General features: G+C 71.2%; 55 protein-coding genes (1 of these 55 cut by a window edge). 38 read left to right on the top strand and 17 right to left on the bottom strand.

Annotated features, from left to right (window positions below; genetic code table 11):
• Positions 1–2,232, bottom strand: the 5' portion of a protein-coding gene (locus OIU81_RS07840) for a transposase (protein ID WP_329145253.1). 36 nt of this gene lie to the left of the window's left edge; only the first 2,232 of its 2,268 coding nucleotides appear in the window; its start codon is at positions 2,230–2,232; its stop codon lies off the left edge, out of view.
• Positions 2,232–2,885 (bottom strand): TnsA-like heteromeric transposase endonuclease subunit, encoded by a 654-nt coding sequence (locus OIU81_RS07835; RefSeq protein ID WP_329145251.1) that lies wholly within the window; start codon positions 2,883–2,885, stop codon positions 2,232–2,234. Before OIU81_RS07835 ends, OIU81_RS07840 begins: the two co-directional genes overlap by 1 nt.
• Before the next feature lie 489 nt (positions 2,886–3,374).
• Between OIU81_RS07835 and OIU81_RS07830 the strand changes: the two genes are divergently transcribed.
• Complete coding sequence (locus tag OIU81_RS07830) at positions 3,375–4,571, top strand: IS110 family transposase (RefSeq protein WP_329142155.1); 1,197 nt, start codon at positions 3,375–3,377, stop codon at positions 4,569–4,571.
• Positions 4,572–5,184: 613 nt separating this feature from the next.
• On the opposite strand, the gene OIU81_RS07825 is transcribed toward OIU81_RS07830, so the two are convergent.
• Positions 5,185–5,310, bottom strand: coding sequence for a hypothetical protein (locus OIU81_RS07825; RefSeq protein ID WP_329145249.1), 126 nt, complete (start codon positions 5,308–5,310; stop codon positions 5,185–5,187).
• 131 nt (positions 5,311–5,441) lie between these two features.
• Here OIU81_RS07825 and OIU81_RS07820 point away from each other — a divergent pair, with 131 nt between their 5' ends.
• From OIU81_RS07820 to OIU81_RS07805, 3 genes are all read left to right on the top strand, one after another.
• Positions 5,442–8,261, top strand: a complete 2,820-nt coding sequence (locus tag OIU81_RS07820; RefSeq protein ID WP_329145247.1) for a tetratricopeptide repeat protein — start codon at positions 5,442–5,444, stop codon at positions 8,259–8,261.
• 1,152 nt (positions 8,262–9,413) lie between these two features.
• Positions 9,414–10,505: a glycosyltransferase family 2 protein gene (locus OIU81_RS07815; RefSeq protein WP_329145245.1), complete on the top strand. Its 1,092-nt coding sequence runs from the start codon at positions 9,414–9,416 to the stop codon at positions 10,503–10,505.
• Positions 10,506–10,784: 279 nt separating this feature from the next.
• Positions 10,785–11,498 (top strand): hypothetical protein, encoded by a 714-nt coding sequence (locus OIU81_RS07805; protein WP_329145243.1) that lies wholly within the window; start codon positions 10,785–10,787, stop codon positions 11,496–11,498.
• A gap of 102 nt (positions 11,499–11,600) precedes the next feature.
• On the opposite strand, the gene OIU81_RS07800 is transcribed toward OIU81_RS07805, so the two are convergent.
• The gene (locus OIU81_RS07800) at positions 11,601–12,671 is read right to left on the bottom strand and encodes a zinc-binding dehydrogenase (RefSeq protein WP_329145241.1); all 1,071 of its coding nucleotides are present in this window, start codon (positions 12,669–12,671) and stop codon (positions 11,601–11,603) included.
• Between the two features lie 295 nt (positions 12,672–12,966).
• On the bottom strand, positions 12,967–14,223 hold the full coding sequence (locus OIU81_RS07795) for a DegT/DnrJ/EryC1/StrS family aminotransferase (RefSeq protein ID WP_443074128.1): 1,257 nt from the start codon (positions 14,221–14,223) through the stop codon (positions 12,967–12,969).
• A gap of 481 nt (positions 14,224–14,704) precedes the next feature.
• On the opposite strand from OIU81_RS07795, the gene OIU81_RS07790 reads away from it, so the two are divergent.
• From OIU81_RS07790 to OIU81_RS07780, 3 genes are all read left to right on the top strand, one after another.
• Positions 14,705–15,085: a cation:proton antiporter domain-containing protein gene (locus OIU81_RS07790; protein ID WP_329145238.1), complete on the top strand. Its 381-nt coding sequence runs from the start codon at positions 14,705–14,707 to the stop codon at positions 15,083–15,085.
• A gap of 690 nt (positions 15,086–15,775) precedes the next feature.
• The gene (locus OIU81_RS07785; RefSeq protein WP_329145234.1) at positions 15,776–16,792 is read left to right on the top strand and encodes a methyltransferase; all 1,017 of its coding nucleotides are present in this window, start codon (positions 15,776–15,778) and stop codon (positions 16,790–16,792) included.
• A gap of 142 nt (positions 16,793–16,934) precedes the next feature.
• The gene (locus OIU81_RS07780) at positions 16,935–17,645 is read left to right on the top strand and encodes a class I SAM-dependent methyltransferase (RefSeq protein ID WP_329145232.1); all 711 of its coding nucleotides are present in this window, start codon (positions 16,935–16,937) and stop codon (positions 17,643–17,645) included.
• Positions 17,646–17,708: 63 nt separating this feature from the next.
• Here the strand turns inward: OIU81_RS07780 and OIU81_RS07775 are convergent, their stop codons facing one another.
• Positions 17,709–18,476 carry an SDR family NAD(P)-dependent oxidoreductase gene (locus tag OIU81_RS07775; RefSeq protein WP_329145230.1) on the bottom strand — a complete coding sequence of 256 codons (768 nt, stop codon included), beginning with the start codon at positions 18,474–18,476 and terminating at the stop codon, positions 17,709–17,711.
• Positions 18,477–18,898: 422 nt separating this feature from the next.
• Here OIU81_RS07775 and OIU81_RS07770 point away from each other — a divergent pair, with 422 nt between their 5' ends.
• The 8 genes from OIU81_RS07770 (at position 18,899) to OIU81_RS07735 (ending at position 26,728) form a co-directional block, all read left to right on the top strand.
• On the top strand, positions 18,899–20,809 hold the full coding sequence (locus OIU81_RS07770) for an AfsR/SARP family transcriptional regulator (RefSeq protein ID WP_329145228.1): 1,911 nt from the start codon (positions 18,899–18,901) through the stop codon (positions 20,807–20,809).
• 126 nt (positions 20,810–20,935) lie between these two features.
• Positions 20,936–22,312 carry an NAD(P)/FAD-dependent oxidoreductase gene (locus OIU81_RS07765; RefSeq protein ID WP_329145226.1) on the top strand — a complete coding sequence of 459 codons (1,377 nt, stop codon included), beginning with the start codon at positions 20,936–20,938 and terminating at the stop codon, positions 22,310–22,312.
• Positions 22,313–22,391: 79 nt separating this feature from the next.
• Entirely contained in the window at positions 22,392–23,129 is a 738-nt protein-coding gene (locus tag OIU81_RS07760; protein ID WP_329145225.1) for an SDR family NAD(P)-dependent oxidoreductase, read from the top strand.
• Positions 23,129–23,518 (top strand): SchA/CurD-like domain-containing protein, encoded by a 390-nt coding sequence (locus tag OIU81_RS07755; protein WP_329145224.1) that lies wholly within the window; start codon positions 23,129–23,131, stop codon positions 23,516–23,518. Before OIU81_RS07760 ends, OIU81_RS07755 begins: the two co-directional genes overlap by 1 nt.
• The gene (locus OIU81_RS07750; protein ID WP_329145222.1) at positions 23,515–24,396 is read left to right on the top strand and encodes an NAD(P)-dependent oxidoreductase; all 882 of its coding nucleotides are present in this window, start codon (positions 23,515–23,517) and stop codon (positions 24,394–24,396) included. Before OIU81_RS07755 ends, OIU81_RS07750 begins: the two co-directional genes overlap by 4 nt.
• Complete coding sequence (locus OIU81_RS07745; protein ID WP_329145220.1) at positions 24,393–25,409, top strand: methyltransferase; 1,017 nt, start codon at positions 24,393–24,395, stop codon at positions 25,407–25,409. The genes OIU81_RS07750 and OIU81_RS07745 overlap by 4 nt, the downstream gene beginning before the upstream one ends.
• 9 nt (positions 25,410–25,418) lie before the next feature.
• On the top strand, positions 25,419–26,276 hold the full coding sequence (locus tag OIU81_RS07740) for an LLM class flavin-dependent oxidoreductase (protein ID WP_329145218.1): 858 nt from the start codon (positions 25,419–25,421) through the stop codon (positions 26,274–26,276).
• Positions 26,273–26,728 (top strand): DUF1772 domain-containing protein, encoded by a 456-nt coding sequence (locus OIU81_RS07735; RefSeq protein WP_329145216.1) that lies wholly within the window; start codon positions 26,273–26,275, stop codon positions 26,726–26,728. The genes OIU81_RS07740 and OIU81_RS07735 overlap by 4 nt, the downstream gene beginning before the upstream one ends.
• A 144-nt stretch (positions 26,729–26,872) precedes the next feature.
• On the opposite strand, the gene OIU81_RS07730 is transcribed toward OIU81_RS07735, so the two are convergent.
• The gene (locus tag OIU81_RS07730) at positions 26,873–27,889 is read right to left on the bottom strand and encodes a methyltransferase (protein WP_329145214.1); all 1,017 of its coding nucleotides are present in this window, start codon (positions 27,887–27,889) and stop codon (positions 26,873–26,875) included.
• Positions 27,886–29,514 (bottom strand): FAD-dependent monooxygenase, encoded by a 1,629-nt coding sequence (locus OIU81_RS07725; RefSeq protein WP_329145212.1) that lies wholly within the window; start codon positions 29,512–29,514, stop codon positions 27,886–27,888. Before OIU81_RS07725 ends, OIU81_RS07730 begins: the two co-directional genes overlap by 4 nt.
• A 213-nt stretch (positions 29,515–29,727) precedes the next feature.
• Between OIU81_RS07725 and OIU81_RS07720 the strand changes: the two genes are divergently transcribed.
• The 11 genes from OIU81_RS07720 to OIU81_RS07670 all read left to right on the top strand — a co-directional run bounded on the left by OIU81_RS07720 (position 29,728) and on the right by OIU81_RS07670 (position 39,964).
• Positions 29,728–30,753: a methyltransferase gene (locus OIU81_RS07720; RefSeq protein ID WP_329145210.1), complete on the top strand. Its 1,026-nt coding sequence runs from the start codon at positions 29,728–29,730 to the stop codon at positions 30,751–30,753.
• Positions 30,754–30,888: 135 nt separating this feature from the next.
• Positions 30,889–32,079, top strand: a complete 1,191-nt coding sequence (locus tag OIU81_RS07715) for a cytochrome P450 (protein WP_329145207.1) — start codon at positions 30,889–30,891, stop codon at positions 32,077–32,079.
• Positions 32,080–32,108: 29 nt separating this feature from the next.
• Positions 32,109–33,173, top strand: coding sequence for a methyltransferase (locus OIU81_RS07710; protein WP_329145206.1), 1,065 nt, complete (start codon positions 32,109–32,111; stop codon positions 33,171–33,173).
• 39 nt (positions 33,174–33,212) lie between these two features.
• Entirely contained in the window at positions 33,213–34,403 is a 1,191-nt protein-coding gene (locus OIU81_RS07705; protein WP_329145204.1) for a cytochrome P450, read from the top strand.
• Between the two features lie 6 nt (positions 34,404–34,409).
• On the top strand, positions 34,410–35,102 hold the full coding sequence (locus OIU81_RS07700) for a TenA family protein (protein ID WP_329145203.1): 693 nt from the start codon (positions 34,410–34,412) through the stop codon (positions 35,100–35,102).
• Positions 35,103–35,128: 26 nt separating this feature from the next.
• Positions 35,129–36,541, top strand: coding sequence for an MFS transporter (locus tag OIU81_RS07695; RefSeq protein WP_329145201.1), 1,413 nt, complete (start codon positions 35,129–35,131; stop codon positions 36,539–36,541).
• Entirely contained in the window at positions 36,541–37,740 is a 1,200-nt protein-coding gene (locus OIU81_RS07690) for an FAD-dependent monooxygenase (protein ID WP_329145199.1), read from the top strand. The genes OIU81_RS07695 and OIU81_RS07690 overlap by 1 nt, the downstream gene beginning before the upstream one ends.
• The gene (locus OIU81_RS07685; RefSeq protein WP_329145198.1) at positions 37,737–38,582 is read left to right on the top strand and encodes an NAD(P)H-binding protein; all 846 of its coding nucleotides are present in this window, start codon (positions 37,737–37,739) and stop codon (positions 38,580–38,582) included. The genes OIU81_RS07690 and OIU81_RS07685 overlap by 4 nt, the downstream gene beginning before the upstream one ends.
• 72 nt (positions 38,583–38,654) lie before the next feature.
• The gene (locus OIU81_RS07680) at positions 38,655–39,203 is read left to right on the top strand and encodes a hypothetical protein (protein WP_329145196.1); all 549 of its coding nucleotides are present in this window, start codon (positions 38,655–38,657) and stop codon (positions 39,201–39,203) included.
• An 89-nt stretch (positions 39,204–39,292) separates the two neighbouring features.
• Positions 39,293–39,493 carry a hypothetical protein gene (locus OIU81_RS07675; protein ID WP_329145194.1) on the top strand — a complete coding sequence of 67 codons (201 nt, stop codon included), beginning with the start codon at positions 39,293–39,295 and terminating at the stop codon, positions 39,491–39,493.
• 81 nt (positions 39,494–39,574) lie between these two features.
• The gene (locus tag OIU81_RS07670) at positions 39,575–39,964 is read left to right on the top strand and encodes a hypothetical protein (protein ID WP_329145192.1); all 390 of its coding nucleotides are present in this window, start codon (positions 39,575–39,577) and stop codon (positions 39,962–39,964) included.
• 158 nt (positions 39,965–40,122) lie between these two features.
• Here the strand turns inward: OIU81_RS07670 and OIU81_RS07665 are convergent, their stop codons facing one another.
• From OIU81_RS07665 to OIU81_RS07640, 6 genes are read right to left on the bottom strand one after another with little or no spacing between them, the layout of a single operon-like run.
• Complete coding sequence (locus OIU81_RS07665; RefSeq protein ID WP_329145189.1) at positions 40,123–40,491, bottom strand: SchA/CurD-like domain-containing protein; 369 nt, start codon at positions 40,489–40,491, stop codon at positions 40,123–40,125.
• Positions 40,492–40,493: 2 nt separating this feature from the next.
• Positions 40,494–40,691: a ferredoxin gene (locus OIU81_RS07660; RefSeq protein WP_329145187.1), complete on the bottom strand. Its 198-nt coding sequence runs from the start codon at positions 40,689–40,691 to the stop codon at positions 40,494–40,496.
• A gap of 8 nt (positions 40,692–40,699) precedes the next feature.
• Positions 40,700–41,908: a cytochrome P450 gene (locus tag OIU81_RS07655; protein WP_329145185.1), complete on the bottom strand. Its 1,209-nt coding sequence runs from the start codon at positions 41,906–41,908 to the stop codon at positions 40,700–40,702.
• A 32-nt stretch (positions 41,909–41,940) separates the two neighbouring features.
• Complete coding sequence (locus tag OIU81_RS07650) at positions 41,941–42,642, bottom strand: TenA family protein (RefSeq protein ID WP_329330978.1); 702 nt, start codon at positions 42,640–42,642, stop codon at positions 41,941–41,943.
• Complete coding sequence (gene asnB, locus OIU81_RS07645; protein WP_329145181.1) at positions 42,639–44,480, bottom strand: asparagine synthase (glutamine-hydrolyzing); 1,842 nt, start codon at positions 44,478–44,480, stop codon at positions 42,639–42,641. Before asnB ends, OIU81_RS07650 begins: the two co-directional genes overlap by 4 nt.
• Before the next feature lie 12 nt (positions 44,481–44,492).
• The gene (locus OIU81_RS07640) at positions 44,493–45,650 is read right to left on the bottom strand and encodes a nucleotide disphospho-sugar-binding domain-containing protein (protein WP_329145179.1); all 1,158 of its coding nucleotides are present in this window, start codon (positions 45,648–45,650) and stop codon (positions 44,493–44,495) included.
• A 176-nt stretch (positions 45,651–45,826) separates the two neighbouring features.
• Here OIU81_RS07640 and OIU81_RS07635 point away from each other — a divergent pair, with 176 nt between their 5' ends.
• From OIU81_RS07635 to OIU81_RS07580, 12 genes are all read left to right on the top strand, one after another.
• Positions 45,827–46,510: an SDR family NAD(P)-dependent oxidoreductase gene (locus OIU81_RS07635; RefSeq protein ID WP_329145176.1), complete on the top strand. Its 684-nt coding sequence runs from the start codon at positions 45,827–45,829 to the stop codon at positions 46,508–46,510.
• A 115-nt stretch (positions 46,511–46,625) separates the two neighbouring features.
• The gene (locus tag OIU81_RS07630) at positions 46,626–46,961 is read left to right on the top strand and encodes a TcmI family type II polyketide cyclase (protein ID WP_329145174.1); all 336 of its coding nucleotides are present in this window, start codon (positions 46,626–46,628) and stop codon (positions 46,959–46,961) included.
• Positions 46,958–47,386 (top strand): cupin domain-containing protein, encoded by a 429-nt coding sequence (locus OIU81_RS07625; RefSeq protein WP_329145171.1) that lies wholly within the window; start codon positions 46,958–46,960, stop codon positions 47,384–47,386. Before OIU81_RS07630 ends, OIU81_RS07625 begins: the two co-directional genes overlap by 4 nt.
• Complete coding sequence (locus OIU81_RS07620; RefSeq protein WP_329145169.1) at positions 47,383–48,675, top strand: beta-ketoacyl-[acyl-carrier-protein] synthase family protein; 1,293 nt, start codon at positions 47,383–47,385, stop codon at positions 48,673–48,675. The genes OIU81_RS07625 and OIU81_RS07620 overlap by 4 nt, the downstream gene beginning before the upstream one ends.
• A complete protein-coding gene (locus OIU81_RS07615; RefSeq protein WP_329145167.1) occupies positions 48,672–49,922 on the top strand; it encodes a ketosynthase chain-length factor in 1,251 nt (416 codons plus the stop codon). The genes OIU81_RS07620 and OIU81_RS07615 overlap by 4 nt, the downstream gene beginning before the upstream one ends.
• Positions 49,919–50,179, top strand: coding sequence for an acyl carrier protein (locus OIU81_RS07610; RefSeq protein WP_329145165.1), 261 nt, complete (start codon positions 49,919–49,921; stop codon positions 50,177–50,179). The genes OIU81_RS07615 and OIU81_RS07610 overlap by 4 nt, the downstream gene beginning before the upstream one ends.
• Positions 50,180–50,181: 2 nt before the next feature.
• Positions 50,182–50,649, top strand: coding sequence for an SRPBCC family protein (locus tag OIU81_RS07605; protein ID WP_329145163.1), 468 nt, complete (start codon positions 50,182–50,184; stop codon positions 50,647–50,649).
• Positions 50,650–50,661: 12 nt separating this feature from the next.
• Positions 50,662–51,123 (top strand): DUF1772 domain-containing protein, encoded by a 462-nt coding sequence (locus tag OIU81_RS07600; protein WP_329145160.1) that lies wholly within the window; start codon positions 50,662–50,664, stop codon positions 51,121–51,123.
• A 45-nt stretch (positions 51,124–51,168) separates the two neighbouring features.
• The gene (locus OIU81_RS07595; RefSeq protein WP_329145157.1) at positions 51,169–51,921 is read left to right on the top strand and encodes an SDR family NAD(P)-dependent oxidoreductase; all 753 of its coding nucleotides are present in this window, start codon (positions 51,169–51,171) and stop codon (positions 51,919–51,921) included.
• Positions 51,921–52,280: an antibiotic biosynthesis monooxygenase family protein gene (locus OIU81_RS07590; protein WP_329145156.1), complete on the top strand. Its 360-nt coding sequence runs from the start codon at positions 51,921–51,923 to the stop codon at positions 52,278–52,280. Before OIU81_RS07595 ends, OIU81_RS07590 begins: the two co-directional genes overlap by 1 nt.
• Positions 52,277–52,579: an antibiotic biosynthesis monooxygenase family protein gene (locus OIU81_RS07585; RefSeq protein ID WP_329145154.1), complete on the top strand. Its 303-nt coding sequence runs from the start codon at positions 52,277–52,279 to the stop codon at positions 52,577–52,579. The genes OIU81_RS07590 and OIU81_RS07585 overlap by 4 nt, the downstream gene beginning before the upstream one ends.
• Before the next feature lie 25 nt (positions 52,580–52,604).
• Entirely contained in the window at positions 52,605–52,745 is a 141-nt protein-coding gene (locus tag OIU81_RS07580) for a hypothetical protein (RefSeq protein WP_329145152.1), read from the top strand.
• A 69-nt stretch (positions 52,746–52,814) separates the two neighbouring features.
• Here the strand turns inward: OIU81_RS07580 and OIU81_RS07575 are convergent, their stop codons facing one another.
• The 3 genes from OIU81_RS07575 to OIU81_RS07565 form a co-directional block, all read right to left on the bottom strand.
• The gene (locus OIU81_RS07575; protein ID WP_329145150.1) at positions 52,815–54,188 is read right to left on the bottom strand and encodes an FAD-dependent oxidoreductase; all 1,374 of its coding nucleotides are present in this window, start codon (positions 54,186–54,188) and stop codon (positions 52,815–52,817) included.
• A 78-nt stretch (positions 54,189–54,266) separates the two neighbouring features.
• Complete coding sequence (locus tag OIU81_RS07570; RefSeq protein WP_329145148.1) at positions 54,267–54,881, bottom strand: PadR family transcriptional regulator; 615 nt, start codon at positions 54,879–54,881, stop codon at positions 54,267–54,269.
• 228 nt (positions 54,882–55,109) lie between these two features.
• A complete protein-coding gene (locus OIU81_RS07565) occupies positions 55,110–56,618 on the bottom strand; it encodes a right-handed parallel beta-helix repeat-containing protein (protein WP_329145146.1) in 1,509 nt (502 codons plus the stop codon).
• Positions 56,619–56,806: the final 188 nt, after the last annotated feature.

Genomic DNA, 56,806 nt, shown 5'->3' with positions numbered 1-56,806 from the left:
GTCGGGTCCCAGCGGAAGCAGGAACAGGTGTTGGCGACGCAGAGCATCTTCCAGCAGCGGTGGCGCAACCGGTTCGTCCAGGACAACTTCCTCCCGCCGGCGGCGACGGTCGGAGTCGACAGCGGTGTCGATCGTGTGGGTCTGCTCGGCCCATGGCGCGGGCATCCGGGCAGGCAGTGGCGAAGGGCCTTCGCGGTCCGCGGCGGCGGCCTGCGCGTGGGTGTCCTCGCGGGCCCGGGCGATGCGCCGCTTCTTCCCGGCCTTCTTCTCCTTCTGCGTGGGCCACTTATCAACCGGGGTAACCGAACCCAGGATGTCCAGCAACGCTGGCAGGAGTTCTTCGTCGGAACGGGCAACGATCTTGTTCGCTCTCACATGTTCGAGGAGAGCATCGGCGCTTTTGTCCGAGAACGCCGGGACCTCGCCTTCGGGGGGAAGGCCCCGCCACCGCAGAACATGCCAGGTCTCGTGGTCGGCCGGATCCTGAAAGAAAACCTGCCTGCGGTCCCTGCGATCACTGCGGACCACCCACTTGCCGGCGTGTCGGCCGCCGCGGCCCGAGGGCCGCCAGAACCGCGGATCGTCTAGGACGTCGGCGTGATACCAAAGTCCGAGGATCTTCACCCCGCGACGGGGATGGATCTTGATGTGGTGCTTGCGTAGGAGCCGGTAGTAGAGGCTCGGCTCGGGAAAGTCCAGGTCGAAGCCGCCCTGCTGCATGGCCGCCGCGAACAGTGTGTTCGGACTGTGGTCCTCACCCGGCGCCCAACTGGGGGCGTATTCGCCTAGTTTGCGGTTCTGCCACACCCGGACGATCCAGGTTGCGATGACGTGCTCGGCTTGCGCGAGGGTCAGGCTCGCGTCGCGTTCGGGGTCGGCCCCGCGGTCGGCCGTGTCGGTGCCGGTGAACCCCAGCAGGTGTTCGAGCAGCATCGTCTGGATCGTGGAGAACTGTCGCTCGACCGCGAACTTGTCCGTCTGTCGCAGCACGCGGGCGGGCAGGATATTGCAGCCGAGTTCCCGTTCGGCCTCCACCAGGTCGTGGTTTTTGTAGGGTCCGCCGTGGTCGGTGGTTACCGTCTCCGGCGCGAAATACGGCAGGGCCGCGACCCGGTGGCCGGCAAACTCGGCGACGACGTCCGCCGGGACGCCCGCGTAGGGCCACTCCATCTCCTCGCCCCAGCTCTCCCGCATGGGCAGTGGCAGCATCACGTCCCGCAGCAGCATCGCGACGTCGACGGAGGTGTCCGACTGCAGGGTGAGCCGAAAGGCCGGCAACCCGTGGGTGTAGAGGTCCAGAGCCAGGGTGAGCGTCGCCGTGACCGCTTCACCGAAGACGGTCTCCCGCAGCTTGACCGGCAGCGGAGTCGAGTCCAGCGCGAGAACCTGCCCTGGCCGGTGGACCACCACCCGGCCCGAGACCCCGGCCTCCGCGGCAGCATCCGCCGTCCGTCGGTAACGCGGCCGGGCCCCTCCGGGACCGAACCACTCCTCCCAGACCACCGCCAGCGTGTAGCGGGAGGGGATCTTCTTGGTGGGGAAGTCCGGGAAACGCTCGCGTACGTACTGGTGCATCAGACGGTGCCTGGCGGCCATGGTGATCCGGGCCCGGTCCTTGCACTCCTCCCTCACCGCGAAGATCGCCTCGCGGATCTCCTCGGTGACACTCCGGTGACCACCTCGCCGGCGAGTCCACCGCCCGTCCGCGCAGGCCAGCAGGAGACTCTCTCCGGACAATGTCGTCAGTGTCTCCAGGGTGCGGACTCCCAGGCCCTTCAACCCGAGCAGTGTCGCCTCCTGCGCGGGCATCGCCTTCACCTCGGCGGCCTTCGCGTGCCGGCGTGCGGTCAGCGTCGTCAGGTCGGGGTCGTAGGCCGGCCGCGGCTCGCCCGGCCTCGCCCGGGACGGGTGCCCGTCTCGAAAGCCGGTCGCCGTCTCCAATACGTGCTCGGCCCGGATCCGTGCTCGCTCCAATTGATTCGGCGTCAGGTCGGCTAGTGACCTTGGCTGACGGGGCAGTCCCGAGCGGCTCGCTTTGTCTATGTCCCCCAGTACTCGCAGGTCAGGATGATTGATCAGCCATCGAAACGAGCGAGCCTCGACCCGGCCGGAGCCGTCTGCCAGCACAAGCCGGCCGAGATGGGCCTCGACCGACTCGATCGTCCAGTCGACCCCGTTGAGCGCGATCCGCCGGCCCGACGACACCCGCAACAGCCCGTTCGAAGACGCCATCACACCCGCCCCCGCGGCCCGGTCGCCGCCCAGACCAGCGAGCTGTCGAGCAGCGGTCTACCCAGATCGACCCCAAGCTCCCGGTGCCAGAGCAGCCGGACGATGTGAGCGCGAGCGACCACCGGCAGGCTGGCCGCCTCCGCCAATTCGCCGAGTGGAACGGCCCGTTCGCCGACCGCGGACAGCACCTGATCCCTCATGCCCAGCAGGTCCCTTGCCGGCCGCCGCCGCGACGACAGATGGTCCAACACGCTGAAGACATGCGGGCGCCAGCCGGTGGCTACCGAATACCGCCAGCCGCAGACAGTAGCCATCTCCCGGGCAGCCGCGAATTTCAGCGCATCGCTCACCTTGATCAGATTCGCCGGACGGACATCCAGCAACCACATCCCGCCGTCGACCACGGCCAGAAAGTCCGGGACATGCCAGCCCTTCCCGTCCGCATGCTCGAAGTCCAGGCGGAACGGCTGAGACAACACCTCCGACGCCCCGAGAAAGTCCAGGGCGACCAGCAGACGCGATTCCTCGATCGACTCGAACCCATGGGCCCGGCCGGTCGACACCATGTACTGCAGCCCCGGGTGATGCCGCTGAGTGCGTCGCCACGTGAACCCGCGCGTCGGCTGGGACGACAGCACGGGAACATAAGTCATGTCACGGACCGGCCAGGTGACCTCGCCGCCACCCGCCCTCCACGTCGTACTCCACCGACGCGGCCACTCATCCCCGAGCCGCAGGAGACTCCGGGTCTCTACGTCCTCGTCGTAACTCGTGACCAACCCTTCCAACTGGCACACATCGGAAGGAATCGCCGCCTCCGTCACTGCCTTCACGTACCCAGACCAGCAGAAGAGGTAGCCCGGACCGGTGCGATCTCCGAACTTGATCGCATGTGACGGAGTTCTTCAGGCGGCTCTACCTTCTTGATCGGGTTGATCGAGCCATTCGTAGGGTTGGGTCGCCCAGGGGTGCTGGGTGTGGCTGTCAGGCGGCTGCCACCTTGTGGCTTGCGAGGCTTCGCCGCCCGGCACCCCACGACGACTCGGCCGCCGATTAGGAAGTGCGAACAAGTCGCTGCGTAGAGCAATGCCGGCGAAGTCGTCCGTGGCACGAACAGTACGAACACGAACGTCAGGAGCACGATGAGCCGGATATGGGCGGGGATCGACAGCGGCAAGGGCCACCACCACGGCCTCGCCTTGGACACCGACGGCAAAACACTGCTGTCGCGGCGGGTCGCCAACGACGAGCCCGAGCTGCTGAAACTGCTCGGTGACGTCCTCGACCTGGCCGACGGGCGTCAGGTCACCTGGGCCATCGACATGACCGGCGGAGAACCCGCACTGCTGCTGGCCCTGCTGGTCAACCACGGCCAGGAGATCCTGTACATGCCCGGCCGGCTGGTGAACCGGGCCTCCGACGGCTACCGCGGCGAGGGCAAGACCGACGCCCGCGACGCCTACGTGATCGCCGACCAGGCCAGGATGCGCCGCGACCTGCGGCCCATCCGCCCCGGCGACGAAGCCGCCATCGAGCTGAAGCTGCTGACCGGACGCCGCGCCGACCTGGTCGAGGACCGCACCCGCACCGTGAACCGCCTGCGCGGCACCCTGCTGAGCATGTTCCCCGCCCTGGAACGGGCCCTGGACGTGACCAACACCGGCCCGCTCAAGCTGCTGACGGGGTACCAGAGTCCGGCCTCGATCCGCCGCGCCGGGGTCACACGGCTGACCAAGTGGCTGGCCAACCGCACCGTCCGCAACGCAAGATCCCTGGCCGAAGCAGCCGTTGAGGCAGCAGAGCGGCAGCACACCGCCATCCCCGGGGAGAAGACCATAGCCAAGCTGGTCCACACCCTGGCCGGGGAGGTGATGACCCTCAACGAGCAGATCTCCGAGATGGACAAGCTCATCGAGGGCCGGTTTCGCGAGCACGAACTCGCCGACATAGTCCAGAGCGTCCCCGGCATCGGTGCCGTGCTGGGAGCGGAATTCCTCGCCGCTGTCGGCGGCAGCCTGGACGACTTCGACTCTCCGGACGCCCTGGCGGCCTTCGCCGGCGTTGCGCCCGCGCCTCGCGACTCGGGCAAGGTCAGCGGCAACCTCCACCGGCCGGTCGCCTACCACCGAAGACTCCAGCGCGTCTTCTACACCTCCGCGCTCGTCAGCGTCCGCTGCGACCCCAACTCGCGGAAGTTCTACGACCGCAAACGCGCCGAGGGAAAGAAGCACGTCCAAGCCGTGCTCGCCCTCGCCCGCCGCCGCGTCAACGTCCTGTGGGCCCTGATCCGTGACCGACGGTGCTACGAGGTCGCACCCCCAGTGGCTACAGCGGCTTGACAACTTCATTAGGAAGCCTTTTAGTGCTTGAGTTGGCTCTGCTGAGTGTCGGAGTTGGCCCGCACGATGACGAACATGCGTCTGACCTAGTGGTTTCGTGGGAAGAGATACGAGTCAGTGCTCGCGGCGGAGGAAGTCGCGGGCGCCGCGCAGCGCAGTCCGCAAGGTGCGTTGTGTCCGGGTGCTGTCCAAGCGGACGTCCAGCGCCCCCGGGGAACAGGTGTCGGCGCGACGGCCGGCGGCCAGCCGTGAGGTGTGCAATGCATCCCGGTCGGCTATCAGAACCCCGAGCTCATGACGGCTGACCGCATCTGATCCTGCGAGGTGGCACACGGCGGTGTGATTGGAGGCGGCCAGGTCCAGGATGGCCCGGGCGAGATCGGTGACGTGAACGGGGCATCGGATATTATTGGTGACCGTTGCGCCTTTTCGCCGCACTAGTAGTTCTGTGCACCGGTGAGCACGCCTTCCACAGGTCACATGCGGCTCCACGTGAGTCAATCATGTGACTGACTGGTCCGGCCCGGGAAGTCCAGGTAGCGTCACCGTGAGTAGCCTCAAGGCCGAGCATGTGGCCGCGAACGCGCCAGGTGCGGTCGCGGCGCTCGCCCCGTCACCAGTCCATGAAGTTCTCGAGCAGCCAGTCGATGAACCCGCGCACCACTCCTGAGACGGCGGCGCGGATGACCGCCAGGGTGAAGCGGTTGGCGTTCGGCGGCGGGGTGCTGTTGTTGCTCATCTGGGGTTCCCTCCATCAGGCCGCGCTTCTGATGTCGCGGCTCGCGAGGGCCATGAGGGCGTTCCGGACCCCAATCCGGTCGATCATGCGGGGGTTGGTGAGGCTTTCTACGCTGGTCACAGGACAGAGAAATGGGTTCCGACAGGTTTCCGGTCCGGAAGCAGGACCGGATAACCGGTCTGGAGACAGATGTGAGTGATCACTGCCGGGAGCCACGGGACGACCACGGTCCGAAAACGGCGGACTTCTACGCCAAGCTGATGCGCCTGTACCGGGATGCCGGGGAGCCGTCCCAGGCTGAACTCATCCGCCGCATGAATGGCGGCATCAAGGATGCCACGCTCAGTAACTGGATGTGTGGCGAGAGTGTCCCTACGAGCAGGAGCAAGAAGAATTTCGAGACGCTCATCGGGATTCTGCAGGCAATGGCAGGGCGCAAGAACAAGGACTACCGACGACGGGACATCGCGTACTACGAGACTCCGCGAGTCGCTGCGCAAAGCGAGCGGCGAACGAGCGGCCGACGGAGGGACACCGCTGCTGCAGGCGAGACCGCGGCTGCTCGAGTCGGCCGTCCAGTGGAGGAGATAACAGACGCCTTCGCGCTGGAGGTCCACCCGGCCATCGACATTGCGTTGCCACCGGGCGCAGGTGCTCTGGATCCGCTGCCCACGTATGTCGAACGAGCCCACGACGCCGAACTCCGCCGCGTGGTTCAGCAAGCAGCGAAAGGCAACAGTGAGATCGCGATCCTCGTCGGGTCGTCATCGTCGGGCAAGACACGGGCCTGCTGGGAGTCCCTGCCAAGCCTGCCAGGTGGGTGGCGGCTGTGGCACCCGTACGATCCCACCCGCCCGGAAGCGGCGCTGAACCAGTTGGATCGAGTGGGCTCACGGACAGTCGTGTGGCTGAACGACACTCAGCACTACCTACGTCCGCCCGACCTGGGCGAGCGAGTTGCTGCGAAGCTGTCCACGCTCCTGAACGACGTCGACAGGGCCCCGGTTCTTGTTCTTGGAACCATCTGGCCGGAGGACTGGAGTGGCCTCACCACCCCGCCGCAGTCCGGCGAAACCGATGAGCACCACCAGGCCCGCATATTGCTCACCGGCCACGACATCTCTGTTCCGGCTGCCTTCGAGGGATGTGACATGGACGCTCTGAGGTGGGCAGCCGAAGGGGACCCGCGGCTCGCTTATGCCGCCGATCATGCCGAGGAAGGACAGATCGCTCAGTACCTCGCCGGCGCCCCGGCACTCTTGGAGCGGTACCGCACCGCGAAAGTTGACCTGCGGGCCCTCATCACGGTTGCCATGGACGCCCGTCGCCTCGGCCACGGTCTCGCCTTGCCCAAGGAACTCTTTGCCGATGCGGCGGAAGGTTATCTGACTGACCAGCAGTGGGAGCTACTGCCGGAGAACTGGTTCGAGCAGACCTTGGGCGACGCCACCCATCCCTTGCGCGGTGCCCGGGGGCCACTCACGCGCATTCGCCCCCGCCGTAGCAGAAGGCAATCGCTCCAGGACAGTTATCGTCTCACTGACTACCTCGAGCAACACGGCCGGCGTCTACGCCGCACCGCCGGCGCGCCCGCCAGCTTGTGGGAGGCACTGGTCGATCACGCCACCCCCACGGACTGCATGCCCCTTGCCGAGGCTGCATACAACCGTGGGCTCTTGCGTATCGCTGTTCGCCTTTACACCAGAGCTGCCGAAGCTGGAAATCGCCAAGCTTGTAAGGATGTTGTCCACCTACTCCATCGTGCAGATAGGTCCGAAGAAACGCTCGCCTGGTACAAGTACGCTGCCGCTGCCGGTGACACTGAACTGTTCAAACGAGCGATCGAGCTACTGCGACAGGCCAACCGGACCGACGAGGCAGACACGTGGCTAAGGGCTCGTGCCGAGGAGGGAGACCTGTACGCCCTTGGAGAAGTGGGCCGGGTGGACGAGGCACTTGCCGGCTACGACCGGGCCGCACGGGCTGGCGCTCCCGACGCCCTGGCACAGGCTGGTGCGCTGCTGCAACAAGAGGGCAGGACCGATGAGGCCATCGACTATTTCATGAGGGCCGCTCGAGCTGGCAATGGGGGCGTTGGCGTGTCGGTTGACTTGCTGCGTGACGAGGGTCGAAGTGACGAAATTATCGACTGGCTGAAGGAATGCACAGATAGAAACGAGAAAGACGCCTGGCTGGTTGGGATGGAGTTGCTCCATACCGGAAAGATTGAGGATTCGGAGGAGGCATGGGTCTGGTATGAGCGCGCCGCTTATGCCGGGAACGCGCTCGTAATTGGATGGGCGACGAACCAGCTGCGCGGTCTGGTGGAGGTCGGAGCAATCGCGCTGGATGAAGCGATCGAGTGGCTCGAAGGCCTGGCAGACACTCGCCACGGTGAATCCTGGGGGTGGGCGGCCATCTTGCTTGAGGAGCACGGCCGGATAGACAAGGCCCTTGAGTGGTATCGGCGCTCCGCTGAAGCAGGAAGCTCGCGCGCCAGAAGTGACCGGGTGAAGCTGCTGCAACGGGAGGGGCGGACGAACGAAGCCATTGAATGGCTGAAGGCCCTCGCCAACGGCGAACTGGCCTACTTCCTGCGTTGCTGGGCCATGGAGAACTTGGCGGAGCTGCTTCTTCAGGAAGACCGAAGCGACGAGGCGGTTGATTGGCTGAAGTCCCGCACTTTGGATGGCGACACTGGCGCCCTGGCGCTGGTGGGTGACGTATTGAGTAGGACGAGCCGAAGTGACGAGGCGAAGGAGTGGTACATACGTGCTGCCAACGCTGGCGACCGCGAAGCCTTGCGGAAGATGGTGATCCTATTGCGTGAAAAGGGCTGCGCCGAAGAGGCGGGACCACTGCAGCTCTACGGATGGGAACCGGATGGATCAGTGGCGCAGCCCTGGAACGCACCACCGCCCGATAATCCACCCTCAGGTCTCGCGGCGTGACGGAAACCAGCCAGCAGGCGGTCTCGGCTGAGCCACCTACAGTTCACCAAGTCCGAGAGCCGGTGTGCTCGCCGACTGTCCAGATTGGGCTACTCCGTAAGTGCGTATCGGGCCGCGGCCTCGAGCAATCGAGCATTCTCCACCATCAAGGGCGCTGGTTGACGTTGCGGAGGCGGCCAGGTCGGCCTCTGTGTGCTGACGGGCGGCCAAAGCGGCGTCCCGCTGCTCCCGCAGCTCCCCGTCCGCCTGACGTTGTTCATCTCGTGGCACTGGCTCGCAGGCACGGGGGCTGAGCTGACACCTGCCCGGATGCGATCGGTGAGGTCTGCCTGGGCCGTGCGAGAGCGCACGCTGCCGCCGGTGAGGTCGAACTGGTACTTGGCGGCGATGGCGCGCACGGCCTCCACGCGTCGGGGTGGGACGTGCGGTAATCGACCTGTGACGTAGAGGGCTCCTGATGCGACATCAGATATCGCAGCACGTCCAACGGCACGCTGGCGTCGGCGCGGAGCTGGGCGTAGGTGTGCCGGAACGTGTACGGGAAGACGCGTGCCTTGTCGAAGCCGTTGTCGTGCTCGTCGACCAGCTCGAATTGATCAAGCCAGGCTAGCAGCCAGTAATGGAACTGCCGTCGTAGGGCTGTTCCCCGCGTTTGTTGGTGCGAGTCAGTCGCGGGGTGGGGAAGAGCAGCATCAGCTCGGACAGGGGCTGGCCATCGGCATCGAACCACTGTGGGAACTCCTGCCGGAGGTGGTTTTGCTGGCGGACCACGACGTCGACGTCGGTGGGATGGAGCGGCAGCCTGTGCCGACGGCGGACCTTCTGCATCCAGTAGACAAAGAACGGTTACCTGCGGCGTCGCACACTGTTCAGCCTCACAACACAGCGTTACTTGAGCAAGATCCGCAATGTAGCGACCCCATCCGCAAACTAAGAATCCCGGTCACACCGGCGCTGTCCGCCAACTCCACCCGGCCGCAGTCGGGTTATCCACAGGAGGAAGCCTCCGGAACCATTCGACGGCCTCTTTCCCTACCGTCGGTGACATGCACGGAGGACTGCCGTTCATCGGCATCAGCACCATTGTCTACGGCCTGATCGGACTGATCACGGTCGTAGCCGGCGCGATCCGCAAGACAGGGGGAGATCGAGTTGCACACCATCACCGTCATCGTGCCCGCTCACAACGAGGAGGAGGGGCTGCCGGCCACGCTGGAGTCCCTCGCCCGGCAAACCGTCCGACCTGACCGGATCCTGGTCGTGGACGACGCTTCCACCGACCGGACCGGCGAAGTGGCGGCCTCACACGGCGTGACCGTACTGCGTCCGCCACGCAATCTCGGCAGCAAGGCCAAGGCGCAGAACTACGCCCTTCCGCAGTGCACCACCGACCTCGTCCTGGCCGTCGACGCGGACACCGTCCTCGCGCCGGACTACATCGAGACCGTCCTGCCCGTCTTCGACGACCCGGAAGTCTCCATCGCGGCAGGCACGGTCCGCACCCGCCATACCCGCACACTCTGGGAACGCGGCCGCTCCACCGAGTACCTCTTCGGCTTCCATTGGCACCGCCCCATCCAGGCCCGCGCCAACAGCCCCATGGTGTGCTCGGGTTGCTGTTCCGTCTTCCGGCGCGATGACCTGATGGCCTTCGGTGGCTTCCCCGAACGAACCATCGTCGAGGACATGGACTACACGTGGTCGCAGCAGATCGCGGGCAGACGTGCGGTATACGTTTCCGATGCGGTGGCCCTGGCCGCCGACCCGGAAGAACTGACGTACCTGCGTAAACAGGTCTGGCGCTGGATGGCAGGCTTCTGTCAGAACGTCCGGCTGCACCTCGGGCGGCTGATCGTCCACAAACCTCTGCTGGCGGTCTGGGTGCTCCTCGCACTCCTGGAGATCCTCACCGCACCGCTCTGGTGGGCGACCCCGTTCGTCCTCGCCGCGACCACCGACCAGCCACCCGCCCTCGCCTTCGCCTGGTGGGCCGGAGCCGAACTCCTGCTGACGACGCCACCCCTCATCTACGCCGCCCGCCGTCGCAAACTCCCGCTGTCAGGTGTGCTGTTGGACATCCCCTGCGTCTACGCGACCAAGGCCGTCAACCTCGTCTACGCCTGGAAGGCCCTCATCGTGGAACTGCTGCTGGTCCCCCTCCATCTGGCACGGGGCCTGACGGTCTACGAGAAGGGCCGGGCCGACACCCCCGCCGCCCAGCCGGCATTGCCTGGGGTGGGGTGACACGGGCCCGCACCCGGTGATGCCACCGGTCATGTCACGGAGGAGCCCCTCCCGAGGCTCCGCGGAGTTCGGGAGGGGCGTTGCCTCACGGAAGTCAGGGCCGGAAAGGGTTCATCGGCTCCGTCACGCCGCAGCGCGGCCACCAGCGTGCGGAACAACCGCGGGCTCAGAGCGGTAAAAGGGGCTGTTCAGGACGGCTCCGATGCCGTGATCACACCACCCCCACCAAGACGATCTCACCTGCGACCAGCTGTCATAGGGCACCTCTAAAGTGAGCGGATGGTCGAACCTGATGTGAGGAAGATGCAGGTGGTGCTGCCTGCCTATGCGATCGAAATCGGAACCGAGCCGCTGGAGCACCCGACGCGGAACTCAGTGGGCGGCTGGCCCTTCTTCGACGAAGCTCAGGAGTGGCCGGAGTGCTTTTGCGGTCTGCGGATGGCCCTGTTCTTCCAGCTCGACATACCGTCGGACCTGGCGCCGTTCGGCGGAGACCACCTCTCGGTCTTCCACTGCAGCATGCACAACGACGCATCCGAACCTGAGCAGACCGCCGACGGTCGGCTCGTCCCCCAGTACTGGGACGCTCCGCAGCCGCCTTACTCGCGTCCATTCTGGCGCGTGCTGCTCCAGCGCAACGCGACGCTGCCGGTGGCGGAGCCCGAACCATCCGTGCGCGCCCTGCCGCTGACTCTGCGTCCCTTCGCCGACACCCCCGATGTGCGAGGACTGGGAGCCCAGACGTTCAAGGTGGGTGGCAGGCCGTCCTGGGCGCAGGATCCCGAGCACTACCGCTGCTCGTGCGGCGCCGATTTGATGTACGTCTGCCAGGTGCCCGAGGGCATGCAGTTCGCCATCCGGCCCGGCCAGCCAGAGCAGCCCTACAGCATCAGCGCCGACACCTACTGGCTGTTCCTCGGCAACGAGGTCTACCTGCTCGCCTGTCCGGACCACTGCGATCCGGCGGCAGTCTGGCCCGTAAACCAGAACTGAGCCCTCGACATCACCGACCTGCACCACCAAACACCGTCGGCTCCCATTGCCCCGCAACGAGCCGGTCAGCCAACGCTCCACAGGTCATTTACGGGACAGCCCTTAGGCGGGGCCCGTGTCGAAGTGAATCAGGGGCTTGATGATTCCGCCTTCCTTCGTTGCCATCATCTGGAATGCTCGTTCGATCTCATCGAAGTTGAATTCGTGGGTGGTCATCGGGGTGGGATCGACCTTCCCCGTCTCCATCAACCGGAAGATGCGGCGAAGCCATCCGCGCCCTCCGCGGTTGAACCCGCCGTAGACCTGCTTGTCGGCCATGCCGTATCCGAATGGCTCCAGGGGGATCTTCAGGGGCTCTCGCACCTCCCCGTGATACCCGACGTTGGAAATGCGGCCTCCCGGCTTCGTGACCCGGAAGGCGGCCTCCCAGGTCTCGGGGGTGCCGAGTGCCTCGATGGCCGCGTCGACGCCCTGGCCGTCCGTCAGCTCCAGGATGCGCTCGACCGGATCGCATTGCGTGTGGTCGACGATCAGATCGGCGCCGAAGCGGCGGGCGAGGTCCTGGCGGGCGGGAACCGACTCGACGGCGATGATGAGGCCGGCGCCGAGGAGTCGGCAGCCGATCGTTGCCGACAGGCCCACCGCGCCCTGCGCGAAGATCGCTACGGTCTCGCCCAGTGCGAGTTCCGCGTGTTCGGCGGCGACGAACCCGGTGGAGAGCATGTCGGTCGCGTACAGCGCCTGGTGGTCGGAGAGCCCTTCGGGAATCGGTGCGAGGTTGGCCTCGGCGTTGTTGACAAGAAAATACTGGGCCAGGGTCCCGTCGCGCTGGTTGGTGAATCTGGCGCCGCCCAGCATCCGTCCCTGGCACTGCGAGGAGAACCCGCGCTGGCAGGAGTCGCAGTGGAAGCAGGGCGTGATCCCGGCGGCCGCGACGCGCCGGCCCTTGACCAGCCCCTCGACAGCCGAGCCGAGCGTATGGACGACACCGACCGCCTCATGTCCCAGTGTCACGTCCGGCTCGACCGGAATCACGCCCCTCATGACGTGTACATCGGTCGTGCAGACCAAGGCCGCGGTGGTGCGCACGACCACGTCATTGGGGCCGGGCTCGGGGACCGGCTTCTCGATGACGCCGACCTCGCCGACCTTCCGGAGCACGAAAGCTCTCATCTTGGGGCACCTTCCGTTGGGTGCGGGAGGGTGAGGCGCTCGCCAGTCGGCGTGAGCTGTCGGGGCGCTCCGGTGAGAAGGCCCAGGGCGCAGGTGTGCCCGGCGGTGGTGGAGTCGTGCGAAGGGCTCATGCCCTCGCCCTTCCCGCGGACGGGGCCGGACGGCGGCGGTCGTGGCATCTTCCGCCCGTTCAGCCGAGGCGGCGCGCCCGTCCGGTGCGCGGCGGTGCGTAACTGTGTGGCCGGGGCCGGGGCCGGGGCCGGGGCCGGGGCCCGGGCCGGGGAAGGCGGCCCGGCTACCGGCCGCAGACCGTTGCGGGGACCGGGGGCGGGGTCGGCGTTCCGCCGTTCAGTTCGGTCAGGGACTCGTCCAGTGCCTCGACGAGGTGGTCCTCCTGATGTGGCGTCAGGAGGGCGTGGCAGGGGAGGTTCAGGTGCTGCTCGAACCAGCTGCGTTCGGCGACGGGGCACTCGCCGCGCAGATGGCCGCGGTGGCGCCATTGCGGCAGCAGATGCTGGGGGAAGTAGCGGAGCTGGATCTCCACGCCTCGGCGGTCCAGGCTCAGCACGAGGTGGTCGCGCAGTTCCTGGTGGGCGGTGAAGCAGGTGTAGAGGTGGTAGGCGTGTGAGCTGTGGGCGGGCGCCGACTGGGGGGTCATGAAGGGGTAGCGGGCCAATACCTCGTCCAGCCGCGCGGCGAGCGTGCGCCGTCGGACGGTGGTGGCCGGGAGCCGGGTCAGCTGGGCCTGGCCGAGGGCCGCGACGATGTCCGGCATCGTCGCGTCCCCGCCGGGCCGCCGTGTCCGGCCGCGATGGAGGGGGATGGTGTGCGGGGTCCACAGCGCGGCGTTCGGTGCGGCCGTCCGGTCCGGCAGCAGGTGCGCGCTCCGCGCGTCGGTGTCCTCGGCGCGCAGCCGGTGCAGACGCTCGGCCCAGTCGTCGCGGTCGCAGGTGATCAGCCCGCCCTTGCCGAGCGCGCTGTCGTTCCTGGAGTTCCGGAGACTGAAGGTGGCGATGTCCGCCAGCGACCCGGCGCTGCGTCCGCGGTAGCGGGTGCCCAGCGCGTGGGCGCAGTCCTCCAGCACCAGAAAGTCATGGCGGCGGGCCAGCGCCATGATGGTGTCCATCTCCGCGGGACAGCCGCCGTAGTGCACCAGCAGCAGGGCTTTGGTGCGCGGGGTGATCAGCGACTCCAGTACGGCCGGGTCGACGGCGAGGGTGGTGGGGTCGACATCGCAGAACCGGACCTGTACGTCGTAGTCGAACAGCGGCTGGACGGTGGCCTGGTGGGTCTGCGGGGTGGCGATCACCTCGTCGCCGGGGGTCAGGCCGAGCATCCGGACCGCCAGCTGCAGGGCGACCGTTCCACTGGTCACCGAGACCGCATGCCGGCTGCCGACCGCTTCGGCGAAGGAGCGCTCGAACCGTTCCCGGCGTACGCCCGTCGGCAGCGGGGTGCTCTCGTGGATGAGCTCGGCCCGTACGGCTGCCTCGGTGTCGGCGGCCAGCGCCCCCCGCTTTCCCCAGGGCACGACGTAACTCTTGTCCAGCATCAGGTCCCCCCAGATGGTCGCCGGCGCACCGGTGGGTGCTCTACCCATGACAGTCGAGGGACGGCACGGGGAGAAGAGCCAGCAGTGGTCAGCAAGGTCAGTTAGGTCAGCTTCGGGCTTCGGCGTCGTGCGCATTGTCCATGCCGGCCGAGTCGGCCGTCCGGTCCGCTCCGGAGGGATGCCGGACGGCTGCCTGGCGGCTCCGAGCGATCGAAGCGCCGAGCAACCGGGCGCCGAGCAACCGGGCGCCGAGCAACCGGTCTTCGACCCGCCGGGCGCTTCGAGCGACGGAAGAGGCCCCCGCGGGGCCGGAGCCCCGGGACTCCAGTGGCCTTCCAGGGCGGTCGCCGTCCGGTACCGCAGGATGACGCGCACGGTCGCGTTCGGCCGGGTCCTGGGCGGCGGCCACGCGGGCGTGTCAGTCGGCCGGGCGACGTCGTGGCACGGGACAGGAAGCAGACGAACCACGAGGTGGTGACCGGTGACCGAACTCAACGCGGCCATACTCCTCGGATCCGCCGCCGTGCCGTTCGCTCTCGGTGTGCTGCTCGCGCTCCACCTGCTCCGCGAGCGGCACCCCGCGAGCCGGGCCGGCCTCCTCCTGTTCCTCGCGGTGGCCGTGTCGGTCACCGCCCTTCCCGTACTGGCGCGCATCCTCACCGACCGGTCCATGAGCGGCAGCCGGCTGGGGACGATCGCGCTGACGTCGGCGGCCGTGTGCGACCTCTTCGCCTGGACAGCGCTCGCCGCCGTCCAGGTCCTGACCGGTACCGGGGGCCGGACGCACTGGATGGTGCTGCGGCCGTCCCCTGCGCCCTGGTCCTGTTCACCCGTGGCAGGCCGCTGCTGGCGCGGGCGCTAGCTGAACAGCGGGCGCCCCGGGGGGGGGGCCGGCGTCGGCGGGCGGTCTCGCGGTCGTGCTCACCGGCCTGCTGGTGTCGGCCGCGGTGGCCCAGGCCCCCGGGCGCCATTTCGTGCTCGGGGCCTTTCTGTTCGGTCTCGTCATGCCGAGGGAGACCACCCTGGATCGGCGCCCGGTCCCAGGGGCTCGGGGCACGCCGCTCCGCGGTGCCGGCCACGTGGATGAAGACCCGGGGACGGACCGAACTCAGCGCGATGAGTGTCGGGTTGCGGTTCGGTCTGCTGGACCGCGGGCTCCACGCGGAGAGGGTCGTCAGGGCCATGGTCACGACGGTGATGACCGGACTGCTGCTGCGGTGCTTCGCCGGGCCGGACGACCGTTTGCCGAGGGGACAGGCCGGGGCCAGGGCCACGGACAGGGACAGGCCAGGGGCCGATGGGGCCGGGTGACCGGGGTGCGGTGTCCGCGGCCGTGCGGAGGACGAGTGGTCAGGTCCCGTTTCCCGGTGCCAGGGCCGGCGGTCGGCCGCCGCGCCATGCCGGTGGTGGCGTCCCACGGTCGGGCGGCACCCCGGCCCGGGCCGGCGCTGTGCTCCTGGGCTCGGCAACCAGCGGTCATCCAGCCGCTGTCGAGTGCCGCGCCGTAGCGTCCTGCCGAGCACCGTCCGACACTGCCGAAGGAGACTGGCGTATGACGAAGGGCGCACAGGCCGGTGCGACGGCCGAGCCGTTGCTGCAGATGGCTGCCGATTTCTACAAGTGGCGCACGGTCCTGTTCGCGGTCGAACTGGGCCTGTTCACCGCGCTGTTGGACACGGAGATGACACCGGGCGAGGTCTGCGACCGGTTCGGGATCGATCGGCGGGGCGCGGGTGACTTCCTCGACGCCCTGGTGTCCGTCGGGCTGCTGGAACGGGCGGACGGGGCCTACCGCGCGGCGCCGGTGGCCGCGCGGTTCCTCGACGGCGAGAAGGCCGCCTACCTCGGCCGGTTCCTCCAGCAGGCCGACGCCCGCTGGTCGCGGGTCGGCGAGGGACTGCTCACCGGTGAGCCGCAGAACGGCGCGCGCCCGGGAGCCGGGATGTTCGTCCGCCAGCACCGCAGCCGCCAGGAGTGGCGGGCCTACTACGGCGGCATGGACGCACTCAACGGTCCCAGCGGCAGGGCGCTGGGGGACGCCTTCGACTGGCAAACGGTCAAGCGCGTCACCGACGTCGGCGGAGCACGGGGCAATGTGCTCGCCGAGCTGGTCCGGGCCCACCCGCACCTCGAGGCGACGGTCTTCGACCTGCCCGCGGTGGAGCCCGTCTTCACCGAGCACATGGCGGAACTCGGCCTCACCGGGCGCGTGGCGTTCCGGCCGGGGGACTTCTTCCACGACCCGCTGCCCGAGTCCGAGGTCGTGGTGTTCGGGCACGTCCTGCACGACTGGGACGTCGAGCAGCGGCGGCACCTCGCCCGGCGGGCCTACGAGGCGGTGGCGCCGGGTGGCTACGCGCTCGCCTACGACACGATGATCGACGAGGACCGCCGCACGAAGACCAACTCCCTGCTGGTCAGCCTCAACATGATGCTCTGCACCCCGGGCGGCGGTGAGTACACGCCGTCGGAGGGCGCCCGGTGGTTCGCGGACGCCGGCTTCGCGGAGGTGAGCCACCGGCCGCTCGCCGGGGACGACACCCTGCTCGTGGCCCACCGGATCAGGTGAGCCGCCCCGCCCGCGGTACCGCCCGTCGCCCGGCCGCGTCGCCCGGCCGCGTCGCTCGTCCGGCTCCGGGCAGGGCCCCGGCAGGCCCGGTTCCTCACGCTTACGTCGCCCGTTGTGGCCGAACTGCATGGGAGGTGCGGTGGTGACATCCGAAGCATCCGATCGCGGGACGTCCGTCCCCGACCTGTCCGGCCCCGGGAGGCCGGACCCGCGGACCCGCCATGCGCAGGAGGCCTACACCCGGCGGCGGCTGGCGGTGTACGACGCCGTGGTGCTGGGGCTGTTCTGCTCGGTGGTGTGGCGCTGTCCGCGCGGTGACATGCTCCGGCTCTACCGGCGCGCCACCGGTGCCCGTCACCTCGACATCGGACCGGGGACCGGATACTTCCTGGACCGCTGCGGCTTCACCGGGCCGCCGCCCGAGATCACCCTGCTCGACCTCAGCCAGGAGTGTCTGGAGATGTCGGCGCACCGCCTGGCCCGCTACCGTCCCCGGACCTGCCGGGCCAACCTGCTCGAACCCCTGCCACTGCCGGACGGTGAATTCGACTCGGTCGCCATGAGCCTGGTACTGCACACCGTCCCCGGCGGCTGGGAGGCCAAGGGCACGTCCTTCGCGGAGGTGGCCAGGGTCCTGCGGCCGGGTGGCACGCTGTTCGGGTCGACGGTGCTCGCCGAGGGGGTGCGGATGAACGCGCTGACCCGGCGGCTGCTCGTGGAGCAGCACCGGCGCGGCAACTTCCAGAACCAGGGCGACGGTCCGGACGGTCTCGCCCGTGCGCTCGGTGAGCACTTCGCGTGCTCCCGGGTCGTGGTGAGGGGGAACGTCGCCCTCTTCCGGGCCGTCGCCTGAGACCGGCACACCGCAGGGCCCGAGCCGGGGGACGCCACCGCGTCCCCCGGCTCGCTGCGTGGGTCAGCGCCCGCCGGCGGTGTGGATGATCTCGCCGTTGATGTTGCCGTTGGCCCCCGAGCCGAGGAAGAGGATCAGCTTGGCGATGTCCTCGGGCTCGCTGATCCGTCCGCTGGGGGTCCGCTCGATCTCCTTCTCCACCATGTCCCGGGTGTCCGGGTCCTCCAGCAGCTGCTCCATGAACTCGGTCCTGGTCGCGCCGGGAGCGACGACGTTGACCAGCACGCCGTGCTGACTCCACATCAGGCCCTTGGCGAAGCCGTGCAGTGCCGCCTTGGAACTGCTGTAGATCTCCGAGCGCCACATGCCGTACTGCGCGGTGATCGAGGAGAGCAGGACCACCCGCCCCCATCCGTTCGCCCGCATGTCCTTGACGACCCGCTGGGCCGTCAGCATGTGCCCTTCGGTGTTGGCCCGGAAGCGCCGCGTCCACTTCTCCGGGTCGAGGTCCTCGAAGGCGTCGTCCTCGCCCGGGTCGCCCCAGGTGAACCAGAGGGCGTTGGCCACCAGGACGTCGATGCCGCCGAACGCCTCGCGCACCGTGTCGACGGCGGAGACGATCGACGCCGGATCGCGCAGTTCGTAGGGAACGGCCATCGCCCGGTCCGGGCCGCCCAGTTCCTCGACGAGTTTGTGTGCGGCGTCCGCCGAGGAGTTGTACGTGATGGCCACCCGGGCGCCCTCCTGCGCGTACAACAGCGCGGTCGCGCGGCCGATGCCCCTCGTGCCCCCCGTGATCAGCACCCGCTTGTCCGTGAGTCCCAGATCCATTCGGTAACCCCTCGACCCGTCGGCGCTGTTGCGCCGATGACGAACGCGAGCCGAGACCGGCCCGCTGGATGTGAATAGTCGTCAGACTACTAGTCGACCCGGCGACTATCAAGGCTGATCCGCCCGGCGGGACCACCGCAGTCACCAGGCGATTTCCGCGCCGGACCGGCCGTTCACAAAAAGACTCGACCAATTTGCGACGCGCTGCTCAGCGATGCTCTAGCGGAATTCGATGTCGTGCCGTTAAACAGGTCCCTGTCTTTCTAGCGGGATGCATCCGAGGGTCTGGTTGGACATCAACCGAGGCTGGGAGGGTGCCGGCAGCACTCACTCTCGATCGCGCCAGGGGCTGATCGCGACGGATGTCGCGATCGGTCGCGAATCCGTTTCGTCACCGGCTTGATCCAACAAGGGGGAGCTTGATGCATGTCAAGGTGCTAGGGGAGTTCGAGGTTCTGCGGTCCGGGGTGAAGGTGACCCCCGCCGCCCCCAAGTTACGCCGGGTGTTCGCGCTCCTCGCGGTGGAGGCGAACCGTGCGGTGCACACCGATCAGCTCATCGAGGAACTCTGGGACGACAGGCCTCCCCTGAGTGCTGTCACGACCCTCCAGACCTACATCTACCAGTTGCGCAAGCACTTGAACTGGTCGGAGAAGGCGACCGGCGACGGCTCGGGGGCTGGCGTGAAAGTGACGCTTCGTACGACACCCGGTGGGTACATGCTCACCCTTCCCGACGGTGCCCTGGACGCCGTGGAGTTCGAGCGGCTGGCCGCACTGGGACGTGAACAGCTGGCGGCCGGGAATTTCGAGCGGGCTTCCCTCATCTTGCGGCAGGCGCTCGATCTGTGGACCTCGCGGGCATTCGGAGCGGTGAGCCCCGGGCCCTTGTTGCACGCCCATATGGTGCGCCTTGAAGAATTGCGGAAGCTAGCCCTCGGACACCGATTAGAGGCCGACTTACAACTCGGCCGTCATATCGACCTGATAGGTGAACTCACCACCTTGGTCACGCAACAACCCACGCACGAGGGATTCCAGGCGAAACTCATGCTGGGCCTCTACCGGGCGGGACGGCGCGCGGAGGCGCTCCAGGCCTACCAGCGGGCCCGCTCGGTGCTCGCCTCCGAACTCGGGCTGGAGCCGTCCGCCGAGCTGCGGCGCCTCCACCAGGCCATGCTGACCGCGGACCCCTGCCTCGACGCGCCGGCCGACGCCACCGGCACGATGATGGTCACCGCCAAGCACCAGCAGCCCAACCAACTGCCGCTGGAGACCGATCACTTGGTCGGCAGGGAGGACGCGCTCGAGGCGGTGCGGCGCACCCTGACCGACACCGGACGCCGGCCCACCTCGGTCGTCGCCCTGGCCGTCGGCCCGCCGGGCTCCGGCAAATCGGTGTTCGCCGTCCACGCCGCCCACCGGGTACGGGACGCGTACCCCGACGGCGTGCTCTTCGCCCGGCTCCAGCGGGACGACGGTTCGCTGGTGCCGACCGACGAGGTCCTCGCCGACTTCCTGCGCGCCCTGGGCCTGAGCCGGGCCCTTCGGGGGGCGTCCCCGCAGGAGATGCAGGCCGCCTTCCGTACGTGGACGGCGCAGCGCCGGCTGCTGGTGGTCCTGGACGACGTCGTCGAAACCCACCAGCTCGACGCCCTGTTGCCGGGTACGGGATCGGCCATGATCGCCTCCAGCCGCCGTCTGCTGTCGCATCCCGCGGTGGTGATCACCACGCGCACCGCCCCGCTGGCCGACGAGATCTGCCAGTGCCTGCTCAGCGACGTGCTGGGCGACGACCGCCTCCAGGCGGACCTCGCGGCACTGGGGGAGCTGGTCAAACTCTCGGGGGGCCTGCCGCTGGCCCTGCGGGCGGCCGCCAGTCTCCTCCAGCGCCGCCCCCACTGGCCGATCAGCAAGCTGTTGCACCTGGCCGACGGCGATGTGCGGCGCATACCCCCGGCCGGCCGTGACGCGCCGCGCATAGCCGACAGCGTGGGGCGCTCCTTTCGCCTGCTGTCCGGTGCCGAACAGGCCGCGTTCCGCCTGGTGGCCGCGAGCACCGAGTCCTGTGTGTCGGTCGCCGGGGCGGCCGCACTGCTCGGCGTGGACGAGTCGGCGGCCGAACTGCTCCTGGAGGACCTGGTGGAGTTCCAGCTGGCGGAGGCCGAGGACATCGGAGGGATGTTCCTCTACTCGATCAGGGCCCCGTTCCGCACCGTGGCGTCCAGCCTGACCAACCGGGCCGAGGACACCGCCTACCCGGCGCCGCCCGACGACGGCGCCCGCGTGCTGCCCACCTTCGAACTCGCCCGTACCCCCGCCCATTCGGCCTGACCACGCACCGGCGGAGGGCGCCCCACCGGCCCTCCGCCGTTGCCACGACCGCCACTCCAGCGGCCTTCGACCCGGAACTGGAACGTTCTCACCCGGACGCACACAGCCTCGGAAGGGGAGACGCACATGCGCGCTGGGACCCAGGTTCTGGTCATCGGAGGCGGACCCGCCGGATCGACGGCGGCCGGTCTGCTCGCACGTCAGGGCGTGCAGGTCACCCTGCTGGAGCGGGAGACCTTCCCGCGCTACCACATCGGTGAGTCGATCCTGCCGTCCTGCCGCCCGATCCTCGAACTGCTCGGGGCCTGGGACAAGGTCGAGGCGTTCGGGTTCCAGCCCAAGGGCGGCGCCTACTTCAGCTGGGGTCCGGACGAGTGGGAGGTCCGGTTCGCCGAGCTGGGCGCGGACGGCGCCAACGCCTGGCAGGTCACGCGGGCCGACTTCGACAAGCTGCTGCTCGACCACAGCCGTGAACTGGGTGTGGACGTGCGGGAGGGCGTCACCGTCAAGGAGATCGAGTTCGACGGCGACCGGCCGGTGGCGGCGCGGTGGGCCGGGGACGGCACGAGCGGCCGCCTCACCTTCGACTACCTGATCGACGCGTCGGGACGGCGCGGCGTCATGGCGACCAAGTACCTCGGGTCACGGAAGTTCCACACCGTCTTCCGCAACGTCGCCACCTGGTCGTACTGGAAGAACGCCAAGCCCCTGGACCGGGGCCCGGCCGGCTCGATCACGGTGGCGTCGGTCCCCGACGGATGGTTCTGGGCGATCCCCCTGCACGACGGCACCACCAGCATCGGACTGGTCACCGGCCGCGACACCTTCAACCGCCGGCGCCGCGAGCTGGGCGGCATCGAGGCCGTCTACTCCGACGCGCTGCGCCGGTGTCCCGTCGTGCACGAACTGCTCGCGGACGCGGAGCGGGTGAGCGACTTCACGACCGAGCAGGACTACTCCTACACCAGTGAGGCCTTCCACGGCCCCGGCTACCTGCTCTGCGGGGACGCCGCGTGCTTCCTCGACCCGCTGCTCTCCACCGGGGTGCACCTGGCCACCTACAGTGCCATGCTCGCCGCCGCGTCGATCGGCTCGGTGCTGCGCGGCGAGGTCGAGGAGAGCGAGGCACGGGCCTTCTTCGACGGGGTCTACCGCTCCGCCTACGAGCGGCTGCTGGTCCTGGTGTCGGTCTTCTACGAGAGCTACCGCGGCAAGGAGTTCCACTTCTACAACGCCCAGCGGCTGTCGTCCGAGGACCGCGACGCACTCGACCTCCAGGCGTCCTTCGACCACATCATCACCGGGATCGCCGACCTCAAGGACGCCGAGGACGTCTACCGCAGGGTGCGCCAGCACCTCGGCGGTGCGGAGAGCGGCGACCCCAACCCGCTGGCCAACCTTAACAAGGAGCACGAACTGAAGGCCGCACCGATGAGTCCGGACCGGGCCGTCGGGGGTCTCTATCTGTCCTACCGGCCGCAGTTGTCGCTACGGCGCGCCTGAGCGGCCCGCGGCAAGGCCCCGCCCAGCGCCCATCCCACCGAGCGGCGACCGCAGCGAGCGGTGCCCAGGAGGTACAGACGTGGATCAGAACCTGGCCGGCAAACGCGTACTGGTCACCGGCGGAACCCGGGGCATCGGGCGCTGCACGGTCCTCGCCCTCGCCCGGGCCGGCGCCCGGGTCGTCACCTGCCACCACTCGCCGGACGACGACGCCGAGAGCCTGCGCCGGGAGCTGAAGGAGCTGGGCACCGCCTCGCAGGTCCTGCGGTGCGACGTGACCGACGCCGCCGACGTGACCCGGCTGGCCGGCGTCTGCCGGGACGTCCTGGGCGGGCTCGACGTGCTGGTCAACAACGTCGGGGTGGACGGCCCCGTGCCCTTCGAGAACATCGAGGAGGGCGAGTGGCACCGCATGTTCGACCACAACGTGACGGCGCCGTACCTGGTCACCCGGGCCGCGCTCGGGCTGCTCGCCGACGGGGCCTCGATCGTCAACGTCGGCTCCTCGGTCGCCCTGCGCGGCCGGTCCAACGGCGTGCACTACACCGCCTCGAAGGCCGCCCTGATCGGCTTCACCCGCGCCCTGTGCAAGGAGGTGGGCTCCCGCGGCATCCGCGTCAACACCGTGGCCCCGGGCCTCACCGAAACCGAACCGGGGGCCGGCCTGCCGCCGGCCGCCGTGGAGCGCATCGTCGGCATGACGGCGCTCGGCCGGATCTGCCGCCCCCAGGACGTCGCCGGCGCGGTCCTCTTCCTGGCCGGTGACACCTCCCGTTACGTCACCGGCCACACCCTCAACGTCGACGGAGGCATCTGATGCCGTACGCGGCCATCACCTACCGGGTCAAGCCCGGCCACGAGGACGAGATCGCCGAACTGTTCGCCGGCTTCCGGCGCGTGGACACCCCGGACTTCCGCGACGCGCAGGGCGCCCACGCCGGACGACTGCTGGGAACGGCGGTCTTCCTCAGCGACGACGTGCTGGTGCGGGTCATCCACTACGAGGGCGACTTCCAGGCCATCGCCCGCCACATGGCCGCCCAGCGCGGCGTCCACCTCATCGAGGAGCGGCTGGCGCCCTACCTCGCCCACCCCCGCGACACCTCCACCACCGAGGGCTTCACCGGCTACTTCCGTGACGCGACCATGCGCTGCCTCGCGCAGCTGTCCGTCGAGACCCACCCGAGCGGGGAGCCGGCGGCGTGACCGGGCCGGTGGCCGTGATCGGGCTGGGCGGCATGGGCGGGGGCATGGCCCGGGCCCTGCTCGGCGCCGGATACGCGGTGACGGTGTACAACCGCACCCGTCAGAAGGCCGAACCCCTGGAGCGGGCGGGCGCGGTCCTCGCGTCCTCCGCCGCGGAGGCCGGCGCCTGCGCCGACACGGTGCTGCTCAGCCTGGCGGACGAACCGGCCGTGGAGGAGGTGCTGTTCGGCGAGCTGGTCTGGCGGCTGCGCCCGCAGACCGTGCTGATCGACACCACCACGGTCTCCCCGTCCTACGCGCGCACCACCGCCACCCGTCTCGCCGCCTCCGGGGTGCGGCGCCTGGAGACGTGCGTCATGGGCAACCCCGCCATGGCGGCCGAGGGAAAGCTGCGGCTCTTCGTCTCGGGCGACCGGGCGGCCCTGGACACGGTGGAGGACGTCCTGTCCGCGCTCTCCCAGGAAGTGCGTTACCTGGGCGGGGCGGGCCGGGCGAGCGCCCTGAAGCTGGCCCTCAACCTCCTCCTCGGCATCCAGACCGCGGGGCTGGCGGAGACCGCCGCCTTCGCCGAGGCGGCCGGGCTCGACCGCGAACTGCTGCTGGACGTCGTGCTCCACAGCGGCTGGCGCTCACCCGTGCTGGGCTTCCGCGCCGAGTTCATGCGGCGCCGGGTCTACCGGCCGGCCGGCTTCCGCACCGCCCTGATGCACAAGGACCTGGAACTCGCCCTCGACCAGGCCGCCGCCTACCAGATGGAACTGCCCCTCGGCCACGAGGCGGTCACCCGCTTCGGATCGGCCCTCGCGGCCGGCCACGCCGACGACGACGCCGCCGCCGTCGTGGAGGTCGCGCCCCCGTCGAAGGAGAACCGCCGATGACGAACCGGCACCGCACCGACGCGCCGCAGTGGGCAAAGGCCACCGCCCTGGGAATGGGGTTCGCGACGGCCAAGATCCTGCTCACGGCGCTGGAACTGGGGGTGTTCACCGTCCTCGCCGACGGCCCGCGCACCCAGGAGCAGCTGCGCAAGGAGCTGGAGCTGCACGGCCGCGGACTCGATGACTTCCTCGCCGCCCTGACCGCGTTCGGCCTGCTGGTAAGGACCGGCGACGGCTACCGCAACGCCCCGGTCGCCGCACGGCACCTGGTGCGCGGCCCGCACTACGACGGGGGCTTCCTCGAGGGCGCCAACGCCGTCCTCTACCCCGCCTGGGGAGGGCTGACGTCCGCCCTGCGTACCGGGGCGCCGCAGAACACCGGCGACTTCGAGGAGATGCTGGACCGGCCCGAACGGCGCCGGATGTACCACGGCATGATGGACTCCCTCAGCGCCCCGCTGGCGCCCGGTATCGCCGAGGCGCTGGACTGGAGCCGCCACACCTCCGTCACCGATGTCGGCGGGGCCCGCGGCAACCTCGTGTCGCTGCTGCTGCACGCTCACCCGCACCTGAGCGGGGTGGTCTTCGACCGGCCGCAGAACGGGCCCGACGTCGCCGAGCACGCCGCGCGGACGGGCGTCGGCGACCGCGTCTCCTTCGTCGGCGGTGACTTCTTCACCGATGCCCTGCCGCCCGGCGACGTGGTGGTCATCGGGCACGTGCTGGCCGACTTCTCCGAGGCACAACGCACCGCGCTGATCCGCTCGGCGTACCGGTCGCTGCGCCCCGGCGGCGCCCTGGTGGTCTACGACCCCATGCCCGACACCGCGCGGCCGGACCCGCTCGCCCTGATCGGCAGCCTCCACATGCTGGTGATGTCGCCGGCCGGTGCCGGCTACCCGCCGCACCGGTGCGCCGAGTGGCTCACGCAGGCGGGCTTCTGCGACGTCTCCGTACGGCCGGCCGTCCTCGGCAACACACTCGTGGTGGGCCACCGGGCCGCCGGTACCTGAGGGGGGCGCGTGGACGTCTCGATGGGACTGCCGACGACCGTGCCGGGAGTCACCGGCGCGGCGCTGCTGGAATGCGCCCGCCGCGCCGACCGGGCGGGCTTCACCAGCCTGTGCGCCGTGGACCGGCCCGTCCACGACGGCTACGAGCCGCTCGCCGCCCTCGCCGCCGCCGCGGCCGTGACCACCCGCATCCGGCTGGCCAGCACCGTGCTGCTGGGCTCCTGCCGGGGCGGCGCGGCCCCGCTCGCCAAGCAGCTGGCGACGGTGGACCGGCTCAGCGGCGGCCGCCTGGTGGTGGGCCTGGCGGTCGGCGACCGGGAGGACGACTTCCTCGCCGCCGGCGTCCCGTTCCGCGAACGCGGGCGGCGCATGGACACCCTCGTCCGTGAACTGCGGGCGGTGTGGGCGGGCGAGGGGCCCGTTCCCGGCGTCGGCCCCCGGCCGGTGCACCCCCACGGGCCGCCGCTGCTGTTCGGCGGCCACTCGCCGGCGGCGATGCGGCGGGCCGCCCGGTACGGCTCCGGCTGGATCTCCGGGGGCAGTTCGGGCACCGCCTACCGCGAGCTGGTCGACCGGGTCCGGCAGGCGTGGGTGCGGGAGGGACGGACGGAGCCTCCTCGGGTGGTGTCGCTGTGCTACGTCTCCCTCGGCCCGGACGGCCGGCGGCAGGCGCAGGAGTACCTGCACTCCTACTACGCCTACATCGGCACGAAGGCCCGGCAGGCGGCCGCACGGGCCGTCACCGACGAGCGCCGGCTGCCGGAGGTCCTGGCCGGTTATGCGGACGCCGGGTGCGACGAGGTCGTCCTGTTCCCCTGTTCGGCCGGCCCGGAGCAGGTGGACCTGGTGGCCGGGGCGGTGCGGTGAACGGGCCCGCCGTCCTCGCCGCGGGGGTGTGCGTGACCAGCGGTCTGGTCGCCGGGGTGCTGTTCGCGGTGGCGCTGAGCGTGCTGCCCGCGCTCCGCGCCATGCCACCGGACCGGTATGTCCACACGCACCAGCTGCTCGGCCGCAACTGGGACCCGACGATGCCGGTGATCGTCCTCGGCTCGTTCGCCGCCGACGCGGCCCTCGCGGCGCCGGCCGGCGGGCGGGGGCGGCCGGTGTTCGCCGCCGCCGCGGTGCTCCTGCTGCTGGTGTCGGTGGTGTCGCACTTCGGGAACGTGCCGATCAACCGCCGGGTGAAAGGGATCGACCCCGGGGCGGTGCCCGCCGACTGGCGTGACCCCCGGCCGCTGTGGCGGCGCTGGCACCTGCTGCGCACCGTGCTGGCCGTCGCGGCCGCCGCCCTCAACGCCGCCGGACTCGCCCTGCTCTGACGGGCCGCCAGCCGTGCCACCCCGCGGCCGGGTGGCAGGGCCGGCGGCCCCGTCACGTGTCCTGCCGGCAGTGGCGGGGCACCCGTCCGTCCCCGCCACCGTCTGCGGAGGCGGGGACGGACGTACGTGTGCCGCGGCCCGCTCTCACTCCGGCCGGACCGCCGTCACCAGGGTCACGTCCTGGCCCAGCGCCTCGTGCCGGACCTCGCCGAACCCCGCCTCCCGAAGCCAGCCGGTGAGGTCGTCCAGCCGGTAGTTCGCCCCGTGCGGCGTCATCAGCTGCATGTTGAGGCTGCGCACCAGATTGCGCAGAGCGCTCTCGTCGCCGGGGACGATCATCGGGTCCCAGATGAGGAAGGCGCCGCCGGGCCGCACCGCGGGAAGGACGCGGGCGAGGAGAGCCCGCCGCTGGTCGTCCGTCCAGTCGACCAGGCAGTGCCCGATCATGACCACCTCGGACGCGGGCAGGTCGTCGGTGAAGAAGTCGGCCGCGTGGAACCGCACCCGGCGCGTCGTGCCCAGGGCGCGCATGTGGGCGTCGAACTCCGGCCTGAGCTGCGGGAGATCCAGTACGGTCGCCTCCAGGTGCGGGTGCGCCGCGACCAGCCCCGCCGCCACGTTCCCCCGGCAGCCGCCCAGTTCCAGCACCGCACCGCGCGCGGCCCAGTCGAAGCCCTTGGCCAGCGCCGGGATCAGCGGGCGGCTGGCGTCCTCCGCCATGCGCACGAAGGCCGACCGCTTGGCGTCGTCCTCGTACAACTCCCCGAACATGTCGGGCCGGGAGTACGTCGCGGCCTGCGGCGCACCGGTGCGCAGCGCGTCGGCGAGGCGCCCCCACGCCGGATACATCACCTCGTCGGCGACGTGCAGGAAGCCGCCCAGGAAGGCCGGTTCGCCGCGGACCAGGAACTGCGCCGCCGCCGCGCCGTTGCGGTAGCGGCTCCCCTCGCGGACCAGCACCCCCGCCTCGGCCAGCGCGGCCAGGAAGTCACCCGTGCCGCGCGGGTGCAGACCGAGCCGTTCCCCGAGGGTCTCCTCCTCGGCGGGCCCGCCGGCCAGCAGATCGAAGAGCCCGAGCTCCAGACCGGTCAGCAGGAGCTTCGCCCGCTGGAAGGACATCGCCGTCTCCAGCAGCGAGCCGGCCCCGAACGCCGCGCTCATCGCGCCTCCCCGGCCGGCCCGGCGAACCCGGCGGCCCGGGCCAGGGCGCCCCCCAGCACCGTGTCGGGATCGTCCACCGGCTCCGGGGCCCGCCAGGCCACACAGGCGTCCGGCCGCACCAGCACCGCCCCGCCGTCCGTCACCCCGTACGCCGGCGCCCAGGGCCGGCCGAGCGGCCGCAGCTCACCGGTCCCGTCCACCACATGGTGGCGCAGCGGCACGCCGAGCTGCTTGGCCGCGCGTTCCGCCGCCTCGGCCCACCGCCCGCCCCGCGCCCCGGTCAGCAGCACATAGCTGTCCCAGAACAGGTCGATGGTGGAGATCCGTTCGCCGTCCCGGTCGAGCCACAGGTGCGGCGCCCGGGTACCGGGCCGGCCGGACAGGTCGAGCCCGGGGGAGAGGGCGGGCGCGTCCGGGTCGCCGCCGGGGACCGCCGTGGAGTGGTAGCGGTAGCCGAGGGTGATGATGATGTCGTCGACCATGGCGGCCCGGGTCGCGTCATCGGCGTACCCGTGGCGGATGCGGTTGCGGATCATGGCCTGTTCGGCCATCGCCTCACCGACCCGGTGCCGCTCCGCTTCGTAGGTGTCCAGCAGGTCCGGGCCCGCCCACCCGTGCAGCACGCCGGCCAGCTTCCACGCCAGGTTGTGTGCGTCGTGGATGCCGGTGTTGGCGCCGAAGCCGCCCGCCGGCGGGTGGACGTGTGCCGCGTCGCCGGCGAGGAACACCCGCTGGACGCGGAAGCGCTCGGCCACCAGTTGCGCGCCCTGCCACGGCACCTTCCACACGATCTCGACTTCGAGGTCCTCGCGCCCGGCGGCCGTGCGGATGATGTCCACACAGCGCTCGTCGGTGAAGTCCTCCGGTTTCTCGCCCTTGTCGGGGAAGTACAGGGGGGTCGCCAGCCACGGGTCGCAGCCGTGCAGCCGGGACAGGCTCATCAGCGAGCCGCGGGCGGCCGTCGCGTAACAGAGGATGAACTTGCGCCCCTTGAGCAGCCCCGCCAGCTCCGGCGCGCGGAAGTAGATGCTCAGCGCGTGGAAGACGGTGCCGCGCCCGGAGCGCTCCACGCCCAGCTCGCGGCGGACGAAGCTGCTCGCCCCGTCGGCCGCCACGACGTACTGCGCGCGGATCGTGTACGGCGCCCGGTCCGGGCCGCTCACCACGGCCGTGACGCCGTCCCCGTCCTGCGTCAGCGACGTCAGCCGGGTGCCGAACCGCACCTCGCAGCCGGCCTCCTCGGCCTTGGCGACGAGCACCTTCTCGTAGCGGTCCTGCCCGCAGCCCATCACCCGTTCCGGGCTGACCAGCGGGCCGTCCAGCGACGGCGCCTCCAGGGTGACCGCCTCGTCGATCCGCGCGAACGTGGAGGTCTGGATGATCCCGCCCTCGAAGTACGGGTGCGAGTCGCCCTTCTCCAGGGCACGCACCTCCTTCTCGCACCCCGCCGCGCGGAACAGCTCCATGGTCCGCGCCTGCAGACCGGGCGCCCGGGGCAGCAGCGAGGTGGCCTCGCGCTTCTCGACGAGCAGGGTGGGCACGCCGTGGCGGCCCAGGAACATCGCGGTGGACAGGCCGACGGGCCCGCCGCCCACCACCAGCACCGGAATTGTCATGTCGTCCATGCCAGATCCCTCGACGAGTTCGGTGTGCCTGACCGGCCCATCGAAGCCCGCGCCCGTCTTCCGGTACTGGAGAAACGATGGCGCCCCGAGCAGCGGCCGGACGGTCCGGGTCCCTCCAGCGACCTTCGAGCGGAGTTCCACAGCACGCTGCCAGCGTCGTTGCCTGCACCGGCGTGGCGGTCCCGCCAGGCCGCGGTGGAAGGAGTGAGGCGGATGACGGGCATCGCTGCCCACGACGGCGCGGGTACCTCCACGCCGGCTGGCATCCTGCGGTTGGCCAATGCCTTCTGCGACGCCAAGGCGCTGCTGAGCGCCGTGGAACTGGACCTGTTCACCACCCTGCGCGACGACGCCAGAACTCCGCAGGAGATCGGCGCGGCGCTCGGCCTGCACGGCCGGGGACTGCGTGACTGGCTCCAGCTCCTGGTGGGACTCGACCTGCTGGAGCGCGACGGCGACCGCTACCGCAACGCACCGGGGGCCCGCCATTACCTGGTGCGGGGCGAACCCCTGTACATCGGCGGCTTCCTGGAGCGGTCCAACCGCAACCTGTACCCGGCGTGGGGCCGGCTCACCGAGGCGCTGCGCACCGGCAAGCCGCAGGCCGGGGGCGACTTCTTCACCATGATCGAAGACCCCCGGCTGCTGGGCCAGTTCGTCAACATGATGGACGCGCTCACCCACGTCCTGGCCCCGCAGCTGCTGGCGGCCTACGACGGCTGGGACCGCCACGCAACCGTCCTCGACGTCGGGGGCTGCCGCGGCAACATGGCGGCCCGGATCGTGGCCGCCCACCCGCACCTGACCGGGCGGGTCTTCGACCTTCCGCAGATGGCCCCGCTGTTCGACGAGAAGATGGCCGAACTCGGGATGACCGGCAAGGTCACCTTCCACCCGGGGGACTTCTTCACCCAGGAGCTGCCCGAGGCGGACCTCGTCGTCATCGGCCACGCCCTGCACGACTGGAGCGCCGAGCAGCGCCGGCTCCTGGTGCACAAGGCGTTCCGCAGCGTACGCCCCGGCGGCGAGCTGCTGGTGTACGACCGGATGCTCGACGAGGACCCACGCCACGTGGAGAACCTGGTCATCAGCCTCGACATGCTGCTGGTCACCGACGGCGGCAGCGAGTACACCGTCGCCGAACTGCGCGACCACGCCACCTCGGCGGGGTTCGCCTCGGTCACCGACCGGCCGCTCGGCGACTACGACACCCTCGTCGTCTGCCGCAAGGCGGGCTGACCCCGTGGCCGCCGGCCACCGGGGGCCGGCGGCCACGGGCCGCCCGGCGGACCAGAACGCCTCCGTCCGCCTCCGCCACGCCACCCGCTCGCGGACCACGGCGGCAGTCCCGGCGCCGCGGAGAGTGCAGAAACCATGCAGGAAAGGGATCTCATGGACGCGCGGGCCTTCGCCGGCGGCGTCCCCCACGACTACTTCCGCCACCTGCGCGGCCGCCCGGGACTCACCCGGGCCTACGACGCCGAGGGGTACCCGTTCTGGTACCTGGTGCGCCACGCCGACGTGGTACGGGCCTCGCGCGAGCACGACACCTTCCACTCCGGCCCGAGCACGATGACCTCGGTGCGTCAGGACAGCACGGGCCTGCCGCTCATCTCGTTCCTGGACGCCCCCGCACACACCCGCCTGCGCAAGCTCGCCTTCAAGGGGTTCACCCCCGCCCGCCTGGCCGCGCTGGAGAAGCCGGTGGCGGCGATCGTGGACCGCATCCTCGACGACTGCGCCGCCGGCGGCGAGTTCGACCTGGCCGAGGACATCGCGATGCAGCTGCCGCTGGAGGTGCTGACCGCACTCATCGGGGTGCCGCCCGTCGAACGCGCCCAGGTCGTCGAGTGGACCCGGCACACCGTCAACCTCGGCGACCCGGACTACCACCACAGCACGCCCGAGAAGGCGGGGGTCGCGTTCGGGAACCTCATGGCGTACTTCGAGGAACTGGTCGGGCGGCGGCGCGCCGCACCGGCGGACGACCTCTTCTCGGTGCTGCTCGCGGCCGGCAACGACACCACGGGCCGGCTGGAGCCGCAGGAGATCGCCCTGTTCGCCACCACCCTCATGGGGGCGGGCAGCGAGACGACGTACTGCTCGGTCACCGGCGGCGTGCTCGCGCTGCTCGACCACCCCGGGCAGCTGGCGGCACTGCGGGCCGACCGCGCCCTGATCCCGCTCGCCGTCGAGGAGATCATCCGCTGGGTCACCCCCGCGACGCACTTCGCCCGCCAGGTGGCCCGGGACACCGAGATCGCCGGCACGCCCGTCCGCGCCGGGGAGCGGGCGGTGCTCTGGTACACCTCCGCCAACCGCGACGAGTCCGCCTTCGACCACCCCGAACGCTTCGACGTCGGCCGGCAGCCCAACCCGCACGTGTCCTTCGGCGGCGGCGGACCGCACGTCTGCATCGGGCGCGGCCTGGCCACGCTGGAACTGCGGCTGCTGCTCGCGGCCCTGCTCGACCGGCTGCCCCGCCTCGAACTCACCGGCCCCCCGGTGCGCAGCACCACGAACTTCATGAACAGCTTCCGACAGATGCCCGCCCGGTTCGTCTGAACCGTGGCCGCGGCCGGAGAGGAGAAGCCATGAACAGTGCGGAGGACGGCTCCGAGGTCACCGGGGTCCTGACGTGGTTCCCGGTCGAACTCCCCCCTGCCCAGCGGGTGATCGGGCTGTTCGTGGGGAAGTGGACGATCGGCGCGCTGCGGCCGGTGGTGCAGTTGGGCATCCCGGACCTGCTGGCCGAAGGGCCCCGCACCGCGACCGACCTGGCGCGCGAGACCGGCGCGGACGCCGACGCCCTGTACCGGGTGCTGCGCTGCGCGGCGGCCACCGGCGTCCTGGCGGAGACGCCGGAGCGCGCCTTCGCGCTCACCGCCGCCGGGCAGGGGCTGCGCAGCGGGGTCGAGGGGAGCGTGCGCGACATGTTCCTGTTCGCCAGCGACCCGATGATGTGGCGGCCGTACGAGAACCTGCTGCACACCGTGCGAACCGGTGCGCCGGCCTTCGACCACGCCTTCGGCGAGACGTTCTTCGACCACCTGCGGGCCCACCCGGGCAGTGCCGCGCTCTTCGACCGGGCCATGGTGCAGAACCACTACCCGGGCACCGACCGGATCTTCGAGCAGTTCGACTTCTCCCGCTTCCCCCGGATCGCCGATATCGGCGGCGGCCGCGGGCAGTTCCTCGCCGAGGTCCTCGTCCGCCACCCCACCTGCACCGGAGCCGTCTGCGACCAGCCGCAGGTCGTCGACGGGGCGAAGGCGGAGTTCGAACGCCGCGGGGTGGCCGACCGGGCCGCGGCGGTGGCGACCGACTTCTTCACGTCCGTCCCCGCCGGGTATGACGCCTACTTCATCAAACACACCCTGCACAACTGGAGCGACCGCGACGCCGGACGGATCCTCTCGCGCGTACGGGAGGCCGTCGGCCCCCGCGAGGACGCCCGGCTCCTCATCGTCGACATGCTGCTGACCGGCCCCGGGGAGTGGGACCTCGGCAAGCTCACCGACATCGAGATGATGGCGGCCCTCGGCGGCCGGGAACGCGACCGCGAGGAGTGGCACCGGCTGGCCGCGGCCGCCGGCTTCGCCCCGGCCAACGACCCCGCCCCCGGTGACCTGGCCCTGCTGGAGTACCGGCCGGTCTGAGCAGACGCCGTGGCCGAAGCGACCCCGAAAGAGAGCCCGATGCCCACCGACGACACCTTCCCGTTCCCCCCGGCCGATCCGCTCGACCCGCCCGCACGCCATGCCGCCCTGCTGCGCGACGAACCGGTCGCCCGCGTCGCCCTCCCCACCGGCGACCTGGTGTGGCTGGTCTCCCGGCACGAGGACGTCCGCCGGGTCCTGGCCGACCGGCGCTTCAGCCGTCAGGCCATCACCGCCCCGGGCGCACCACGGCTGCTGCCCCTCGCGGAGGGGTCGAAATCGATCTTCGTCATGGACCCGCCGGAGCACACCAGGCTGCGCCGGCTCGTCTCGCGTGCCTTCTCACCCGCCCGGATCAGGGCCCTCGGCACCGAGGTACGCACCCTCGCGGACGACCTCGTCACGGCCATGCGCACCTCCGGCCCCCCGGCCGACCTCGTCGCCGGCCTCGCCCAGCCGCTGCCGATCACCGTCATCTGCCGGCTGCTCGGGGTGCCGTACGAGGACGTCGACCGATTCCGCGCCTGGACCGACGTGATGCTCAGCTATGACCGGGAGCGGCGGGAGGAGGTGGTGGCGGCCCGCGGCGAGCTGAGCGGCTACCTCACCCGCCTGATCGAGGCCAAACGGGCCGACCCCACCGACGACGTGCTGATGGTCCTGATCAACGCGGCCGACGACGGCGACCGGCTCGACGACGAGGAACTCCTCGCCTTCGGCTACACGTTGCTCGGCGCGGGCTACCACGCCACGACATCCGGGCTGGTGCACGCGGTGCTCACCCTGCTGCGCCGCCCCGCCGACCTCGAACGGCTGCGGGAGCGCCCCGAGTTGCTGCCCACCGCCGTCGAGGAACTGCTGCGCCGTTCCCAGGCGGGCGGCGGGCTGGGGGCGCTGCGCATCGCCCTGGAGGACGTCGAGATCCAGGGGGTCCGCATCGCCGCCGGCGACGCCGTCCTCCCGCTGATCAACGCCGCCAACCAGGACCCCGAGGTCTTCGACAGTCCCGGCGAACTGCTCCTGGACCGGTCGCCCAACCCGCACCTGTCCTTCGGCCACGGCATCCACCACTGCCTGGGCGCCCAACTCGGCCGGATGGAACTGGCGGCGGGGATCGGCGCGCTGCTGCGCGAGCTGCCCGGCCTGCGCCTGGCGGTGCCGGAGCGGGACCTGGAGTGGAGCAGCGGGCTGGCCTTCTCCCGCCCGCGCGCCGTCCCCCTCGCCTGGTAGCCGGCCATGCTCTCCGACGACCTCGCCGAGCTGGCCGCCCCGGTGCTCCGCGACGTGCTCGACCACCCCTTCTGGGCCGGACTGCGCCAGGGCACGCTGCCGGGCGAGGCCCTGGTGCGCTTCGTGGAGCAGGACACCGGCCACCTCCTGCCCTGCTACGGGCGCGCCTTCGCCCGGTGCGCGGCGGGCACCGCGGACGACACCGACGTCGTCCTGCTCTCCCGCTGCGCCTTCGAGACCCTCGACTCGGGCCCGAGGCTGCGTACGGCGCTGGCCGGCCTGGCGCCCGTGCTCGGGGTGCGCCCACCCGATCCGGGGGCCGGCGCCCACCACGCCGCCCGCGTCCAGTGCGCCACGGTGACCGCGGCCGTAGCCACGTCGTGGGCGGCCGGCATCGGCGCGCTGCTGCCCTTCATGCTCTTGCACCTGGAGGTCTGCCAGGACCTGCGGGCACGGCAGCGTCCGGGCTCCCGCTACCTGCCGTGGCTGGCGGCCTATCTGCCCGGTGACGGCGCGCGGTACGCGGTGCGCGCGGTACGGGAGCTGACCGACCGGTTCGGTGCGACGGCGACGCCCGCCGAGACCGCGGAGACGGCCGACTGGTTCCTGCGCGGCGCCCGGTGCGAACTCGCCTTCGCCGACGCCGCCCTCGACGACCCGGCCCCCGGCCCCGTCGCCCCCGCCCCGCCTCCCCGTTGAGCCCGCCCACCACCACGAGGTCCGCCATGAAACAGACATCCCCACCCGGCCTGTCGCCCGACGCGGCCGTCCCGCCCTCCCGCAGCACGACGTCCCTCATCGCCGCGCTGGTGCTTGCGGCGGTCGCCTGCCAGCTGTGCATCTCCATGCCCACCCCGGCGCTCCCGGACATCGCCCGGCGGCTGCACGCCGACACCGCCGCCGTGGGCCTGGCCCAGGCCCTGTTCTTCCTCCTGGGCGGGCTGCTCTCGGTGATCATGGCGGCCTGCAGCGACTACGGACGCACCCGTGCCCTGATGATCGGTGCGCTGGCGCTGGCCGTCGCCGGGGCGCTCGTCGCGGCGGCCGCCCCGACGATGGCGGTGTTCGTCGTCGGCCGTACCGTGCAGTCCACGGCGACCGCGGTGTTCCCCCTGGCGCTGCGCGTGATGCGACAGACCCTGGGGCCCGGACAGTTCGGCCGTGCCATGGGCCTGATCACCGCCGCGAACGGCGGCATCGTCGGGCTGGACGGCCTGCTCTCCGGATGGCTCACCGACCGGTACGGCTACCGGTCGGTCTTCCTGGTCATGGCCGCGTTCGGGGTGCTCACCGCGGTGGTTCTGGGCCGGACCGTGCCGGAGCCGGAACGGGTCGCGACGGGCCGCCTGGACTGGCTGGGGCTCACGGTGCTCTCGCTCGCCCTGGCCTGTGTGGAGCTGGGCATCGGCATGGCCGCCGGCGCCCCGGCGGGCGGCGTGGCGGGCATGCTGGTGCTCGGCGCGCTGCTCCTGGTGGTGTTCTGGGCCATCGAGCGCCGGCGGCCGAACGCGCTGCTGCCGCCCCAGTATCTGAGGTCCCGTCAGGCCTGGCCCGTCCTGCTCACCTCGATCCTCGTCACCATGGGCATGCTCAGCACCATCAACTTCGTGATACCGGTGTTCAGTCAGAACCGTGAGGTCGGCTACGGCCTCTCGGCCACCGAGGCCGCGCTGTTCTTCATCGTGCCGGTGTGCCTGGTCAACGTCCTTCTGGCACCCGCCGTCGGCACGCTCGCCTTCCGGGTGGGCTGGCGCCGTGTGCTGCGCGTCGCCACCGCCCTCACGGTCCCGGTGCTGGCCGCCCTCGCCCTGGGCCTGTCCTCACGGTGGCTGGTGCTGGCCCTGGTGGTCCTCGTCGGCTTCGGTCTCGCGGGGGCCATGACGCCGCTGAACGGCCTGAGCGCCCTCCTCGCCGCGCCGCAGAGCCCCAGCCTGCTGCCCGGCGTCAACTCGGCCGCCTACGGGGTGGGTTCGTCCCTCGGCTTCGTCCTGGCTGCCCAGCTCGCCGGACCGGCCGGGGTGCACTCGGCGGACGGCTACCGTGCGGCGCTGTGGGCGGCCGCGCTCGTCATCGCGCTCGCGTTCGGCGCGTCGCTGCTGATCAAGGGACGTCCCGACGCGCCCGGCGAGCGGATCTGATGGCCGCCGACACGCCCGGCCACCCCTACGCGGTGGTGGTCGGGGCCGGTATCGGCGGACTGGCCGCGGCGGCCGGCCTGACCCGGATGGGACGGTCCGTGCTGGTGCTGGAACGCGCCGGGTCCCTGCGGGCCGACGGCGCCGGGATCTCCCTGCTGGCCAACGCCCAGCGGGCACTGGACCAGCTCGGTGTGGGCGACCGGGTCAGGGAGCTGGCCGCCACCATGCTGCCGGGCGGCGAGGGGGTGCGCACCGCCGGGGGACGGCGGCTGATGAAACCCACCGACCCCGCGTTCGTGCGCCGCCATGGGCTCTCCACCGCCGTGCTGCTGCGGCCGGCCCTGCACCGGACCCTGCGCGACGCGGTACCCGCCGACCACCTCCTGACCGGCGCCGAGGTCACCGGCGTGGAGCGGCGGGCCGACGGCACCGCGCTGGTGCACTACCGGCGCGGCGCGGCCCGGGTGAGCGTCCCGGCCCGGGTGGTGATCGCCGCCGACGGCCTCCACAGCCGCCTGCGCGGGCAGCTGTGGCCCGGCGCGGCGCCCCCGGTCTACAGCGGGCACAGCGTCTGGCGGGGGATCGCGGAGGTCGACCGCGAGGAGCCCGGCGGCACGACCTGGGGGCGCGGCCGGGAGTTCGGCAGGATGCCGCTCGCCGACGGCCGGGTCTACTGGTACGCCGTCGCCAACACGCCGCAGGGCGCGCGTCATCCGGACGAACACGCCGAGGTGGTACGCCACTTCGGCACCTGGCATCGCCCCCTCCCCGACCTGCTGGGCCGCACCCCGCCCGGCGCGGTCCGCCACGACGACGTCTTCGAACTCCCCCTCCCGCTCCCGGTGTTCGCCGCGGGGCGGGTCGCGCTGCTCGGCGACGCCGCCCACGCGATGACCTCCGACCTCGGGCAGGGCGCCTGCCAGGCCCTGGAGGACGCCGTCGTGCTGTGTGCCGCGCTGGCCGCCCACCCGGACACCGAGGAGGCGCTCGCCGACTACGACGCGCGCCGGCGCCCCCGCGCCCAGGCGATCGTGGCGGCCTCGCGCCGGGTGGGCCGCATGAAGCTGCGCGAACGGTGGTGGCAGGTGCTGGCGCGAGACGCCCTGACGACCCTGGCGCCGCCGCGGACGGGGGAGGCGGCGCTCGCCAGGATCGGCGACTGGCACCCGCCGCACCTTCCCGCGGGAGCCGCCCGGTGATCGCCGTGATCGGGGCCACCGGGAACGTCGGCCGCCCGCTCGTGGCGGGCCTCGTGGCGCGCGGCGCGCGCCCGCGGATCCTGACCCGTGACCCCGGCCGCGCCCGGCTCGCCCCGGGAGCCGAGGCCGTCATCGGCGACCTGGACGCCCCCGGCTGCACCGACGCGCTGCTGGCCGGTGCCGACGCCGCCTTCGTGGTCACGGCCGGCCCGGATGCGGCGGCCCACGACCGGGTGATCGCCGCCGCCGTCGCACGCCACGGGGTGCGCCAGGTGGTCAAGGTGACGTCGGTGGCGGCGCTGCCCCCGGTCCACGACGCCTACGGAGCGGCCCACGCCGCCGCCGAGGACGCCTACCTCGCCACCGGCGCCCACTGCACCTTCCTGCGGCCGGCCGCCTTCATGTCCAACACCCTCCAGTGGAAGTGGTCCGTCACCGGCCGGTCCACCGTCTTCCAGCCCTTCGGGGACCTCCCGCAGGCGGTGGTGGACCCCGCCGACGTCGCCGAGGTCGCGGCACGGGTGCTCGACGCCCCCCAACTCGGCGGCCGCGCGTACACGGTCACCGGCCCCGAGCCACTGACCCCCCGCCAGCGCACCCGCCGCCTCGCCGCCGCCCTCGGCCGCCCCCTCACCTTCGTCGACGCACCCCCCGAACAGGCCCGCCGGGCCATGACCGACGCCGGCCTGCCACCCGCCTACGTCGACGCCCTCCTCACCTCCCAGTCCGACCCCGACCCGGCCCGCGGCGGCCTGCCGCTCCCCACCGTCCAGAACCTCACCGGCCGCCCGCCGCGCACCTTCGACGGGTGGCTGGGGGCGCACGCGCACCTGTTTTGTTGATGTGGGGCGGGGCGGTCGCCTCTGGGCCCGCTCGCCACCAGGTGGCACGGGCCATGTCCGCAGGGGAAAACGATGGCAGCGGCCTCGGCGGATGTGCGAGCCTCCAAAGCCCATGCCGAGGCCGCATTGGATGGTCCGGCATGGATGCGTCGCAACTTCGTCGCCTCCATCCAGTACAAGACCGCGCAGCTCGATCACGACTCCGCCACCCACATCGCCGTCATCCAGGGCGCGATCGCCGCCGCCGCGAAGATCGCGCACAAGGCACAGGAAAGCGCCGCACGCGCTCAGGAGGCAGCGGCCAACGCTCGCGACCTCGCCACCGAGGCATTGAAGTGGGCCGACAAGGCGAAGAATTCAGCCGTGCAGGCCACCACCTCCGCCCAACAGGCCGACGCGAAGGCGGATGCGGCCGAGCAGTCCGCCAAGGACGCACAAGCCTCGGCCAACAAAGCCAAGCAGGAAGCCTCCATCGCCTGCACGGCCGAAATCGCAGCCGCGGCAAAGAAGGCAGCTGAGGAGGTTCGGAAGGCCAAGAAGGCCGGGAAGAACCCCGCGGACACCCCCGAGAACGACAAGGTTTCGGATCCGCCGGATTCGCTCTCCTCGGCCTGGGGGTAGGCGCGTTCTTTCCGCCCGCTGGGGCGGCACTTGAGCTGTTTACTGGCAACCTCGGGTATGCGTCCCTCGCGTTCACTGGACTCAACGTCTTGTTCACCGGAATCGGCTATGGACTGACGGGCGTCGAGTTCAAGTCATCCCTTGCCCGCGCTGCCCTGAGCGTGATCACCTTCGGCCAGTCCAAGTGGATCGGCGCACTCAGCGGATCCCAGGTCGCCACAAAGATCACGCAGATCGGGCACGACCTCGTGTCCCCCATCACCGGCTTGCTGGGATCCCTCGGGTTCTGACCAGAAGTACTGTGGAAATCACGCACGATGGCCTGCGGTGCACCTGCCGCAGGCCCTCGTCCGCCGTGGAAAGGACCTGGCATGCTCGCGCGGCTTCCCCTGCCCTACCTGCTGCTCATGGCAGCTGTCGCCACTCTCATATTCTGCCTCTACATGGACAGATGGCTGAATACGCGCAAGGTGACAGCGATGTCTTTCTTCATCTCTGTCGGGTGCTGTCTCGGTATGGTCGTAGTAGGCGGACTTCAGTATCAGCACTGGAGCCATAAACAGATGCTGATCCTGTACTCCTTCACGTGGGTCGGGCTCACAATCGGTCTGATTCCCGCCAGGAATCCCGTTCTCGAGTATTGCGATGAATGGCGGCGAGGCGTCAGGAGGGAAAAATACGAGTATTCGAAGTGGTGTGCAATCGCGCCAGTTGTTTCGGTCACCCTTATGGGATTCTTGGGGTTCATTCTTGCGACCTGACGGCCACGGCCCGCCAGCCACCCGGAATACCGGGCGAGAGGACCAGGGTGCCTAGAACCTGGTGGTGGAGGTAACCGGCGTCCCAGGTGGGCCGCCCCCCTGGCGCACGTCGCTCCGCCCCGGCGGTCACAAGACGGCCGGGGCGGCGGCAAGGCCGTTCAGTCGCGCGGGACCCCGATCTGGGAAACGCAGCGCAGCAGGCTCTGGCGGAAGGTGCGGACGAAACCCTCGACGGTGTCGGTGTCGCGTGGCGTGTTCAGGTACGGCTTCAGGCGCCGTTCGACCTCCTGTACGCCGGGCTGGCCGGCCATGTGGCGGGCGACGGCCTCGAGGTCGCCCTCGTACTCGATGACGCGTACCAGCGTCGCGCCGCGCACGAACACCGCGGTGGCCAGGAGGCGGGCGGCCGGGGAGGCCCCGGCGCCGGGCACCGACGGGGAGCCGACCCGGCGGAAGCCGGCGAAGACCTCGGCCACTTCGTCCTCGCACCCCGGCCGGATGTCGTAGGTCAGCGCGGCGAACGGCACTGCTAGGCCTCCTCGTCGACGTGGATCGAGCGGGTGGGGCAGCTGCGGGCGGCGTCGCGCACGGCCGCCCGGGAGGCGTCCGGCGGCTCCGGGTCCAGGACGACGACATGGCCCTCGTCGTCCTGGTCGAACACGTCCGGGGCCCGGTAGACACACAGACTGCTGACGGTGCAGGTGGCGCTGTTGGCGGTGACGCGCACGATTCCTCCTACCAGGTGACGGGGATCTCGGTGAAGCCCTCGGTGAACCCGCCCAGGCTGCGCGGGAGTTGGTCGCCGGTGACCGCGAGCCGCAGGTCCGGCAGCCGTTCGAGCAGCGACCGGGTGGCGACCTGGAGCTCCATGCGGGCCAGTGCCGCCCCCGCGCAGTAGTGGAGCCCGGCGCCGAACGTCATGTGGTGGTTGTCCGTACGACGGATGTCGATCTTGAACGGTTCGGAGAACACCTCCTCGTCCATGTTGGCCGACTCCTCGGACAGCAGGACGCTGGTGCCCTTGGCGATCACGGAACCGTCCGACAGCGGGATGTCCGCCACCGCGTAGCGCAGCGTGCCGACCGAGGAGCCCATGATCTGGGTCCGCAGCAGCTCCTCGACCGCGCCCGGCACCAGCGACCAGTCCGCCTGGATCTCCTTGACCAGGTCCCGGTGGTGCAGCAGCACCGCCGTGCTCGCGCCGATCTGGCTGGCGGTGGTGACATACCCGGCGATCAGCAGACCCTGGGTCCAGAATTGCAACTCGTGCTCGGAAAGACGGTTGTTGTCCTCGTCGCGGGCCTTGATCAGCCCGCTGACCAGATCCTCGCCGGGATGTGCGCGCTTGCTGTCGATCAGCTCGCCCAGGTAGTGCCACAGCCCCTCACGGCACCGCTGCATCTCCTCGACGGGCAGCTTGCTCACGGACAGGAAACCGTCGACGAGGTAACGGAAGCGGTCCATGTCCTCCAGCGGCACACCGAGCAGCCGGCAGATGACGCGGATCGGCAGCGGGAAGGCGAACGCCTCGTTGAGGTCGAGCGGACGGGGCCCGGCGGTCATCGCGTCGATGAGCTCGTCGCACACGGACTGCGCCACCGGGCGCAGCGCCTCGACCCGGCGCGCCGTGAAGGCCCGGGTCACCAGACCGCGCACCCGGATGTGGTCCGGCGGGTCCGGGTTGATCTCCGGGTCGGCGAACAGCTCGTTGTCGGCCGAGATCCGCGCGACGTCGGGGCGTTGCCGGCGGGAGATGTTGCGGCTCAGCCGGTGGTCGGCGAAGAGGGAGCGCACATCGGCGTACCGGGTGACCATCAGCGCACGGTCACCGCTGGGCAGCGTCACCTCGACCGCCGACCGGTTGCGCAGACCGCGCAGCGCCTCGGGTATCTCCATCGGCGGGGACCAGGGGAACGGGTAACGGACGGGGGTAGGGGAAGTCATCGACGTCCTTGCCTCTCGTGGTGGGAGCGGGGTCAGGGCTTGACGGGCCAGTCGGGACGCGCCCAGGCGCTCTCGGCGAACGTCCACTCGTAGCGGACGCCCAGCGAGAAGAAGTCGGTGAGCTGGGCCAGGTCGCGGTCCGACCCCCGCTCGGCCATTTCCTCGGCGACGCTCAGATAGCGCTCGACGACGCGCGCGTAGCCCTCCGCCGGCTGGTACAGCGCGGCCCACGGCGCATAGCGCGAACCGGGCGCGCAGCGCCGCGCCAGGTCGGCGGAGACCCGGTGGTTGAACCAGGCCATGGGCAGCAGCGCGCCGAGGGCGGCCGCCGGTGACGTGGCCGCCGCGGCCTGGAAGAAGGAGCAGTGGGCCCGGGCGAGGGGGTCCGCCGGCGCGTCGGCGGCCGGCGCGCGCAGACCGAGGTCGGGGGCGACCTTGGTGAAGGCCTCGCGCAGCCGGTCCCGGGCCTGAAGCGTGCCGACCGCGGCGCGGGCGAAGAACACCGCGTGCGCGTCGTCCGCGGCGCTCGCGGCGCACCGGGCCAGCGCCCGCCCGTACGCGGGCAGCAGATGCCCGGTGTCCTGCTCGACGAAGTGGGTCAGCGCCTCACCGGGGAGCGAGCCCGACCGCAGCCCCGCCCAGAACGGGTGGTCGAGCACCTCGCGCAACACCGGATCGGCACTCGCGATCAGCCGGTCCCGCAGCATGGCAGCTTCCTCTCGGGTAGGGGTCACAGCGCCAGCCGGACGTGGTAGTGCCGCAGCCAGGCGTCGAGTTGGAGGACCATCTCCACGTCGCGGCGCTCCCCCCAGCCGGTGGTCGGCACCGGCCGGCCCTCGGCCAGCAGCCGCCTGGCGGCCGGCACGTCGAGCAGGGGGCGCACCGGGGAGTGCGGATCGGCGACCAGCTCTGCAAGCCGGTCGCGCAGCATCTGCCCGTAGCCCGGGTCCTGGGTGATCGGGAACGGGCTCTTGGGACGGCGCAGTACCCGCTCCGGCAGCAGCCCGGCCAGCGCCGCGCGTAGCGGGCTCTTCTCCTCGCCACCGTGCCGCTTCAGCCGCCAGGGGATGTTGAAGGCGTACTCGACCAGCCGGTGGTCGCAGTAGGGCACCCGCACCTCCAGCCCGACCGACATGCTCAAGTGGTCGTTGCGGGTCAGCAGCAGCGGCAGCCACCGCGTCATGTGGAGGTAGCCGACGCGGCGCAGCAGGGCCTCGCGGGCATCCTCGCCCGGCACCGCGGGCACCTCGCGCACCGCCTGGGAGTAGCGGTCCGCCGAGTAACCGGGCACGTCCACTTTCTCCAGCAGGGAGCGGTCCAGCAGCCCGGTGCTCATGCCGTGCGGGGCGACCCCGAAACCCATCGTGACCCACGGGAAGTTGCCGCTGTCCACGAGGTTCTCGTCGCTGAACGAGCGGTACCCGCCGAAGAGTTCGTCGGCCACCTCGCCCATCAGCGCCACCGTCGAGTGCTGCCGGACGGCCCGCAGCAGCAGGTACAGCGACCGGTCCATGTCCGGCGTGGGCCGGGGCAGGTCCTGCGCCGTCATCGCGGCGTGCCCCACCACCGGGTCGGCCAGGTCCTCGGTGCGCAGGACGACCGGCTCGTGGTCGGTCCCGACGAAGGCGGCGACTTCCGCGGCGTGCGGGGCGTCCGGGCTGTGGTGCCAGAAGTCCTGGCGGAAGCGCTCCGCGTGCCCCTCGAAGTCCACCGCGAAGGTCCGCGGGCGCCGCCCGTGCCGCGCCGCCAGCGCGACGATGGCGCTGGAGTCCAGCCCACCGGAGAGCAGGGTGCACAGGGGGACGTCGGCCACCAGGTGGGAGGCGACCGAGTCGGACAGCAGCCCCCGCACGGTGTCCACCGTCGCGGGCCAGTCGTCGGTGTGCTCGCGTCCCGGCAGCGACCAGTAGGCGCGCTCGTGGATCCCGCCGTCCCGGACGGTCAGGACGTGCCCGGCCCGCACCTGCCGGATGCCGGAGTAGACGGCGTGCCCGGGGGTGGCGATGTACGACAGCAGCTCCGCCAGCCCTTCGCTGTCCACCGCCGAGTCGACCAGCGGGTGGGCGAGGAGCGCCTTGACCTCCGAGCCGAACAGCAGGCCGCGGCGGGTCGGCGCGTAGTACAGCGGCTTGACCCCGAGCCGGTCGCGGGCCAGCAGCAGTTCCTGACGCTGGGTGTCCCACACCGCGAAGGCGAACATCCCGTCGAAGCGCTCGACACACCGCTCACCCCACTCCAGGTAGGAGGCCAGCACCACCTCGGTGTCGCTCGACGTGCGGAAGGTGTGGCCGCGGGCCGCCAACTGCTCCCGCAGTTCCCGGTAGTTGTAGATCTCGCCGTTGTACACGAGGACCGCCCGTACCTCGCCGTCCCGCTCCGCGGTCATCGGCTGCCGGCCGCCCGGCGGGTCGATGACGGCCAGCCGCCGGAAGCCGAGCGCGACCCGCCGGCCGGCCCACACCGCCTCGGCGTCCGGCCCGCGGTTGGCCATCGCGGCCACCATCGTGCGGACCGTGCTGCCGTGCTCGGTCAGGTCCCGCTCGAAGTCGATCCACCCGGCCACTGCGCACATGTCGTCCCCTCGTCAGTTGTCGGAAGGCCGGACGGGCCGGCCGGCGGCGGACACCAGGGCGCCGACGCGTGCGGACGGCGGCGGCTGCCGCCGCATCTCCTCCCGCAGGCGCCGGGCGGCCGTCCGCACGGCGCCGTCCTCCAGCAGCCGCCGGCACTCCTCCCGCAGCCGCTGCGGCGTCGCGTCCGCCACCGGCAGCAGCCGCGCGGCACCCACGCCCGCGACCGCCCCCGCGTGCCCCGCGTGGTCCGGCAACTGCGGCACCAGCAGCAGCGGGAGACCGTGGTGGAGAGCGGTGAGGACGGTGCCGGCACCACCGTGCGCGACCACCCCGTCGCATGCGTCCAGCAGGCTGTGCAGGGGCGCGTCCACCACCACCCGCACGTCCTGTGGCAGCCGGCCGAGCAGCGGCACCTGCGCCGCTGAGACGGCCGCCACCAGCTCCACGCCGAGCGGATGCAGGGCACGCACCACCTCCGGGAGGAGGAACCGCCGGGCCGACAGCTTCGCCATGGTGTGCCCCCAGGTCACACACAGCCGCCGCCCGGCCGGCTTCGGCAGCGTGACCGGCCGGCCGCCGCCGTTGAACGGCACGTAGCGCACCGGGACGGCCGGCGGCGCGGCGGGCGGCCGCAGCGACGGGGGAGTGGGGTCGAGGGTCAGGGCGCCGAACGGGTCGACGGCGTCCAGCCCGTACCGCTCGGCCAGCGGCGCCAGCAGCCCCGGCAGCACGTGCCCGGCCCGGGCCATCAGATCCGTTCCGTACAGATGACGCACGGCCGGCACCCCCTGCACCGCGGCCGCCAACGGGCCCGCCAACGCGGTGGGTTCGTAGACCACGACGTCCGGGCGGAAGTCCGACGCCAGCTCGACCAGCCCGTCGGCCATGGACTCGGCGTGGGCGAGGAACATCTCCGCGGCCCGTGGACCGCCACCGCGCCCACCGGCACCGGACCGCGGCGCGCCGATCACATAGCGGCGCACCATGGCCACCGCGTCGACGTCATGGCCGGTCACGGCCGCCGGCAGCCCGCACCGGCCGATCTCCGCGGCCAGCGCCGGCTGGCTGGCCACGAGCACCTCGTGTCCGGCGGCGCGGCACGCCCACGCCTGTGTCACGAGCGCGTACAGGTGCGACGGCCAGGCCCAGGTGGTGAACAGCAAGCGCATCTCGGTGCGTCCTTCCCGCCGCGGTTGCCGGTCATCGTGTGCGGCGCCGCTCGTGCCCGGCTCGAAGACCGCTGGGCACCGAGGCGGGCGCCCTCTCACCGGGCGTCGAGCCCGCACGGGGATCGTGAGCCCCCGTCCGTCCGCACACCGAAACCGTCCGCACGGAGAGGAGACCGGTGACGACCCCCCGCACCGCCCTGGTCACCGGGGCCAACCGCGGCATCGGCCTGGCCACCGCCCGGGCCCTGTACCGCGCCGGATGGCGCGTGGTGCTCGCCGCCCGGGACCGCGACGTGGCATGGACCGCCGCCGCCGAGACCGGTCCCCACGCTGTCGGCGTACCCCTGGATGTGACCCTGCCCGAGAGCGTGGCGGCCGCCCGCGCCGCGGCCGGCCCGGTGGACGCGCTGGTGAGCAACGCCGGCGTGCTGCTGGACGCGGGGTACGACCCGCTGACCGTCCCGGTCGACCTGGTCCGCGCCACCCTCGACGTCAACGTCCTGGGCGCCTGGCGGGTCTGCCAGACCTTCGTGCCCGACATGGTCCGCGGGGGCTGGGGGCGCGTGGCCCTCCTCTCCAGCGGCACGGGCACGTTCACCAACGGGCTGTTCCCCGGCGCCCCCGGCTACGCGTTGTCGAAGACCGCCGTCAACGGGCTCACCACGCTGCTGGCCACCGCGACGCGCGGCACCGGGGTGCTCGTCAACGCCGTCAACCCCGGGCCCACCCGGACCCGGATGATGCCGGACGCCCGGGGCGCCGTGCGGAGCGCCGCCGACGATGTCGTGCACGCCCTCGGGCTGCCCGACGACGGCCCCACCGGGGTGCTGTTCCGCAGCGGGCGGATCGTCGGGTGGTAGCGCACCCGCACCGCCCCGCCCCCGCTCCACACCCGATTGACGGCACCTCCAGCCGGCTTCCAGGCCGCTCTGAGACGGTCGGCCGGACAGCCCACGCACCCCTGAGGAGGGCGATGTGCACCGCACGTTGATCGTCGCCAGGCTGAAGACCGACGACCCCGCGCGCATCGCGGACGTCTTCGGCGCGTCGGACGCGACCGAACTACCGCACATGGTGGGCGTGTCCCGCAGGACCCTGTTCACCTTCCACGACCTGTACTTCCACCTGGTCGAGGCGGACGAGGACATCGGCCCGAACCTCTACCGGGCGCGCAGCCACCCGCTCTACTCCGACATCAACACCCGGCTCGGCGAGTTCGTGTCGCCGTACGACCCCGGCTGGAAGGAACCCAAGGACGCCATGGCGTCCCCGTTCTACGTCTGGACAGCGGAGCAGGGGAGGATCCGGTGACCGCGGAAAGGCCCCGCAAGCTGAACGCCGCCGACGTCCCCGCCAATCGCCGCAGGGGCGGCGAACTGCGGGTGACGCTCAGCCCCCGGACCGTCGGCTGCACCTCCGGCTTCGGGGGTGTGCTGCACCTCGCCCCGGGCGAGGCCGTCACCGAGCACTACCACCCGTACTCCGAGGAGTTCCTCCATGTGGTGTGCGGTGCACTGGAGATGACGATGGACGGGGAGCCGGTCGCGCTCGCCGCCGGGGACTCGCTGTTCGTGCCGATCGGGGTGCGCCACCGGCTGGTGAACGCCGGTGAGGAGCCCGCCACCGGCGTCTTCCACCTCTCCCCGCTGGCTCCGCGCCCCGAGCTCGGCCACGTCGACACCGAGCCGGTCGCCGCCGCCGACGAGCCGCACCCCGACATCCGGGCGGACCGGTGAGCGCTGAGAAGGCGGTCATCACCGGTATCGGGGTGGTGGCACCGGGCGCGGTCGGGCGGGAGGCGTTCTGGGAGCTGCTGGCCGCCGGCCGCACCGCCACCCGGCGCATCACCGGCTTCGACCCGGCCGCGTTCCGCTCCCGTATCGCCGCCGAGGTCGACTTCGACCCGGGGGCGTGCGGCCTGACGCACCAGGAGGTCAGGCGGATGGACCGGGCGGCGCAGTTCGCCGTGGTCAGCGCGCGCGAGGCGCTGGCGGACAGCGGGCTCGCCATGCCGGCGGACGACCCCGGGCGGGTGGCGGTCTCCCTGGGCAGCGCCGTGGGGTGCACCACCAGCCTGGAGCGCGAGTACCAGGTCCTGTCCGACGACGGGCGGAACTGGCTGGTGGACCACACCTACGGCGTGCCGCACCTCTACGGCTACATGGTGCCCAGCTCGCTGGCCGTGGAGGTGGCCCGAGAGGTGGCGGCGGAGGGGCCGGTGGCGCTGGTCTCCACCGGCTGCACCTCGGGCCTGGACGCGGTCGGGCACGGCGCCCAGCTCATCGAGGAGGGCTCCGCCGACGTCGTCCTCGCCGGGGCGACCGACGCGCCGCTCTCGCCCATCACCTCGGCCTGCTTCGACGCCATCCGGGCCACCTCCCCCAACAACGACGACCCCGCGCACGCCTCCCGCCCGTTCGACGCCGACCGCGACGGCTTCGTCCTCGGTGAGGGCGCGGCGGTCCTGGTCCTGGAGCGCGCCGGCGCGGCGCGGGCCCGCGGCGCACGGGTCTACGCGGAGATCGCCGGCTTCGCCAGCCGCAGCAACGCCCACCACATGACCGGACTGCGCCCCGACGGCCGCGAGATGGCCGAGGCGATCACCACCGCACTGCGGCGGGCCCGCCTCGCGCCGTCCGCGGTCGACTACGTCAACGCCCACGGCTCCGGCACCCGGCAGAACGACCGGCACGAGACGGCCGCCTTCAAACGCAGCCTGGGCGCACACGCCTACGAGGTACCGGTCAGCTCCATCAAGTCCATGATCGGGCACTCGCTCGGCGCCATCGGATCGCTCGAGGTCGCCGCGTGCGCCCTCGCCCTGCGCGAGCAGGTGGTCCCGCCCACCGCCAACCTGCGGACCCGCGACGCCGAGTGCGACCTCGACTATGTGCCCCTGACCGCGCGGGAACACCGTATGCACACCATCCTGAGCGTCGGCAGCGGATTCGGCGGGTTCCAGAGCGCCACCGTGCTGTCCCGCCCCGGCACCGGGCGGGCGCCCGCCGGAAGGGGGCGGCCGTGACCGCGCCCCGGGCAGCCGTCGTCACCGGCATCGGCGTGATCGCGCCCACCGGTCTCGGCGCGGACGCGCACTGGCAGGCCGTGCTGGCGGGGAAGTCGGGCATCGGTGCCCTCAGCCGCTTCGACCCCTCGCCCTACCCGGTCCGGCTGGCCGGTGAAGTACCGGGCTTCGACGCCCTGGAGACGCTGCCCCGCCGGCTCGTCCCGCAGACCGACCGCTGGACGCACCTGGCCCTGTGGGCCGCACAGGCCGCGCTGGCGGACGCCGGCGTCGACCCGGCCGCCCTCCCCGAATACACCATGGCGGTGGTCACCGCGAGTTCCTCGGGCGGGACCGAGTTCGGGCAGCACGAGATGGAACGCCTCTACCGCCACGGCCCGTCGTGGGTCGGCGCGTACCAGTCGATCGCCTGGTTCTACGCCGCCACCACGGGCCAGATCTCCATCCGGCACGGGATGCGCGGACCGTGCGGCGTCCTCGCCTGCGAGCAGGCGGGCGGGCTCGACGCGATCGGCCAGGCCCGGCGCCTGCTGCGGGACGACGTGCGACTGGTCGTCACCGGCGGCACGGACGCCTCCCTGTGCCCCTACGGTCTCACCGCCCAGCTGCCCGGCGGCCAGCTGTCCACCGTGGAGGACCCGGCCCGCGCCTACCTCCCTTTCGACCAGGACGCGCGCGGCGCCGTCCCGGGCGAGGGCGGGGCGATCCTGGTCGCCCAGGACGCCTCGTCGGTCCCGGCCGGCGCCGGGTACGGCGTCATCGCCGGCTACGCCGCCGGCTTCGACCCGCCCCCGGGCTCGGCCCGCCCGCCGGTCCTGCGGCGCACCCTGGAACGCGCTTTGGAGGACGCCGGGACCGCTCCGGGCGAGGTGGACGTCGTCTTCGCGGACGGCAGCGGGGTGCCGGAACGCGACCTCACCGAAGCCCGGGCGATCAGCGCCGTCTTCGGGCCGTACGCGGTGCCGGTGACGGTGCCCAAGGCCCTGACCGGACGGCTCTACGGCGGCGGCGCGGCACTCGACGTGGCCACCGCGCTGCTCGCCCTGCGCGACGGCGTCATCCCGCACACGGCGGGATGCACCCGCCCGGCGCCCGGCTGCGACATCGACCTGGTCACCGCGGCCCCGCGCCGCCGGCGACTGCGGGTCGCGGTCGTCCTCGCCCGCGGGTACGGCGGCTTCACCTCGGCCATGGTCCTGCGCCGGGCCGGGTCCGGCGCGAACGACGAAGGAGAGGAGACGGGATGAGCGGCTACACGCTGGATGACCTCCGCGTGGTGATGCGGGACAGCGTGGGGGTGGACGAGTCGGTGGACCTGTCGGGGGACATCGCCGACGTCACGTTCTCCGACCTGGGCTACGACTCGCTCGCCGTACTGGAACTGGCGAGCCAGGTACAGCGCGCGGTGGGGGTCCCCATCGCCGACGAACTGGCCCTGGAGGCACCGAGCCCGGGCGCCTTCGTGGCCTGTGTCAACCAGGCACTGACCGAAGCGGGGAGCTGAGCATGTCAGGACACGTCGACAACACCATCGTGATCGACGCACCGCTGTCCCTGGTGTGGGCGATGACCAACGACGTCCCCTCGTGGACGACGCTGTACAGCGAGTACGCGGAGGCCACCGTGCTGGAGCGGGAGGGCAACCGCGTCCGGTTCCGGCTGTCGCTGCACCCCGACGAGAACGGCACGACATGGAGCTGGGTCTCGGAGCGGATCAGCGACCCGGACGCCCATGTGGTGCACTCCCGCCGCGTGGAGAGGGGGAACTTCAAGTACATGTGGATCTACTGGGAGTTCACCCGGGAGAACGACGGCGTGCACATGCGCTGGGTCCAGGACTTCGAGCTCAAACCCGGTCTGCCGATGGACGACGCCGCCATGACCGCCCGGCTGGACACCAACACGGGCACCCAGATGCGGCGCGTCAAGGAGCAGATCGAGACGGCCGCCCGGCGCACCTCCGCCACCCGCTGAGCAGGGGCGGACGTGACGGCCCTCGTCGTGCCCCTCGTCCTGCTCGCCAACGGCCTGGCGGCGGGCGTTCTGGTGGGCACCCAGCTCGGCGGCTGGCCCCTGCTGGCCTCCCTGCCGCCGCGGCGCTACGTCCACGCCCACGCCTTCTTCGCCACCCGCTACGACCCGTTCATGCCCGTGTGCTTCCTCGGCACGGTGCTCGGCGACCTCGTCCTCGCCGCCGGGGCGGCCCATGCCGCGGCCCGCTGGGCGTTCGGCGTGAGCGTGCCGCTGGTGCTGGCCGCGGTCGTCATCTCGGTCACCCGGAACGTGCCGGTCAACCGGTGGATCCGCGCGCTGGACCCGCAGGCGCTCCCGCCGGACTTCGCCGACCGCGACCCCCGCCCGCGCTGGGGGGTGTGGAACCGCGGCCGCTGCGTCCTCGCCGTCGCCGCGCTGCTCACCAACTGCCTGGGATGCGGCCTGCTGCTGTGAACGGGCGCGCCGTCCCCCACCACCTCTCATGAAGGGAAGGCTGCTGTGCAACTCAACCTGGAGGGCAAGAAGGCTCTGGTCACCGGCGGTACCCGCGGCATCGGACGCGCCGTGGTGCTGGCCCTCGCCCGGGCCGGCGTGGACGTCGTCACCTGCCACCGCCAGGAGGGCGACGCCGTCGCCTCCCTGGAGAGCGCGTTGAAGGAGACCGGCGGCAACCACCATGTGCTGCGCGCCGACCTCGCCGACCCCGAGCAGATCGCCGGCCTGCTCCGGGAGTGCGCCGACTGGCTGGGCACCCTCGACGTCGTCGTCAACAACGCCGGTGCCATCAGCCATGTGCCCTACGGCGAGCTGCCGCTCGCCGAGTGGCAGCGGATCATCGACACCAACCTCACCGCCGCCCACCTGGTCATCCAGCACGCCCTGCCGATACTCGGCGAACGCGCCTCGGTCATCAGCCTCGGCTCCAAGTCCTCCGAGGTCGGCATCCCGCTGCGCGCGCACTACACCGCCACCAAGGCGGCGCTGCGCGGCCTGACCCGTTCGCTGGCCAAGGAGTTCGGCTCCCGCGGCCTGCGCTTCAACGTGCTCGCCGCCGGCGTCATCGCGACCGAGGCCCTGGACGCGATGAGCCCGGAGCAGGCGGCGGCGATGCGCGCCCGCTACGGCGCCAAGACGGCCCTCGGCCGGCTCGGCACCCCCGACGAGATCGCGGCGGCGGTGCTCTGGCTGGCCAGCGACCTCTCCAGCTACGTCACCGGCGCCACCCTCGCCGTTGACGGGGGGATCTCCTGATGGGCGGGGCGGCGCAGCCGTTCCGGGTGATGCTGCGGATGCAGATCAAGCCGGGCAGGGAGCAGGACTTCGAGAAGGTCTGGCGGGACGTCGGTGCGTCGGTCACCTCCCACCCCGCCAACCTGGGGCAGTGGCTCTCCCGCAGCCTCGACGAGGAGGGCGTCTACTACATCGTCAGCGACTGGGTGGACGAGCCCCGCTTCCGGGAGTTCGAGACCAGCCGGCGCCACCTGGACCACCGCCGCCATCTGCACCCCTACCGCAGCGACGGCTCGATGACCACGATGACGGTCGTCGCCCACCTCACGGCGGACCCGGACGCGTCGGCCGGCCACCGCGACTGGGAGGCCGCGGGATGAGCGGGGAGGTCCGGGTGGTCGTCCGGCACGTGGCCGAGGACGCCGCGGCGATCGAGAGCGCCTACCACCGGGTCAGCAAGGAACTGGCCGGTGTGGCGGGCATGCTCGGCAACGAGCTGTGGCGGGGTATGCGCGACGACGGCGTCTTCGTGGTGGTCAGCCGGTGGCGGGACGCGGCCGCGTTCCGCAGCTGGGAGGCCGGCGCCGCACACCGGGACAGCACCTCACCGCTGCGCCCGTTCCGCGACCACGACGGAGGCCGCCCGTTCGAGATCTTCCATGTCACCGCGGCCTACTGACCGCCGGGGACGGACAAAGGCGGCCGTGGGGCCGTGGCGCGCCGCGGGGCGCGCCGTGCTGAACATGCTGGCCGTCCTGGGGCACTCCACCGGATGGCTGGTCGGCGTGCCGCTGCTCCCGCCGCCGGAGGAGGAGCCGGAACCCGGCGACCCGCGGGCCCCGTGACCTGTCCGGAACACGCGGCGGACCCGCGTGTTCCGGACGACGCGTGAGGCGTCCCGGCGGCCCGGCGGATCAGTCCTCGTCCTCGCGGCCGGCGCCGCGAAACGAGCTCTCCGCGAGGACCATCTTGCGCTTGACCGGCGGCAGATGGTTCATCGTGCGCATCGCGGTGCGCATGCCCGTCCGGGCCAGGGTGCCGAGCAGATCACCCTTGTGCATGACGGAGTGACCGTCCATCTGGGCCCGGGACTTGATGACGGCGTCCCAGGCGTAGGACGTCATGGTGGACTCGTACCCGCCCACCGCGTCGAGGAGGGACAGCTCTCCACGGCTCGCGGCGGCCAGCTTGCGGGTGAGCAGCCGGGCGTCGCGCAGCGCGGTGTTGGCGCCCACCCCGCGGCCCGGCGTCATGGTGTGGATGGCGTCACCGATGAGCGTGACGCTGCTGGGCTTCCACGGGTCGATCGGCTCGGACGTCCGGATCACCAGGGGGAAGCTGCTGTCCGGGTCCCCGAGCGAGAAGATCCGCCGGTAGTCGGGGTGCCACGAGGTGGTCTTCTCCATCACGAGCTGCTGGATCCGGGCGCCGCGCAGCTGGGTGACGTCCTTCGGCAGCCACTTCTCCGACGCGGCGAAGCCCCACATGATGTAGTCGCGGCTGTTGTCGTAGAGCATCCCGGGCCAGGCGCGCAGCGCCTCCGCGTCGGTGCTGCCGATGCCCACCCGCGGCTTGCCGTCCTCGTCCCACTTGAAGCGCATCACATGCAGGATGCACATGAACCCCTTGGGGCCGTGCACCATGGTGACGCCCTCCCTCACCTCCTTGGGCAGCAGCGCCCGGGTCTCGTCGGTGAGCGGGGTCTTGCCGGTGATACCGATCAGCCCGGTGTCGACCAGCTTCGCGTGCGGCAGATACTGCTTGCGGACGGGGGAGTTGGCCCCCTCGGCGCCCACGAGGACATCGCCGGTGGCGGACTCGCCGTCCGCGAAGAACGCGGTGACCCGTCCGTCGGCGTGCTGCTCGTAGTGGGTGAAGCGCTTGTCGAAGTGGACGACGTCCTCCACGCCCGTCAGCAGGACCTGACGCAGCGTCATGCGGCTCACCGACTCGTCGGCGTCATCCTCCGACGGCTGGTCCTCCGCCTTCAGCACCTCGGGTCCGGCCGAGAAGAGGAACTTCTTCTCGTGTGTCATCTGGTTGCCGTACAGGGGGCGTTGGGCGCAGGTGGTGAGGAAGGTGTCGTACAGCTCCGGTGACAGGTTGGCCCGCAGCGCCCGCTTGCCGTCGGCGTCGATGCCGACCCGGTAGCCCTGCAGACCGTCGCGGCGGGTGCGGTCGCGCTCGTACACCGCGACGCTGACGCCCGCCCGCTTGAGGCCCTGCGCGAGGCAGAGCCCGCCCGTGCCGGCGCCGATGATGATGACATGCAAAGGTAAACCGGGCATTGTGGTCTCCCATTTCGTCATGGTGGCGGCGCGTCGGCGCCGTGGTCCGGGGCGTGACGGACACGCCGCGGACAGGTCCTAGCGGGCGTGGGCGGCCGCCATCGCGGCCAGCCACTCCTTGGTCCAGGTGATGCGCCCGGAGTGCAGGTCCGCGATCACCGATTCCACCCAGTCCAGCTCCGCGGCGGTCGTGGCCCGCATGCACTCCATTTCCAGGGTGAACAGCCGGCCCCATTCGCCCGACGCCGCGATCTGCGTGTCGAGCCGGGCCAGTTCGGTGGCGAGGTTGGTCCGGCGCTTCTCCAGTTGTTCGGCCACCTCGCCGGGTTCGAGGAGGGGGACGAACGCCATGGCGGCCAGGAACTCCGGGTACTCGCGGGTCGGAGCCGCCAGCGCGTCGAGCATCCATTCGCGCCACACGGCACGCCCCTCGTCCGTGAGGGCGTAGAGCGTCCGCTCGGGGCGGTTGTGCTCGCGGCTGTTCTCCCGCACCTCGATCAGCCCCTTGCGGTGCAGGCGGTCGATGGTGCGGTAGAGGCTGGCCCGCTGGCCCACGTTGACCACTTCGCCCTTGCCGCGGTCCTTCATCAACCGCTGCATCTTGTAGGGGTGCATGCCGGGCTGCTGCTGGTGGTCCACCTCGGCCAGCAGGGACAGCACCGCCAGAGCCAACGTTGAGCGCCTGTACGTCATAGTTTCCAGGTTACTAGTGAGGGGGCGACTAATTCAACCTCTGCCGCCCGCGGCCGGGCCGGCGCCGCGCGGCGCGCACACGCGTGTGGCCGGTGGGCAAGCCCACCGGCCACATGAGAAGGACTCCGGGCGCCGTCCCGCTCGTGGGGACGACGCCCGGTGCCGTACTGCGTCCTGCTGCGCCGTGCTGCGCTGTACGAGCGCCGTACCGTCAGTCGTTGCGCCCGGTCACAGACCGGCTCCCTGGTACGCCCCCATGTTCGGGTGCGCGGCGGGGACGCGGTTGCCGTAGAAGTCGCGCGGCGCGTCCTGGGACAGCTGGACCCCGCTGCCCAGCGCCGGGGAGGACTTCCTCAGCTTGTACCCGGCGGCGTCGTCGACGGACGTCGCGGACCCGGGGCTGACGAACCGCGGGTCACCCACCGCCCGGTGCGCGTCGCTCGGGACCGTGGAGACGTTCTGGTAGAGGTTCCCCGTGAAGGTGCTGGTGGTGTCCTTGAAGGCCGAGCCCCCGGGCTTGCCGACGAAGATGTTGTTCGCGACCAGCGGGGTGTCCGGGCTGACGTTCCACCACAGCGTGTCGGCCGTGGGGGCGTAGACGGTGTTGCCGTAGATCGAGATGTTCGTCTGCTTGGTGCAGGCCAGGATGATCACGCCACCGGAGACGTCGCGGTCGTTCTGGCTGATGTTGTAGCGGATCGTCGGCCGGTCCGACGGCAGCCCCTCGACCGAGCAGATCAGCATCATCCCGCTGTTGTCGTGGCTGACGTTGTACTGGTACAGGTCGCCGACGTCCGCGCCGTCGACATCGAAGGCGAACGCCCCGAACGTGCCCGCGTCGCCACCGCCGATGGTGTTGTACTGCATCGTCGTGTAGTCGGAGTTCCACGACCAGATGCCGGCGTGGTCGGTGGTCGCCTTGAGACCGAACCCCTCGACGGTGTTGTGCTGGATCATCGCGTGTTGGCCGTTGGTGATGTTGATCCCGTCACCGCCGAGCCGGCTGAGGTGATTCCGCTCCACCACGATGTCCGTGTCGGGGCCGTAGGCGCTGCCCGGTCCGTCCGGGTAGAGCGCCCGGCGGGCCCAGAGGGACGACGTCCCGATCCCGATGCCGCTCACGTCGCGCAGGGTGTTGTCGGTGACGGTGATCCCGGAGAATCCGGTGACCTTGCGGGAGCCGGTCGCGTTGAAGACGATCCCGCCGCCCGGCTGGCCCGGGTTGGTGCAGTCGCATCCGGCCACGTCGTGCACGTAGTTGTCGTCGAAGACGTAGTGCGAGCCGGTGCCGTAGTCCGTCAGCTCGACGTAGATCCCGGTGCGGGGGTCGGTGACATTGCCGCCCGGGTCGGAGATGTCCAGGCCGCGGATCTCCCAGCCCTCGACGTTGTGCAGGTAGACGGCGGCGCGCGCGTCGGCGGCCACCACTTTGGGCCGGGCGCCGGAGCCGTAGGACATGACCCTGATCGGCGACTTGGCGGAGCCCGAGCCCTGGGGGACCAGCTGCCCCTGACAGGTGGAGCCCTTGCGGAAGAGGATGTTGTCCCCGGGGCGGAAGACGACGCTGTTCACCTTCTCCAGCGTGCGCCAGGCCGTGCCGGCAGAGGTACCGGCCTTGGCGTCGTTCCCCGAGGAACAGTCGACGTAGTAGGTGGTCCCGCCCGACCGGTGCTCGTCGGCCGCGGTGGCAGTGGCCGCGGTGCCGGCCGAGCAGGCGAGTATGAGGGCTGAGATCAAGGCTGTCGCGGACTTTCGCGCATATAACACGGAACTCTTCGCTCCCCCATTGTCGTGTTTCCGAAGTTCCGGGTGCGTCTTCTTTCGCTGTCGCGTTCCGATGCCGGACCGTCCCGCCATGGCGGGGTTCACCGACGGGGGCGCCATGCCCCGCACCGGAGAAGAGACTGCCCGAAAGGTGCCGGAAG

Origin of the sequence: Streptomyces sp. NBC_01454, from assembly GCF_036227565.1 — a bacterium.
In the GTDB taxonomy this organism is placed as follows: Bacteria; Actinomycetota; Actinomycetes; order Streptomycetales; family Streptomycetaceae; genus Streptomyces.
The sequence above is the reverse complement of the archived record's forward strand: the minus strand, read 5'-3'. Positions and strand labels throughout refer to the sequence as shown.

Coding starts and splice junctions, on each gene's coding strand:
- OIU81_RS07585 (WP_329145154.1), top strand. CDS start 52,277: ATGAGCGGGGAGGTCCGGGTGGTCGTCCGGCACGTGGCCGAGGACGCC.
- OIU81_RS07715 (WP_329145207.1), top strand. CDS start 30,889: ATGCAGGAAAGGGATCTCATGGACGCGCGGGCCTTCGCCGGCGGCGTC.
- OIU81_RS07725 (WP_329145212.1), bottom strand. CDS start 29,514: ATGGACGACATGACAATTCCGGTGCTGGTGGTGGGCGGCGGGCCCGTC.
- OIU81_RS07805 (WP_329145243.1), top strand. CDS start 10,785: ATGGTCGAACCTGATGTGAGGAAGATGCAGGTGGTGCTGCCTGCCTAT.
- OIU81_RS07610 (WP_329145165.1), top strand. CDS start 49,919: ATGAGCGGCTACACGCTGGATGACCTCCGCGTGGTGATGCGGGACAGC.
- OIU81_RS07640 (WP_329145179.1), bottom strand. CDS start 45,650: ATGCGCTTGCTGTTCACCACCTGGGCCTGGCCGTCGCACCTGTACGCG.
- OIU81_RS07605 (WP_329145163.1), top strand. CDS start 50,182: ATGTCAGGACACGTCGACAACACCATCGTGATCGACGCACCGCTGTCC.
- OIU81_RS07700 (WP_329145203.1), top strand. CDS start 34,410: ATGCTCTCCGACGACCTCGCCGAGCTGGCCGCCCCGGTGCTCCGCGAC.
- OIU81_RS07720 (WP_329145210.1), top strand. CDS start 29,728: ATGACGGGCATCGCTGCCCACGACGGCGCGGGTACCTCCACGCCGGCT.
- OIU81_RS07680 (WP_329145196.1), top strand. CDS start 38,655: ATGGCAGCGGCCTCGGCGGATGTGCGAGCCTCCAAAGCCCATGCCGAG.
- OIU81_RS07830 (WP_329142155.1), top strand. CDS start 3,375: ATGAGCCGGATATGGGCGGGGATCGACAGCGGCAAGGGCCACCACCAC.
- OIU81_RS07770 (WP_329145228.1), top strand. CDS start 18,899: ATGCATGTCAAGGTGCTAGGGGAGTTCGAGGTTCTGCGGTCCGGGGTG.
- OIU81_RS07690 (WP_329145199.1), top strand. CDS start 36,541: ATGGCCGCCGACACGCCCGGCCACCCCTACGCGGTGGTGGTCGGGGCC.
- OIU81_RS07710 (WP_329145206.1), top strand. CDS start 32,109: ATGAACAGTGCGGAGGACGGCTCCGAGGTCACCGGGGTCCTGACGTGG.
- OIU81_RS07695 (WP_329145201.1), top strand. CDS start 35,129: ATGAAACAGACATCCCCACCCGGCCTGTCGCCCGACGCGGCCGTCCCG.
- OIU81_RS07590 (WP_329145156.1), top strand. CDS start 51,921: ATGGGCGGGGCGGCGCAGCCGTTCCGGGTGATGCTGCGGATGCAGATC.
- OIU81_RS07755 (WP_329145224.1), top strand. CDS start 23,129: ATGCCGTACGCGGCCATCACCTACCGGGTCAAGCCCGGCCACGAGGAC.
- OIU81_RS07705 (WP_329145204.1), top strand. CDS start 33,213: ATGCCCACCGACGACACCTTCCCGTTCCCCCCGGCCGATCCGCTCGAC.
- OIU81_RS07775 (WP_329145230.1), bottom strand. CDS start 18,476: ATGGATCTGGGACTCACGGACAAGCGGGTGCTGATCACGGGGGGCACG.
- OIU81_RS07570 (WP_329145148.1), bottom strand. CDS start 54,881: ATGACGTACAGGCGCTCAACGTTGGCTCTGGCGGTGCTGTCCCTGCTG.
- OIU81_RS07655 (WP_329145185.1), bottom strand. CDS start 41,908: ATGACTTCCCCTACCCCCGTCCGTTACCCGTTCCCCTGGTCCCCGCCG.
- OIU81_RS07765 (WP_329145226.1), top strand. CDS start 20,936: ATGCGCGCTGGGACCCAGGTTCTGGTCATCGGAGGCGGACCCGCCGGA.
- OIU81_RS07825 (WP_329145249.1), bottom strand. CDS start 5,310: ATGAGCAACAACAGCACCCCGCCGCCGAACGCCAACCGCTTCACCCTG.
- OIU81_RS07800 (WP_329145241.1), bottom strand. CDS start 12,671: ATGAGAGCTTTCGTGCTCCGGAAGGTCGGCGAGGTCGGCGTCATCGAG.
- OIU81_RS07795 (WP_443074128.1), bottom strand. CDS start 14,223: ATGCTGGACAAGAGTTACGTCGTGCCCTGGGGAAAGCGGGGGGCGCTG.
- OIU81_RS07785 (WP_329145234.1), top strand. CDS start 15,776: ATGACGAAGGGCGCACAGGCCGGTGCGACGGCCGAGCCGTTGCTGCAG.
- OIU81_RS07670 (WP_329145192.1), top strand. CDS start 39,575: ATGCTCGCGCGGCTTCCCCTGCCCTACCTGCTGCTCATGGCAGCTGTC.
- OIU81_RS07820 (WP_329145247.1), top strand. CDS start 5,442: ATGGGTTCCGACAGGTTTCCGGTCCGGAAGCAGGACCGGATAACCGGT.
- OIU81_RS07835 (WP_329145251.1), bottom strand. CDS start 2,885: ATGACTTATGTTCCCGTGCTGTCGTCCCAGCCGACGCGCGGGTTCACG.
- asnB (WP_329145181.1), bottom strand. CDS start 44,480: ATGTGCGCAGTGGCCGGGTGGATCGACTTCGAGCGGGACCTGACCGAG.
- OIU81_RS07575 (WP_329145150.1), bottom strand. CDS start 54,188: ATGCCCGGTTTACCTTTGCATGTCATCATCATCGGCGCCGGCACGGGC.
- OIU81_RS07730 (WP_329145214.1), bottom strand. CDS start 27,889: ATGAGCGCGGCGTTCGGGGCCGGCTCGCTGCTGGAGACGGCGATGTCC.
- OIU81_RS07745 (WP_329145220.1), top strand. CDS start 24,393: ATGACGAACCGGCACCGCACCGACGCGCCGCAGTGGGCAAAGGCCACC.